Below are 55589 nucleotides of genomic sequence, written 5' to 3' on the forward strand. Positions count from 1 at the left end.
GCCTCTTATCGCTCCAGGCGGAATCCGAGCTTGATGGTTACCTGCCAGTCGGCAACGGCGCCCTCGCTGAGGTGGCCACGGATTTCCTTGACCTCGAACCAATCGAGGTTCCGAAGGGTCTGGCTAGCAGCCGCAATCCCGTTCTTGATGGCGGCGTCGACGCCCTCGGACGAGGTTCCAACAATTTCGGAAACGCTATATGTGTGGTCAGCCATTCTTGCTCCTCATGATCGTCCTTGATGCCTGAACTGCGGGCCTGGCAGGCCGTGAAAGCAGACTAGCCGACGGAGGGCCGGCGGACTAGGGGTCTGGCCCTCCCGACGCTCGCTCACATATGGCCGGTCTGGAACCGACGCTCGCTCACATATACGGCCCTTTCGGCCGACGCTCGCTCACTGATGAGGCCAAACGGCGGAACGCTCGCTCACTGATGAGGCCAGGATCATCGGCAGCAAAACTGTGGGTGAGATGGCAGTGGCAGCAGCGTGCAACGCCTCCTCATTTCCCCCGTACCCCCAGAGCGCGAAAAAGGTGGAAATTCCATGCTCAGCGGCTCCCGCGACGTCATAACTTCTGTCGCCGACCATTGCCGGGTTGGAGATATCGATGCCCAGGGAGGCAAGGCGGAGCAGTGCTTCACCGATGACTTCCGCCTTGGTCGCCCGTCTTTCAACGTCCGATGCCCCGCATATGGTGATGAAGTTGCTTTCGATTCCAAAGCGTCGTGCGAGTCGTAGTGCTTGATCTTCCACTTTGGACGTGGCAACAGCCATGGGGATACCGGCTGAGCGTAGTTGCTCCAGCAGTTCTGTGACTCCTTCGTAGAGGCTCGATTGCTCAGCGCCGTGATCCGCGTATGCCTTGCGATAGTGTTGGAGGGCTCTCTGGGCTGTCGCTTCGTCAATCCCGGAGACTGCCCTGAACGATTCGACCATCGGTGGCCCGACAAACCTGAGTAGTTCGTCCGGCCTCGGGACCGGCGCTCCCACGGATTCCAAAGCCCGGGCAGCACTTGAGGTAACACCTCGGGCAGAGTCGATAAGTGTTCCGTCCATGTCGAACAGGACGCAGGTGATGGCGCCGAACGTTGGATGGCTGTGATGCGGAAGTATCATCTTTTCTGGAGCTTTCGGTTGTGGATCGGGTTCTGCTTGGGTTGTGCACAGGGATTTACTTTTTGAAGGGTGGGCATGGACCGCGTGAGTCTCGATCACATAGACCAGAGGATCCTTGCGGAGCTCACCAAAAACGCACGCATTAGTCATGCCGAACTGGCGAGCAAAGTCCTGCTTTCAAGGAATGCTGTGCGCCAGCGCGTCGACCGGATGGAACGGCAAGGATACATCCAGGGATATACGCTGGTTGCTGGCCTACCCGGGCAGGGGTCCGTCTCGGCTTTCCTTATGGTCTACCGGAAGGACCGGGTGCGTGGTTCGGATGTCATCGCTGTTTTGCGGTCCATTCCGGAAGTGGTTTTGTGCGACGTCGTCAGCGGGGACTTTGATCTTCTCGTGAGGCTTGAAGCCCGGTCCTTGGAGAGAATCCAAGAGATCTGGGAGCAGATCGCCGCACTTCCGGGCGTCACGGATACCGTGACGGCCATGACGCTTTCCAGTCTCATCCGGCGTGGCGCAGTGCCGACCGCGTGAGGAGTTGGCGATCAGACCGCTGATATGCGGGTACCCCTGACCGGAAGCGCAGCCGATTCAAGCATCGATTGAGCGGTGGCACGGTCCAGGAGGTTCTTGCCGGTAACGACGTCGAGAACGGGTGATCCGTCCCGCAGGGCTTCCTTGGCGACCGCCGCCGCGGCCGCGTAGCCGATGGCCGGAACCAGTGCCGTTGCAAGGCCCACCGAAGCTGCCGTCTGGCGGGCGAGGCGGTCGGTGTTCGCTTCGATGCCTTCCATGCAGTGTGTGCGGAGAACGCGAGCTCCTTGTTTGAGCCATGAAACGGCTTGAAGCAGGACGTGAGCGATGACAGGTTCGAAGGCATTGAGTTGGAGTTGGCCATTGTCTGCAGCCATCGTTACCGCGGTGTCCGCTCCGGCAACCGCGAAAGCGATCTGATTCATGGTCTCGGGGATGACAGGGTTCACCTTTCCGGGCATGATGGACGACCCCGCTTGACGGGGAGGCAAGGTGATCTCGCCAAAGCCATTCTGCGGTCCGCTGGACAGCAATCGGAGGTCGCTGCTGATCTTGGATAGCTTGATTGCGGTCCGTTTGAGCATGCCCGACACGTGCATGAAAACTCCGACGTCGGACGTCGCCTCAACCAGATCGTTGGCAGGAAGGACGTCGACGCCGGAAACTTCGGAGAGTGCCCGCAGCACCAGTTGCTGATAACCCGGTTCGGCGGTAATGCCGGTGCCGATGGCGGTGGCCCCCAGGCTGCATTCGCGCATCAGATCGGTGGACTCCAGGAGCCGGGAGCGATCTTCCTCCAACGTGGCGGCGAAGGCATTGAACTCCTGCCCCAGGGTCATCGGGACAGCATCCTGAAGCTGGGTCCTACCCATCTTCACGACATCGGCAAATTCGGCACCCTTGTTTCTGGCGGTTTCGGCAAGCTTGCCCAATTCCTGGTTGAGTTCCGCGATGGCGAAAATGAGGGCCAGCTTGATGGCGGTTGGATAAGCGTCATTGGTGGATTGGCAACGATTGACATGGTCGATGGGGTGCAGGTGCTGGTAGTCGCCGAGGCGCTGGCCTAGTTTTTCCAGCCCGAGGTTCGCGATCACTTCATTCGCGTTCATATTCGTGCTGGTGCCGGCCCCTCCTTGGATGACGTCAACGCAGAACTGTTCGAGGTGATGCCCTTCCTGGATTTCCCGGCACGATTCGCGGATTGCTGCCGCCTGCCGGGGCGAGAGCACCCCAAGTTCGCAGTTGGCCTGCGCCGCGGCGTTCTTGATCATTGCCAGGGAGCGTACCAAGTGCGGATGCCTGGAGATCGGAATGCCGCTGATGGTGAAGTTTTCCAATGCCCGGGCAGTGTGTGCTCCCCAGTAGGCGTTGGCGGGTACGGGAATGTTCCCGAGCGAATCGGTCTCGATGCGGCTGGCCATGGCTCTATGTCCCGCGGTTCTTGATGCAGACGACTTTGGGCTGGGTCATCTCTTCGTAAGCAAAATGGACGCCTTCCCTGCCGAGGCTTCCGTATTTGGAACCCCCGAACGGCATGCCGTCGAACCGATAGTCCGAGGAATCATTGATCATGACTCCGCCTGCGTCGAGCCGGCGCGCGGCGTCCATGGCGTTGCTCAGGGAGTCCGTGAAAATGCCGGCGTGAAGGCTGAATTCGATGGCATTTGCTACTTCAATGGCTTCTTCGAACGTGTTGAAAGCATGCAGCATGACAACAGGCCCGAACACTTCTTCCCTCCACAGCCTGCTGTCCGCCGGGACCGCTTCCAGCACAGTCGGCTCAAGCACATTGCCTACCGTCACGTTGCCTGCGAGAAGTGCAGCGCCGTCATGGATGGACTCATCGAGCTTGGCTTTGAGTTCGTCTAACGCAGCGGGGCTGATCATCGGCCCGACGTCCGTCCGCTCATCCGATGGATCTCCGGATACCAATCGGGCTGTCGCTTCCAGGAAGCGCTGGCGGAAATCGGCGTACAACGGTGTGGCTACAAGGATTCGCTGCACCCCCACGCAGTTCTGGCCAGCGGCCCAGAACGCTCCGGAGACGCAGGATTCCACGGCGTCGTCAATGTCAGCATCGCTCAGGACGATGACAGGTGCGTTTCCGCCCAGGTCCATGGAAAGCTTCTTCAGGCCGGCGGCGCGGGCAATGCTTTCCCCAGTGGCGAACCCGCCGGTAAAGGACACCATTCTCACATCCCGGGACCGGATGATGGTTTCGGCTATCTCCCGATCCCCGTGAACAACAGTCAGGACTTCAGGCGAAAGCCCAGCATCCACGAGGGCGTCCGCGAGGAGTTGGGCCGACAGGGGAGTCAGGGCGGAGGGCTTGAGGACCACTGCGTTGCCTCCGGCAATGGCCGGACCGATCTTGTGCGCCACGAGATTGAGGGGGTCGTTGAAGGGCGTGATCGCTGCAATGATGCCAAGCGGTTCGCGCGAGTACCATCCGGTCCGGTCTTCCGAGCCCTCGTATGAGTCAAAGGGAATGACCTCTCCGGCGTTCCGGCGCGCTTCGGCCGCGGACAGGCGAAGGGTATTGACGGCTCGCAATACTTCCTTTCGGGCCTGGCGGATGGTCTTGCCTGACTCGGCAACAATGGTCCGGGCGAACTCTTCGCTTCGCCGTTCGATGTCGGTGGCAGCAGTGTCGAGGATTTTCCCCCGGGTGTTGCGGGACAGTGCCCGTGCTTTTCGCGCGCCGGCCCGGGCCACTTCGAGCACGGCGTCGGCGGCACAAGCGTCGGTCAGGGGGACCGTGCCGACGATCCTGCCATCGTAGGGGCTCGTCACTTCACGGAACCGTGGCAGCACCATTTCCGTGGCGCAGAGTGTGGACTCAGACATGTGCGGCCGCCCCTGTCTTTGCTGAGTGGATGGCGATGATGTCTGAGAGCAAGGCGTAGGCGGTCTCCACGCGACCTGCTCCAGGTCCCGATACGGTAACCGGGCCAAGTAGATCGGTATCGAAGGAGACGGCGTTCGTAGCGCCCGAAACGCCGGCAAGTCCGTGGTCAAGGGGCACCGCGACCGGGGCTACACCTGCGGTGACGGTCCCGTCAGGATTCCGCCGTGCCGAACCGACGAGCTTCCAGCGGCGTCCGTTCCGGGATGCCGTTCGGACATCTTCCGCCGTGACCGTCGAGATCCCTTGCCGCCGGACGTCCTTGAGTTCGATGCCCGCGTCAAGCAGTTCGTTGGCGAGGATGAGGACCTTGAGCTGGACATCGTAGCCCTCGATGTCTGCTGCTGGGTTCGCCTCGGCGTAACCGAGTTCCTGTGCCTCGCTCACGGCAGCTTCGAAGTCCAGGCCGGCTTCCATCCGACCGAGCACGTAATTGCTGGTTCCGTTGAGAATGCCTTCGAAACCATTCAACCGGAGTCCTGAAAACATCTTCTTCGCCAAACGGATCACCGGCGTGCCACTCATGACGGCTCCTTCGTATTCGAAGTAGACGCCATTTTGCGCGGCCAGGGAATTCAGTTCGGCCCCACGGAGGGCAACCGGTCCTTTGTTCGTGGTGCAGACGCTCTTGCCCGATTCGAGGGCCCACCGCACATGGGAGACCGCAGGTTCGCCGTCGTCGGGGTTTGTGAAGGTGGCTTCGCAGATGATGTCTGCTGTGCACGAGCGGATGACCGACTCATTGTTGGTGTCCGCGGATCCCCCGTGTTCGGCGAAGGTTTCGCTCCCGCCGCCAAGGCCCAGGGCCATGGAGAGGTCGATACCATCAGGCTGGACCAGGGATCCGAGGCGAAGGTCGGTGATTGCCACGACCCGGAGGCCAAAGCCCAGCCCGGAACGAAGTGCCTCATTGCGTGTGGCGATCAGTTCGGCCAGGGTCCTGTTGACGCCGCCAAAGCCGATCAGGGCAATGTCATAGGTGGTCATGCTGCTCCTTCAGTCAGTTACATCGGTCCTCCAATATTGACCGGATTCCATGTCAGCCATGGCATGTGATTCCGGCCGAAGAATAGGGCGAATCGACCATCCGCATGGCGATTCGACATCAGCGCCCGCAAGTAACATGCGTGCAACATGTGCATGCCCAAATGTTTTTAATGACCAATTCGACTACGCTGTGTTATCTTCATCACCATCCCCTTGCGCAACTCCGGCAATCCGGATCACCCCTCGACCCCCGAGGTATCACGCGCATTCTTCGCACCGATTCGACCACCGACCTGACCACCGACCCCGGAGGCACCATGGAATCCTCATTACCCGTCGCGCTAGAACCACAGCTCTCATCCCCTCCGTCGTCTGAATCCGGGCTACGCCGGTCCATGGGGCCCAGGCACCTCGTCATGATCGCCATGGGCGGGGTGATCGGCTCCGGACTTTTCTTGAGTTCCGGCTATACGATCTCCCAGGCCGGACCGCTCGGCGCGGTCATCGCCTACCTGATTGGCTCCTTCGTGGTCTACCTGGTAATGGCATGCCTTGGCGAACTTGCCATCGCCTACCCAGTCTCGGGAGCCTTCCACATCTACGCATCGCGGTCGATCGGACCTGCCACGGGATTCACCACGGCGTGGCTCTACTGGCTTTGCTGGGCCGTGGCCATCGGCTCGGAATTCACAGCGGCCGGCCTCCTCATGCAGCGATGGTTTCCAAACATCGACGTGTGGGTCTGGTGTGTCATCTTTGCCGCCGTTCTTTTCGGCCTCAACGCCGTCTCTTCGCGGTTCTTCGGAGAGTCGGAGTTCTGGTTCGCGATCATCAAGGTCGGAGCCATCATCGTCCTGATCGTGCTCGGGGGTGCCGCACTATTTGGTTTCCACCCATTGAGCGAGACCGGCAACCATCCCTTCCTCCTCGAGAACTTCAACACCACCGGGGGTCTCTTCCCCAACGGATTTACTGGCGTTCTGGTCACCGCGCTTGCAGTGTTCTATGCCTTCTCCGGTTCCGAGCTCATCGGCGTAGCGGCAGGCGAAACCGCGGATCCTGCCAAGAGCATTCCGAAGGCCATGCGCAGTACCGTCGTCCGCTTGCTGATCTTCTTCGTCGGGGCCATCGCGGTCATCGCCGCCACCATTCCGTTTGATCAGGTCGGCCTGGACCAGAGCCCGTTCGTGACGGTCTTTTCCTCCATCGGCATCCCGTTTGCCGCCGACGCCATGAATTTCGTCATCATCACCGCGCTCCTTTCCGCCGGCAACAGCGGTCTCTTCTCGTGCGCCCGCATGCTGTACTCTCTCTCGGACGAAGGACATGCCCCTCGCGTGTTGCGAAAGCTGACCCGGCGCGGCATCCCTATGGTTGCGCTCTCCGTGAGCATGGTGGGTGGCCTGGCATCGCTCATCAGCAGCGTGGTTGCGCCCGAGACGGTGTATTTGGCCCTTGTGTCCGTCGCAGGGTTCGCCGTCGTCGGCGTGTGGATGTCCATCGCCGCATCACATTTCTTCCACAGGCGGACTTTCGTCAAGAATGGCGGCAACGTCGCCGCCCTTCCCTATAAGGCCCCGCTGTTTCCCCTAGTTCCGATCCTGGCGTTCTCGCTCTGCTTCATTTCGTTGATCGGTATCGCGTTTGACCCGAACCAGGTAGCCGCCCTGTACTTCGGGGTCCCCTTCGTAGGAGCCTGCTACGCCTTGTTCTATCTCAAGTACGGACGCAAGGCGCGCACGGCCGCGCCGTCTTTGCTGGATCGCTGACCATCGTTCACCCAGCTCTCGGCCGGGGACTGCTGTCCCTGGCCGAGGGTTGTCCGACGGATCGTCAGCCATCCGAGGCTTCAGCTGGCCGGGATCATGACCCACTTCCCCAAAGATGACAACCGCCATATCGATAGCTATCCTGCCCGCACCAAAGTCGGGTATGGCCTCGCCCACACGCTGGACCGGGACTCAAAGTTGGCAGCGGTGACCGCAGGATACGGCGACGGCTACCGCCGCGCGCTGGCCCGTGGAGGCCACGTGCTCGTCCGTGGCCGGCGTGTCGCCATCGTCGACCTTGTTTCGATGAATTCCATGGTTGTTGACGTAACCGACATCGCTGACGCCTCTCCGGGCGACGAAGTTGTGCTGTTCGGAAAGCAAGGAGCCGAAGAAATCACCGTTGAGGAGATGGAGACGGCGAACTCGGCAATCCTCGCCGATCTCTACACCGTATGGGCAGGAGGAAGCCGCGTTCCGGTCAACGGGACGTGTGAGAATAGGGCCTGATGAAGCTCGGAAGGAGCATTGACAATGGATTCTTCCTCGGAAGCGTCGTCCATGGCACAAGGACTTCGTATTGTGCGCTTGGTCGCGGACCGGGAGAAGTGGGGCCGGCGGCTCCTCGGCGTCTCCCAGCTCGCCTCCGAGCTGGACATGGAGCAAAGCCGCGTATCCCGGCTGACCCAGGAACTGTGTGATCTGGGACTTCTGGAACGGGTCGAACGCGGTCCGTTCCGGACAGGCCCGCGGTTTTTCGGCCTCGCGGCGTCGCTTAATACTGGCTGGGTTCGCCAATCAAGGACCGAGTTGGAGGCGCTGGTGGCCACGCTTGGCCTCCGATCCAGGGTTTCTGTCCGCGAGGGCTTCCGGGTAATTCTCCTGCGCGCATCCAGCAATGACGCGCTCCCTGGCAGCTTCGTCAAACCTGGAATGGTGACGCCGACATGGTGCACGGGATCAGGCCGGGCACTCTTGTGGGATCACGAGCAGGCCGCGATTCAGGATCTCCTCAAGGACGCCAACTTCATCGGTGTCGGCGGTCCGGGCGCGGCCCACTCGACCGAAGAGGTCTGCGAGCTGATGGACAGGGACCGGAACCGGGGCTTCATAGTGGCGGCCGAAGAATTCGAACATGGCGTCTACGAATTGGCCGTTCCTGTCCGTGACCCGGAAGGAGCGATTCTTGCTTCACTTAGTGTTCTGGGCAACCGGCCCCAGATCGAGCCCAGGGCCGGGAAAATCGCCAAGGTTCTCACGGAAGCCGCCGCGCGGCTCGGATCATGCGGTCGCAGTACTCGGGACAATACGGGAGGAAGGGGCCTTGCGAGCTAGGCCAGCGCCTGCGGCAGTCCCTGACCCATCGTCGATTCGAGCCACTTTCCCCACGACACGAGAGCCGAGGCGCAGAGTTCCCGCCGCGCTGCCAGCCGTGTCTTAGGACCCACGACCTGCAGGGCAGCCACCACTTCGCGTTTGAAATCCCGTACGGGAACGGCTAGGGAATACAAGCCTGGTTCTGCTTCCTCATCCACGATGGAATACCCCCGTCCCCTAGCCTCATTCAGCCGCGTCAGGAAGTCCTCGACATTGACCGGAGTATTGGGGCCGTGGCGAACAAATGCAGAGGACGCGAAAACGGTTCGGACCTCGGCGTCGGACGCCTCCCACAACAATGCCTGGCCGGCGTCGCTGCAGTAGGCCGGGTAAGGCCGGCCCAACCACGAACCGACCATGTTGCTGCTCGCCGGAATACGCTCACCGACCGTCACCGTGCTGTCACCGCTCAGCACTCCGAGGAAGCATCCTTCGTTCGTTTCGCCGGCAAGGCCCTCCAGGGCAGTGATCCCGTCCGTCTGCAGCCGTTGTTCGGTCAAAAGCTGGGCGTCGGTAAAGAGTGACCAGTTCAGGTTGTAGGACCGCCGCTCGGCGCGTTCCAGGAACCCTTCTTGTTCCGCGACTCGCAGGCTCCGCGAGACCTGGCTGCGATCCTTGCCTAGGTCGGCTGCAATATCGGCGACTGTGCCGCCGGGGAGGCCTTCGGCGTTGCGGGAGCCGACTGCAAGGACAGCCATGATTCCCCGTCCCATGCTGGATGTCTTAGGCATGGATCTGATTCTAGCCACCGGACGGGCGTGACTCAGTGGATAGCAAACACCCGGGCGGGAAAGCCGCTTCCCTCAAGGGGTTTTGGCCACGTCGCAACCAGGGCGGCACCCTTTTCCGGAAGACCATCCAGGTTCGCCAATAGCTCGATCTGCCAACGGTTCTGTCCCAGCACGTATGTCTCCAGGCTAAAGTCCTTGCGGGAAGTGGCCAGCCCCGGGTCCGTGTCTGTCTGTTCATGACCTACAGCCGCAATCGACCGTCGTTCAATCAGGAAGGTGAGGGCCTCCTGCGACCAGCCCGGACTGTGACTGATGCCTTCGTCGTCCCTGTTCGCCATGGCGTCGGCATCGGGCCAACGTCGGCTCCAGCCTGTCCGCAGTGCCACAAAGCTACCCGTCGGGACAGTGCCGTTTCGGCTTTCCCATGCGTGGATGTCCGCCACCGTGGGGGTGGCATCGGGATCAGCCTTGACCCGTTCTGAAATATCCAGGATGACCAGCGGAAGGATCATGTCCCCTACCGGGATCTGATCCAAAGACCGGCCGCCGCGGATGAAATGTGAGGGGGGATCAACGTGTGTTCCCCATTGCCCGATGATCGAATAGCGGTGCGCGGTGAATCCGTCGCCATTCTCCAGATCGAACACGGCTTCCCTGATCTCGTCGGGGAAAGCGGGGAAGTGCGGTTGGCCTGGGTGGAATGCATGCGTCAAGTCGGCGAACGTCCTGCCCGCTATGAGGGGCTGGAGCCCGTCCCAAAAATCCGTCGTGGCGTTGTCGGTCATGATGCGACCCCGCTCTCGCGGGCCTCTGCCAGTGCGGTGGATGAGACGCTCACGACGCCGGATAGCTCTATGACAGGGACTTCCCAAGGGTGGATCTCCACAAGGTGACGCATGAACCGATCCACCCGCTCGTCGTCCAGGGCGGCGTCGAAGTACGTCGTGAAGACAAAGGTCGGCGAAATGGTCCGCTGGCCCACTTGCCCCAAGGTGGGGTTGGCGCCTTCAGCCACGGTGAATCCTTCGAATCCCACGCCAGACTCGAAAACGTGCCTGTAGTTTCCAAAGTCCCCCAACTCCGGGGAGTCCGCCAAGGCCTGAAGCAGTGCCGTAATGCCGTGGTCATTCCGGAACGCACCGGCCTCGCCCTCAGCGAGCCCAGCGAAAGTCTCGGACGCGATAGGCCAATGTACGCGCAGCTTGCGCACTGATTTCATTTCTATCTTCAAGGGGTCCTCTTCCCTGCGCTTGGCGCAGATTGTTTGACTGCCATGGTGGCATAACAGGCATGATCATTACAAGCATTTTCAAATGCTCATAATGACCAATATAGTGAAAGGGTGGTCACGCTGGACCATCTCGTCCCCACATGGGCACGAATGAAGATCAACTGCTTGGAGCCCCGAACGATGCCCAGTAAGATCACGCTGTCCCGCATGCTCGACGCCGGCTCGAAGCTGACGCTGGACGGCGCACTCGCCACTGAGCTCGAGGCGCGGGGCTGCAATCTGGAGGACCCACTTTGGTCGGCCAAGGTGCTTTTGGAACAACCGCAGCTGATCAAGCAAGTGCACCGCGACTATTTCGGTGCGGGCGCCAAAGTTGCAATCACGGCGAGCTATCAGGCCACGCCACAAGGATTTGGACAGCGCGGCGTTTGCGAAGTGGAAGCCTTGGAATTGGTGGCATTGAGCGTACGCCTGGCCGACGATGCGAGGCGCGAATACTTGGCTGAAAACCCGGAAGCGGGACCCCTGCTGATTGCCGGATCAGTAGGCCCTTATGGCGCCTACCTCGCTGACGGTTCGGAATACCGCGGGGACTACACCCTCAGCCGGATCGAGTTCATGGAATTCCACAGGCCCCGGATCGCGGCGCTGGTGGAGGCGGGAGTGGACCTGCTGGCATGTGAGACGTTGCCTTCGGTTTCGGAGGCGAAGGCACTGTTGGCACTCGTAGAAGAGTTCAACGTCGAAGCATGGTTCTCCTTCACGCTACGGGACGGGGAGCACATCAGCGACGGCACAACGCTGGCCGACGTCGCAAGGCTCTGTGCAACGCAGCCGCGCGTCGTCGCGATCGGCGTAAATTGCGTGCCTCTGGAACTGGTCTCTCCGTCGCTTCGAGCCCTACGCAAAGTCACCTCAATCCCGTTGATCGCGTATCCGAATTCCGGCGAAAGCTATGACGCTCTAACCAAGACCTGGACGCCCGGCCCGGCCGTGGGCGGTGCTGATGGCAAGCAACCTGCAAGCATTGCGGAAGGAGCCGGCATCTGGCAAGAACTTGGCGCTCGGCTTATTGGAGGGTGCTGCAGGACGACACCGCAGGATATTGCTGGGATCGGTCGATATATGTGAGCGGGCGTTCGCTCACAGCCGTTGATATGTGAGCGAGGGTCCGCCCACGACCGTTGATATGTGAGCGGGCGTCCTGGAAGTCGGGGGGCGGGGGAGCCGGGCCTGCCTAGGCCTCCAGGACGTACGTCCTGAGATCGTCCAGGGTCTGCTGCATGTGTGCGTCCATGGCCTCGCGGGCGCGGGGAGAGTCCCCGGCTTCGAGGGCTTTCAGGATGGCCCGGTGATGTCCGATCGCGTGGCGCTGGATATCGGGGATTTGAGATGTTTGGGTGCGCCGGGTTTCCAGGACGCGGTGCAGGGGTTCGAAGAGCACGGCCACGAAGACGTTGCCGGAGGCGCGCAGGATGACATCGTGGAAGCCCAGGTCCGCCTCGACGAACGCGCTCACATCATTTGAATCGTGGGCCTTCTGCATGGCCGACACCTGAACCTGCAGCTGGTCGATTTCTTCGGGGAGATCCGTGAAGCGGCGAGTTCGCAGGCGCCGGTCTCGAGCATGCGACGCAGCTCAATGAGCTGGACGGACGCTGCGGCGTCGTTCTTTCCCTCCGACGCCGCACGCAATACCGCTTCGAGGGAAGCCCAGCGGTTCAGGGGATTGACGAACGTTCCCCGGCCACGCTCCACGCTCAGGATTCGCTGGGCCTCGAGGGTCTTCATGGCCTCGCGCACAGTCATGCGGCTGACTTCATGCTTGGCGCTCAGCTCGAGTTCGCCGGGAACCACTGTGCCCGGCGGAAATTCGCCCGCGACGATGCGGTCCAGCAGCTCGTCAGCTACGACGCCGACCAGCGACTTGCGTGCCATGGTGCTCCGTTCTTAGATGTCTGACATCTTACGCTGAGGGTTGCCGGCTTTCGTTCCAAAACGCGCCGAGCGCCAGCGCGCAAGCGTACGGTTGCTCCCAATGGACGCTGTGCCCGGCGTTCGGGATTGCCGCGAGCTTTCGCATGGGGCTGGCTGCCACAAAGGCTTCCGCCTGGTCCAGCGAGCGTAAGCGGTCCCCGACGCCGGCAATGACCAGCGTTGGCGCCGTCACCATTTCGGGGACGTCCTCCGCTACGCCCGCCATGGCTGCGAGGCCGCTGGGGCCGAGGACTTCAAAGGGGAGCTCGAATCCGCGGCTCAGCAGCCGTTCGTCTTCCACAGTCAACGCCCCAAACCAGGCCTTCATGCACTTGGCGCGCGTCGCGTCGTCAATGAAGCCTTGCCCTAGCTGGGATTCGAGCATCGACTTGAAGGCGTCGTTCGGCGGAGCCGGAACCATGCCGATCAAGGCCACGCTCCGCACCAACTCCGGATACGCGGCCGCTGCTGTCAGCGCCACGTTCCCGCCCATTGAATGGCCCGCGATGTGGACCGGCGACGGGTTCCGGGCAGCAATGGCCGCAACGGAAGCGGCCGCCGACTCAAGCGTCCACTCGAAGCCCGCGGGCAAAACATCCCCGCGGTGATACCCGGGCAGGTCGACGATCCACACTGAACGTCCGGCGTCGAGCAATTCGGCGGCGAGCGGCTCCCAATAGGCGGACGTCGAGGCCCAACCGTGCAGCAACAGGACGGGAGGCTGGGATGGTCGTCCCGGCGTCGTGCTGGCGGTAGCCGCCGGAAGGCGTATGTCCACGTGCAGTGCCGCGACGGCGGCGGACCCTTCAGTCATGCGCCCAGCATAGTGACGGCTGACACTTGCACACCCGAAAGAGGGTGTGTCACACTAGCATTCAAATATTAGATGTCTGACATCTTACATTTACAGTCAGAAGCGAAGATTTCCCACGATGGAGTGCACAGTGACCCTTGAAGCCGATGTTCTGGCCGCCTTCCCGGTTGAAGTCCAGATCCCCGCTCAGCTGGTTGCCGACGCCGTAGCAGCGTCTTCCGTAACCTCGCCGCGCGTCCTGGTAGTCCTCGACGACGACCCCACGGGCACCCAATCAGTCGCCAACCTTCCGGTCCTCACCCGCTGGGAGGTAGCCGATTTCGCGTGGGCATTCGCCCACATCGCGGAAAGCCGGTCCCAGCCCGCGGTGTACGTGCTGACCAACACGCGCAGCCTGGACCCGGTTGAGGCCGCTGCCCGCAACGAGGAAATCGTGCGCAACGCCCTCGCCGCAGCCGCCGCGTCCGGCAGCGCTGGTTCCAAGCTCCGCCTGGGCTTCGTCAGCCGCTCCGACTCCACCCTCCGCGGCCACTACCCGCTGGAACCGGACGTCATTGCCGCCACTGTTGCTGAGATGACCGGCGAAGCCACCGACGGCGTGGTCATGGTCCCTGCCTTCCCCGACGCCGGACGGGTCACCATCGGGGGCGTGCACTACATGCGCGGTACCGGGCACGACTCCGGCAAGCTCACCCCGGTTGCAGAGACCGAGTTCGCCAAGGATGCGAGCTTCGGCTTCACTAACTCCGAGATGGCCAAGTATGTGGAGGAGAAGTCGCAGGGCCGTTTTGCCGCGGATTCCGTGATCGTCCTCGACCTGAACATCATCCGTGCCGGCGCTGCGGCTGCAAACGGCTCCGCCGGAGATCCCGAGCTCTCCGCCAAGGCCATCGCCGACGCGATCGAACCCGCAACGAACTCCACACCGATCGTCGCGGACATCGTTACCGAGAACGACTTCCGCGCACTCGCCCTCGGCCTGGAAGAGGCCGAACGCCGCGGCAAGAAGCTGCTCTACCGTGTGGGCCCGCCCTTCGTCCGCGGCCGCATCGGCCAGGAAATCCGCGAGGCGCTCAGCGGCGAGGAAGCCTACGAAGGCAACACTCCCTCCACAGCCGGTGGCCTCATCGTTGTTGGCTCGCACGTCGGCCTCACGACGCGCCAGCTCAACGTCCTAACGGCCCAGCACAGCGCCGCCCGCATCATCGAGATCGACGTCGAGAGACTTCTCGTTAGTGGCGCTGAAGCCTACCTCGATGAAACGGTCGCCGCCGTCGTCGACGCCCTTCGCCACGGCGACGTCATCGTCCACACGAGCCGTCTCCTCATCAAGACCGACGACGCCGCAGCGAGCCTGAAGATTGCCCGCACTGTCTCGGCGGCCGTCGTCGCGGTCGTGAACCGGACGCTCAAGACCTTCCCGCCGCGCTTCGTCATCGCCAAGGGCGGCATCACGTCCTCGGACGTGGCCGCGCACGGACTCGAAATCCGGCACGCGATTGTCCGTGGCCCCATGCTGCCGGGCATCGTCTCCCTGTGGGAGCCGGTGGACGGACCCGCGAAGGGCATTCCGTACATCGTCTTCGCCGGCAATGTGGGCGACGACGAATCCCTGGCGCAAGTCACGCGCAAGCTCAGCAACACGTTCTAACCCCCATCCTTAACGCAACCCCGCATTCAATGGAGAACACCATGACCAGCAACTACACCGTCGCCGTCCTGGGACTCGGCGCCATGGGCCTGCCGATGGCCACCCGCCTGGCAACCCAGCTCACCGTCCACGGCTTCGACATCGCCGAACCGCGGCTGAAGCTCGCCGCCGACGCCGGGATCCGCACCTTCGCGTCGGCCCGCGAAGCCTCGGAAGGCGCCGACGCCCTGCTCCTTGCCGTGCGAAACGGCGAGCAGCTCGACGACGTCCTCTTCGGCGCCAACGGCGTCGCGCCCGTGCTCAAGCCGGGCGCCGTCGTGATCCTCGGCAGCACAGTCGGTACCGAAGCCATTCCGGCCACGGTTGCCCGCCTGGCCGAATACGGCGTCGAACTCGTTGACGCTCCGCTCTCGGGCGGCCCGAAGCGTGCCGGCGAAGGCGACCTCCTGATCGTGGTGGGCGCGACGCCGGCCGCGCAGGAAAAGGCCCGACCCGCCCTGGAACTGTTGGCCTCCACGCTCAGCATCGTGGGCGACAAGCCCGGCGACGGCCAGGCCCTCAAGACCGTCAACCAGCTCCTCTGCGGCGTCCACATCGCCGCCGCCGCCGAGGCCATGGCACTCGCGGACGCCCTCGGACTGGACCAAGCCAAGACCCTCGCCGCCCTGGAAGCAGGTGCCGCCGGCTCGTTCATGCTGTCCAACCGCGGCCCCCGAATCCTCGAGGCTTACGACGAGGAAGGCGCCGAGGTCCTCAGCCGCCTGGACATCTTCGTCAAGGACATGGGCATCGTAGGCAAGGCCACCCGCGCCGCCGGCCTGGCCGCACCCGTTGCCGCCGCTGCCGAACAGCTCTACCTCCTCGGGCAGGCCCAAGGCCTCGCCGCAGCGGACGATTCCGCCGTCATCAAGGTCGTCGCGCCCACCCGGCGCACAAACTAACCCCTCGCACAACCCGCGACGACGGCGGTCCCCCTCCGCCGTCGTCGCCCCTCTCGCCGTCCTTGAGTCCAGGCCGGCGTTGTCAAAGGAGACACACCCGATGAATCCCCTCATCAATACCTTGGCGGTCCGGGCAGCTGATGCCCCTGCCATCAAGCCGGCCGTGGAGCTTGAGACTCCGCTGCTGCTGACCATCGCCGTTGCGGGCGTCGCGCTGTTGTTGCTGATGATCATCCGCTTCAAGATCCAGGCCTTCGTGGCATTGCTGGCCGTGAGCATCCTGGTTGCCGTCGCCGCGCAAATCCCCTTGGCGGACGTCTTCACCGTTGTTGCCAACGGCGTGGGCGGAACCATGGGCAAGGTGGCACTGCTGATTGCCCTCGGAGCCGTGCTGGGACGCATGATCGAGGTGTCAGGCGGCGTGCAATCGCTGGCCAACCACTTCACTGCGAAACTCGGGGCCAAGCGCGTTGCCGTGGCCCTGACCGCCGTGGGCTTCCTCGTCGCGATTCCCGTGTTCTTCGAAGTGGGCATCATCGTCCTGGTGCCGATTGTTTACGCCTTCGCGAAGATCGCCAAGCTGCACCCCATCAAGTTCGGCCTTCCCATGGCCGGCATCATGCTCTCCATCCACGTCGCCGTTCCCCCGCACCCGGGCATTGTTGCCGGGGCGGGCGTCATGGGCGCCGACATCGGGCTCATCGCACTGATTTCGCTGATCATCTGCGTGCCCTTGGGCTTCCTGTCCTACTGGGTGGCCAGCATCATGAACCGCAAGGACTACGAACTGCTTCCGGGCGTCCGCGACCAGATTGAGGAATTCGGTTCCGATTCCCTCGTGCGGGTAGGCCACGACGGTCCTGGCGCCAGCGCCGTGGCCCCGCCGCGTCCCGGCTTGATCATTTTCCTGATCGCCGCCCCGATCGTACAGATCCTGCTTGGCACCGTGGGTACGCTCCTGATCAACAAGAAGGACTACTGGTACGGCGTCGCTTCTTTCGTGGGCAACCCGTTCTTCGCCCTGCTGGTGGCCGTTGCGCTCGCCTTCTTCCTCCTGGCTGTCCGGCGCCAGTGGTCGCTCAAGGAAACCGGCGAGATCTTCGAAGGTGCCCTGCCTCCCATCGCCTCGATCCTCATGGTTGTGGCAGCCGGCGGCGTGTTCGGCGGTGTCCTGCAGGTCTCTGGCATCGGCGCGGCCCTGTCCCAGACGCTGGACTCCCTCGGAGTGCCGATCATCCTGCTCGGCTTCATCATCTCCCTGGCATTGCGCGCCGCGCAGGGTTCGGCCACGGTTGCGATTGTCACCACCACCGGCCTGCTCTCGGCTGCCGTGGCGCACGGTGGTTACACGCCCGCGCAGATCGCCGTCATCGTGATCGCCATCGGCTTCGGTGGCCTGGGCCTGTCCCACGTAACCGACGCCGGCTTCTGGGTGGTGGTGCGCTACTACGGCCTCACAGTGTCCGATGGGCTCAAGACCTGGACCGTCCTCACCACCATCCTGGGTGTGGCCGGCTTCCTGCTCAGCTTTGTCGCCTGGATTCTGGTGGGAGGCTTGGCCCACTAATGCGTGCACGTCTTGACGAGCTTGTTGGATCTGCCCTGGAGCGAGGGTCCGCGGTTCCCGCCTTCACGTGCTACGACTTCACCACCGCCTTGGCCGTGGTGGCTGCCGCAGAGGAGTCCGGCCGGGGCGTCATCCTGCTGGTCGCGCCGAAGACTGCGGCCGCCCCCGCCGGTCCGCGACTGATCACTGCGCTGCGCGCCCTGCCGACGATGCCAGCGTGCCGGTCTCGGTGCAACTGGATCATGCCTCGGACCTTGGCGTCATCCGTGACTCCGTGGCTGCCGGGGCCGACGCTGTCCTGGCCGACGGTTCATCCCTCCCGTTCGAGGAGAACATCGCCCTGGTTCGCGAGGTCCGTGCCGCGCTGGACGCCCAAGGTGCTTCCGACGTCGTGATTGAAGCGGAACTCGGTGGGCTGGCCGGCGACGAGGACAAGGCTTTCGGCGCCTCGGCGGGCGTTCATCCTGCAGGGCTGACCGACCCTGGCCAGGTGCAGGAATTCGTGTCCCGCACCGGCGCCCAGCTCCTGGCCGTGGCCGTAGGGAACGCGCATGGCCGCTACACCGGCGAGCCCCAGCTGCACTGGGAGGTCCTGGAGGAAATCGCCTCGCGCACGCAGCTTCCGTTGGTGCTCCACGGCGCGTCGGGCATCCCGGCTGCGGACTTGGTCAAAGCCACGTCCATGCGGGTGGGCAAGGTGAACTTCAATACCGAGCTGCGCACGGGCATCCTCGCCACGCTCGAGGCCGGGACCGCGGCGCACCGGGCCGACGGCGAGAACCTCCAAGGCCTGCTGGGGCGCTGGAGTTCCTCCGCTTCGACCTTCGCCGGAGCAACGCTGGACATGCTCAGCCGCTAGGCGAGGTGGCGCGGCTCGCGGGGGCCGGCCGGCGGCGTCACACAATACAGGGAGGTTAGGATCAGCACATGATCCTGGCCTCCCTGTTTTTGCCCTCCTTGCCGGCTTGTTGCACGTCTACATCTTCAGCATGGAGTCCATCACCTGGACTCGCCCGGCCACGTGGAAGCGTTTCAGTGTCGCTTCCCAGTCCGACGCCGAAACCACCAAGCCCCTCGCCTACAACCAGGGTTTCTACAACCTCTTCCTCGCCATCGGCGCGCTCGCCGGGATCGTCTTTGTCCTGCTTGGTCACCCGCAGGTCGGTTGGACCCTTGTCTTCAGTTCGTGCGGTTCCATGCTGCTGGCGGCAATCGTGCTTGCCTTGAGCGGCAAAAAGTACCTCCGGCCCGCGGTTCTCCAGGGCACGACGCCGCTACTCGCCGTCGTGCTCGGCATTCTGGCCGTGGCGCTCGGCTGAGCGGAACCCTCGCTCACGTATGTGCCCTCCAGGCCCGTCGCTCGCTCACTTATGTGGGCTTTTGGGGTGACGCTAGCTCACCCGTCAAGACCCTGAATCCCAACTCCGCATTGAAGCCGTGGATCTCCCTCGTATCCAGAGCTGACATGAAGGCCAGGATTTCCTCCGTGATCACCTGCCCCGGAACCAAGACAGGGAAGCCCGGTGGGTAGGGAGTGACGAAGGAGGCAGAGACCATTTCTTCCCCCGCGGCGACCCTTCGCGCAAGTTCGGCTGCACTGAAGTATTCGCAGGAACCGGCCTTGTAGCTCTCGAAGTAGGCTGCCCGCATGTTGCCATCGGGAGTTTCTGCGTCTTTTCGGAAACGTTCGGCGAAGCGGCTGAAGTCCGGCAAGGGCGGTGGCGTGCTGGTTAGCGCGGCAACACGGGCTTTGTAGGCCCGCTGGCCTAAGCCACTCAGACCGGATTGCTCGTCTTCAAAGGTTTCGGCCAGCTTGACCAGGACCTCAACGAGGTAGGCAACAGCACTCCGCGAGGTGCCAATGTTGGTCATGAAAAGCACGCTGTTCCGCGACGTCTTGTTGACCTGGATCCCGTACTTGTCCATCAAGTAGTCGTGCTTGAACGTGTCCCCGTCCACACCGGTGAGGCCGATGTGCAGGGTCAAGCGGCTCGGATCGACAACGAACTCGTCCTTCTCCCAGGCCTCCGACATCGCGGCCAACCCGTCACGCAGGGGCATTTGCCGGCTGGTTTCGCGGTATTGCGCCGGAATGAGGTCCCTGGTTCCGAGCACGCGGAAGTACTTCTTCAGCAGGGGATGCCTGGCAACGGCCTGGGCGATGCTGACGGCGAGATCTGCCTGCCGTTGCACCAGTTCGTAACCTTCGAACTCGACTTGCCTCCGTCCCATGTCCAGCGAGGCCAGGATCTGGTAGTTGGGCGAGGTGGAGGTGTGCGTCATGTACGCCTCGCGGAAGCTCTCCTCATTCAACTGACCGAAGTCCTGGTCATGGATGTGGATCATGGACCCTTGGCGGAGCGAGGTCAGGGTCTTGTGGGTCGACTGGGTCGAGTAGACCCTCAGGCGGGCCCTGGACGGATCGGGCAGCAGCCTTGTCTTCAGGAGCAACTCATCGCTTACTGAATCCAGCCCGCCGGCCGACCCGGCTGACCCGGCCGCCTCAGCCGCCCCAAGCTCACGCAATTGCTGGGCGTAGCGCCGTGCGTAGGCCGGATCCGCAAACGACTTTTCGAGTGACCTCGCCGAGGCCATGGCGGTGCGACGGCGGTAGATGTGGTGGAAACCTGCGAACGCGAACCACGCCTCGTCCCACAGGAACACCAAGTCCGGCTTGATGGCCAGGCACTCTTCCATGACCCGTTCGACGTCGTAGACGATGCCGTCGAAGGTGCAGTTGGTGAGGGCGAGCATCTTGACCTCTTGAAGCCTGCCGGCCCGGCGGTAGTCCAGCAGCATCCGTTTGATGCTTTCCAAGGGAACTGCGCCATAGAACGAGAAATCGTTCAGGGGGTAGGCATCCAAATATGAGACCTGCGCGCCGGCCAGCATGAGGGCATAGTGGTGCGATTTGTGGCAGTTCCGGTCCACCAGGACAACATCTCCGGGCGCAAGAATCGATTGGTGCACGATCTTGTTGGCTGTTGAGGTTCCGTTAGTTACAAAGAGTGATTTCTGGGCACCGAATGCCCGGGCCGCCAGTTTCTGGGCCTGCTTGAGGGAGCCATGGGGATCCAACAGTGAATCGAGCCCGCCGGACGTGGCGGAGGTTTCGGCCAGCAGCAGGTTGAGGCCATAGAACTCGCCGAGATCGTTGATCCACTTGGAATGGATGACCGATCCTCCCCTGGACACCGGCAGCGCATGGAAAACTCCGGCGGGTTTGCGGCTGTATTGCTGGACCGCGTGGAAGAACGGTGCCTCATATCGTTCCGCAACGCCAGCCAGCAAGGACAAATGGAGTTCCAGCCCGTCTTGCCGGCGGAATATCCGGCGGAATTGACGGGTCAAGGAACCGGCGAGTTCCTCGATCCCCACTCCGGCAACCAAATAGAGGTCAAGCTCGGGGCGGAGCTGGCCCAACTTCTCTGCCAAGCTCAAGATGCGGTCCAACGGGCGCTCGGGGAGGGAACGGCCGAAGAAGCCATCCAGGAAACCACGCACATCCCGGCTCAGGCGCTGCCTGCTGTTGAGGACAAATCCAGGCCGCAGCACGCAAGCCTGGATGTCGGGGTTGAGCAGGACGGCCACGATGGCGTCCTCGAAGCTTGGCACGAATACCAGCTCGTAGTTGAAGGCGTCGGCGGGGCGCCGCTGGTTGAGAAGCTCAGCCTGAAGGGCTTCACGGTCCACGTTGGAGATGTCATCGATCACCAGCACTTCGAACCGCTTCCGCGCTTCGGAAGGTTCTTCCATCCTGTCCGCATCGCGTTCAGTGTCCATCGACGGTTCGGTGGCGTGCTGGTTGTGGCCCGCAACGCGCCGCGCGACTGGTTCTATGAGGCCTAGTGCCTCAAGGTATTCCCCGGCTTCCAAGCTTCGCCGCAGTTCCGAGACATAGTGCGGCCCCGGAGACGCCCAATACATTTCGAGGGATTCCAGCAGCGGCAGCAACCTTCGAGCCTCCCGTGGCAACTCGCGGGGCTCCCGCGCCAGACGGGCGCCCGCCGCTGGCCTCGCACTGGCGGCAGCCAACTGCTTGACGGCATAGCCAAGGAACTCCCAAGCATCTGCCCGCACCCGCCAGGCGCTGCTGGGGACTTCGCCACCGGCCTCTGAATCGTCAGGGGTTTGTGGTTTTGCCGCCAGTTCAGTGCCGGGGCCAGTGCCGAGTGCCGCGCCGCGGGCAAGGGAGGAGGCTGGAGCGAGGGGAAAGGGGGCTGACTGCACTGTCGCTAGATCGGCGCGTGCCACGATGACTCCTTTGTCATGGATTGATAGCACTCTCTACTAAACGCCGGGACTCACGGGATTGCGCGGCAATTATTGCGGTTGCCGTCTGGGTTTCCAGATGTGGGCGATCCGGACCCTCGCTCACCTACGGGGCCGCAATCCGGAACCCTCCTGCAGATCTGCAGGAGCGTTCTGGCCTTTCCGGTCATAGGTGAGCGAGCGTCGGGGGATTTTGGGTCATAGGTGAGCGAGCGTCGGGGAATTTTGGGTCATAGGTGAGCGAGCGTGCCCGGCGGGTTTAGCAGCTACGCCTCTCGCCACAATGGCAACGGGACGACGCTGCGGCTGCGTCCGGACTCGTCCAACACGTGCCCGAGGCGTTTGTAGTTGCGCACCACGGCTTGCCGCGAGATTACTGCACTCCCTGGTGCCCGCTCTGCCAGTTCCCGCTCGTGGCCCTGGACCTCGAGGTAGTCGCGGACCCACAACGTGACCAAAAGGTTCTGCGCACCCAATACTTGGGCGCTGAGCCTGCAATTCGGCAGGGCTGCGAAGTAGCGCCCGACGCCGTCCAGGAAGTGCGCGGGCACGTTGAGGATCAGGCTCACTTCCCTCAGCCCTTGTTGGGCCGAAGCTGACGTGTCGCACCTCAGGGTCATGTAGCCGGACGCGAGGAACCGCTCCACCCGCCGTCGAGCGGTCTGGGGTGAGACGCCGCAGGCGGCTCCCAGTTCCGCCCAACTGGCCCGCCCGTCCCGGGCCAGTTCCTCCAGCAGGGACGCATCGAGCCTGTCCGGTGCATAGGCGGCCGGTGCGGGCAGGGGCTCTGCCGACATGAGCCGGGCCCGCGCCGGCTCCAGGGTGCCGCTGCGCCAGTCGGAGGCCTGCCGGTACAGCTTCGTGACGAAAACGACCTCGCGGTGGGTGACACCGGGCAGTCCCGCGAAGGAGCCGGTGACGATGTCCATGAGCTCTTCGTGGCTCGAGGCGAAGCAGTCCACGAAGAGATCGTGGGAGCCGGACACAAGGGACACGGTCCCGAAGGCCGGCTCCGCGCACAGCTTGTGGACCAGGGCTTCGTTCTCGCTCGGAAGCGATGAAAGGCTGATGAACGCCGACCAGCCTGCGCTCAGGTAACGCGCCCCCGGGGCCGGGGTGATCCATGCCAGGCCCTCCTCGGCGAGGGCGTTCCAGCGGCGTGCCACGGTAGGCCCGGACAGTCCAAGGACATCCCCAACGCGGCTCCAATCGGCACGGGGATTGATCTGCAATGCATTGACGATTTCGAGGTCAGTTTCGGAGATCATGGCCGATTCCTTCAAATTTCACGATTCTCAGAAGATTTCAAACAATTTCCTAGCCAGTGTAAACGGCGGACCTAACGTTGTGACTCGCATCACCCAATCGCATCCGAAGACCCAGGCAAAGAAGCCCCCCAACACTCAAGGAAGCACATGGCAAGCAAGACAGCACCTCCAGCGACGGCGGCCACCGCTCGCCGGACCATCACTGGAATGATCGTGGCGATGGCCCTGATCGAATCACTCAGCGGAGTCACCCAGGGTTACCTGAACCCGATCCTCCCCGCCTTGGGGCCGACCTTCTCGATCGACGACCCCACCATCAACGGCATCTTCCTTATCTCAAACGTGAGTTTTGCGGTGCTCACTCCGATCATCTCGCGGCTCGGCGACAGCTACGGATACAGGCTCGTGCTCCGCTGGTCGACGGCGGTAGTTGCGGCCGGCGTCGTCATGATGGCTTTGTGGCCGTCGCTGTGGACGGTGACAGCCGGCGTCGTCATGCTTACGTCCGTGGTTGGCTTCATTCCGCTCATGATGGGCATCCTGCGGGCGAGCAACCCCGCCCAGACCCGCACGGGCGTCAGCGTGATGATCGGAATACTCATGATCATGTTCGGTGCGGGAGGACTGCTTGCAGGAATCATCGGCGTCGACGATCCTACCCTCGGTTTCTGGGTGGCGGTGCCGTTCGCGGTTGTGGGGTTGCTTTGCTCCTTCGTCCTGCCCGACGCCGGGACCCCCACCCGTGAGGGACTCGCCCTGCTGCCGCTCCTAGCATGTTCCCTCGGCCTGATTGGCTTTGTGGTGGCCCTTTCGATGGGCCCGGACTGGGGTTGGCTGGATGCCAAGACGCTCGGCTCCGGAATCCTTGGCCTTGCATTGTTGGCCTACTGGGTGGTCCTGGACTCTCGAAGCACCATTGGGAAGCGGTTCATGGACCTGCGCATGCTCGCCATTCCGCGCATCCGGACGGTCTCGCTCGCCACCTTCTTCTTCGGTTTTGCCTCGATCAGCTACTTCGGTATCAACGGCATATTCCTGTATTCAAACCCGGACAAGACTGGCTACGGGTTCGCGCTGAGCTCCCTCATGATCGCCATCGTCCTGGCGGTGGCATCGGTGCTCTCGCTACTTTCCTCGCTCCTGACCTCGAGGGCGCTCAGCCTGTTCGGCGAACGGGCAACCCTGGTATTCGCCGGTCTCCTGCTGGCCGGCGGCTTCCTGGTCATGGCAGCTGCGCACGGTTCCCTGGCCGGGTACTGCGCCGGATTCGCCATGTTCAACCTGAGCCTTGGCATGTACCAGGCGGGAACCCGGGCTCTGTCCGTGGAGGGTGTTCCGCTCGAAGAAACCTCGACGGCGGCCGGCCTCAACGAGCTGGCGCTGTCCGTCGGCATCGCGGTGGGTGCCGCCGTCGTGAAGCTCATCTCCTCGTCCTCCGTCCAATCCGGGCACATCAGCGAGGGTGGGCTGCTGTCCATCTGGATTGCGCTGGCCGTCGCTGCCCTGATCGCCGCGGCAGCCGCCGCCCGTTACCCGAAGCGCGAAGCCGCGGCGACAACCGCAGGGGTCGCCGCATGAAAGCCGCTGCCATGAAGGCCGCCTCCCTGGAAACCGCAACGCCCGCCACGGTCTCTTCGGCCGCCGTCGAACGCTCTGTCTCAGCCGCGCTGGAAAGGTGGGCGCCGGAAATCCTCGGCCTGAGCCACGCGATCCATGCCGATCCGGAGCTCAGCGGCCAGGAGTTCCGGGCCGCCAAGCGAGTTAGCCGGCTGCTCCGGAGTGCGGGCTTCAGCTTTGAAGGACCGCAGCCAGTGCTCCCGGCTTCGTTCAGCGCGCGGTTCGGGACCGGCGAGCTGGTTGTCGCACTGTGTGTTGAATACGACGCCTTGCCCGCTATCGGGCATGCGTGCGGACACAATGTGAACGCGGCCTGTGCCGTGGGCGCGGCACTCGCGCTCGCATCCGTCGCTGACGAGCTCGGCATCACCGTCAAAGTCCTCGGCACTCCGGCGGAGGAGACAAGCGGGGGCAAGGTCGACCTCATCGGTGAAGGCTTCTTCGAAGATGTATCCCTGGCGATGATGGCCCATGCCGGCGGAGAAGATGTCATCGGCGGCTCATCCTTGGCCATGGGCATGTGGGACGTGCTTTACGAGGGCCGCCCGGCGCACGCCGCAGCCGCTCCATCCGAGGGGGTCAATGCCCTCGACGCGCTCGTGGTTGCACAGACGGCCATTGCCTTGGCGCGGCAGCAGCTTCCGCCCGGCTCGGTTGTTTCGCTGATCGTGACGGAAGGCGGGAGCGCCGTCAACGTCATACCCGAGCGGGCGCGGGCAAGCGTGGAATTGCGTTCGCCCAGCATCAGGAACCTGCGCATCATCGAGGAACGGGTGCGGCGTTGCCTGGAGGCTGGCGCACTTGCCAGCGGGAGCACGCTCAAGGTCACCCCCACGGGCAATGCGTACGCCGAACTCACGCAGGACCGGTTCCTTTCCGAGGCCTACCGGGACGCGATGTCGGCCAGGGGGAGGGCCGTTGTGTTCAACGAAGAACCAGTGGCTTCAACAGACATGGGCAACGTCTCGCAACTGGTTCCGAGCATTCATCCGTTGCTCGGCTACGACGTGCGCGGGGCCGCGCACCACACCGCCGAGTTTGCTGCCCACGGCTCCTCGGCCTCCGCGGACCGGGCAGTCCTGGACGGCGCTTTCGGATTGGCACTGGCCGCCAGCGCGGCTGCCGGCGATCCGCGGCAACGGGAACGGCTGCTGAACGTGCGTCGCTAAACGCCGAGATCGTGGGTGCGGCTCCACAGCTGCGTTCCGGCACGCAGCCCCCGGGCCGCGCCCACGAATTCACACTGTCCGCCCTCTCTGGTTCCCGCCGTCGAGCGGGCGGACAATGGACTCAGCAGTTCGCAAGGGAGCGCAATGGGATTCTTGAGGCAACAGAAGGTATCCGCGGGCCGGGCTACGCTCGGCGGCTCACGTGATCCCGTGATCGATCTGGCCCGGTTCTTTTGCCTCATCCTGGTGGTGCTCTCGCATTGCATGATGGTCAGCCCCGTCCTGCACCCCGACGGCACCGTCACCACCGAAAATACCCTCATGGAACAGCGCTGGTTCGAACCCGTGCTGTGGGTGTTCCAGGTGATGCCGCTGTTCTTCGTCCTGGGCGGCATCACCGGACTGGGATCATGGCGGCGGCTCCGTGCGCGCGGGGGTACCGGCGTGGACTATGCGCAACTGCGGCTCCTGCGCCTCATCCGCCCGGCAACTGCGCTGCTGGCCTCGATGTTCGTGGGACTGTGGGCAGCGCTCCTTCTGGGCGTCGACCCGCAGGTAGTCCAGCTCATCGCCACCGGCGCGGGCATGCCGCTGTGGTTCCTGGCCGCTTACCTTGCTACCCAACTCAGCGTCCCCTTGCTGGCCCGGCTGCACGGTCATTCCCCCTGGTTGACCCTCAGCGGGTTGGTGGCCGCGGTGATCACCCTCGACTCCCTGCGCGGGGCTTTTCCGATGCTCGCCTTCGTCAACATGCTCTTTGTCTGGTGCGCGGTCCAGCAATTCGGCTTCTTCATCGCCGACGGAATCTTCGCTGGACGCAGCCGAGGCTGGTTCGTGGGGTTGATTGTCGGCAGCAACTTGCTGCTGGGGTTCGTGACCGGAATCGGGGTCTACTCCGGGAACATGATCGTGGACCTGAATCCGCCCAACTTCTGCATGCTGCTCTTGGGCCTGTCGCAGGCGGCCACCTTGCAGTTGCTGCGCCCGGGCCTGGAATGGGTGGCGCGGGTGCGCTGGGTGCGCTGGGTGGTGGCCGTGGCGGGCCGGCGGTCCATGACGGTTTATCTGTGGCATTTGCCGCTGCTTGCAGCTTTTTCCGGTCTGCTTCTGCTCACGGATTTCCCCAAGCCAGCGGCCGGTACCGCCGAATGGTGGTGGGCCCGCCCACTGGTGCTGCTCGCCGTCGTCGTACTCTTGTTGCCGGTCCTGCTGCTGTGCGGCAGGCTCGAAGAACGCCCGACGGCGGCCGTCCACGCGCGCGGCAGGGCGCACGCCGCGGTGGTGACTGCCGGCGTCGTGGTCTTCATTCCGGTGGTGGACGCCGGCTATAACGGACTGACGCTGACCCTTCTGGGTGGGGGAGCGGCGTGCTTCGCGCTCGCGGTGCTGCTGCTGGGACGGGTGCCGGCCAGAGCCCTTTCCCCGGCGGTTCCCGATGCCCCCACAGTGCCATTGCCAGAGCCCGGTTTACGTGCGAATCTCGACTCATGACTGAGTTCACGGATTCAACCGCAGAGTCGTTCAGCCCGGACGTCACAACGGTCAGGAACGACAAATTCCACCGCTACGAGCTTCTGGTTGACGGTGAAGTGGCCGTGATCTCGCAGTTCATGGACAAGCCCGGCCACATCGACTTCCTCCACACCGAGACCCGCCCCCAGTTCAAGGGCCGCGGGCTGGCCAAGGTCCTGGCGCACTTTGCCCTGGACGACGTGGTGGCCTCCGGCAAGCGGATCATTCCGCATTGCCCGTTCATCGCCGCCTATCTGCGCAAGCATGAGGGCTACGAGCTCGACGTCGATTGGCCGCCGGAACCGCCGGTGGGGGAGCCGGACAACGAATAGTCAGGGCATAGCCGGGACCAGTGTAAGTTTCAAGTCACATGCAAACTGCTGTCACACTGGATTGCTATGGAGCAGGTTTCTGATTACGGATCGAGTGGCTCGCGCCCGTCCTGGGATGCGGGGACCCGCGGCGACCCTCAAATCATGGCGATGGTGCGTGAGGGTGACGCCTCCGCCTTCGAGGTCCTCTATCGGCGTCATGTGGCAGCTGCCCAATATGTTGCCCGCGCCCAAACGGACAACGTCAATGACGCCGACGACGTCGTATCGGAGGCATTCGCTTCGATTTTCCAAGCCCTCACGGAGGGCAAGGGCCCGGATCAGTTCTTCCGTTCCTATCTCCTGACTGCCGTGCGGCGAATCGCCCACGACCGGAACCGGAAGGCCAGGCGTACGCAGGCCGTGGGGGATGGCGCCATTTTGGACACGGTTGCAGTCGACGCGGACAGGGTCCTTGAGACCTTTGAGTCAAGCACCATGGTGAAGGCCTTCACCTCTCTTCCGGAGCGCTGGCAGGCGGTGCTCTGGCATGTGGACATCGAAGGCCTGAAGCCAGCCGCGGCCGCGCCTTTCATCGGACTGAGCCCGAATGGAGTCTCGTCGCTCGCGATCCGGGCGCGTGAAGGACTTCGGCAGGCCTATTTGCAGAACCACATCAGCCTGGCCGGCGACGACCCATGCCTTGAGTATTCAAGCCAGCTCGGAAAATATGCCCGTGATGGACTCAAACGTACGTCCCACGAAAAGGTCAAGGCCCATCTGGAGACGTGTTCGAAATGTACGGCTGTGCTGGTGGAACTCCATGACGTCCAGTCGAGCATGCGGGCAGCTGTCTTCCCGCTCGTGGCCGGGATCCTGTTCACGCGTGCCGTGGCCGCTGGTTTCCTTCCCGCGGAGGCTCTGACCCCCGGAGTAGGCGATCCGAAAGCAGCCGGACAGTGGCCTGGGAGTGGCATCTGGAAGATGGCAGTCGCCGCGCTGGTCCTGGCTGGTCTCGCGATTGCAGGGGTCCTCATGTGGCTCGGACGGACTGCGCCTATCGTCGCAGCCGATGCTGCGAGCAGCGCGACTGCGGCCCCTCGGTCCGTGCCGGAAGTCGCGCCGACACTGTCGGCCCCCTTACCAAGCCCGGTCCCGACGTCGGACCCGCCTGCCATGGCGGCACCCGAGCCTCCCGCGCCCGTGCCCGTTGCTGCGCCGGTCCCTCACAGGACCGCACCCGCGGTGGTTCCCGTGCCGCGAAAGACGGCCAAGGCGATCAACTCCGTAGGGGTTGTCACACCCCCCGTTCCACAACCCTCCGCCACGGTCGTCACAACCCCGGTTCCGCAACCTTCCACCACGTCGGCGCCACCCCCACAAACCGTCTCAGCTTCCTTCGGCAGTCAGCCAGGCACTGCCCCGTCGGAACGGCAGATCGATGTGGACTTCTCGCTGCAGGGTGAGGGCTCACCGACCTCGGGGGAAGCGATCTTCAGCCTTTCGTCCGAAGCAACATTCGTCCCCGGGAAACTCGTGGCTCCGGCCGGCTGGACCTGCCCGGACCAGTCGGCTGGCTATGTCCGCTGCACCACGTCTTCGATCGACCCCCACAGCCTTCATTTCACGCTGGACGCCATGATTTCCAGCGGAGCTGGGGAGGCCACGCTGAGCTACCAATTCAGCGGACAAAACATCACCACGACGACATTCACCAACACTTTCCACTAGGCACATTCGGGGGTCAATCGGGCCCTTCGAAAATTAGTTTCACTTTTCGCGTCACGAATCGCGAACACCCCTCACTTTTTAAGTGGGTGGTCGTTTCAACTCGACCATCCGTCCAGGGTTCAAATCGGGGACCTACCCCTGTGCCGTCCTTTTCTGCCATTGCCGGGCGTGCCAGAACAGCAGCGTCGCCAGGATCAGGGCGGCGGCCAAAAGGAGTTGTGGAGTCATGTTTACCAGGATGTAGGCGAGCGGCATTGCATTTGGCTGACCCATGGTGAACGGAGTTGTGGCCTCGTTGACGAGGAGAATGATCGCCATGACTAACAGCAGCTCCAGCATCCATAGCCCGATAATGAACGGATTTACGTTGGCCCTTCGCCGATCCGCTTCGGGAGTTTCTAGGTGGTGCTCCAACGCATTCCCATGTTCGTCGATTTCGCGGAATTCAATCCTTGCTTGAGCCTCGTCCATTGCTTCTTCCCCCTGATTTGGTGGCCGTTGTCCCACCCTTGGCGGTGCTCGGCACACGTTTTGAGGCACTCTACAGCGTGAGACCAGCCGCGGCCACCAGCCGCCGAGCGCTGCAAAAGCGGTCAAAGTAGACCTTCCGGGGCGCGAATTCCAGTCACACCCCACGCGCATCATCGGTCGGTGAATTAGGGCACAAAAGTTTGACGAAAAGGCAAACCTAAGTAAGGCTTACCTTGCTTCTTGGCGAAGCAAACTCAGTGTCTCAACCCCGACGGAAGGAAGCCGACGTGACGTCGCCCAGTGTCGAAGACCGGATTGAACCGGACCAGGATTTCGGCTCCAATGTGGAGCGGGCCCTTGCAGCCACCAACCAGCTTTTCAATGCCCGAAATTCGCCGAGTTACGTCGCTCAGGTGCTTCAGGGTGTCAATGCAGTCGCCACCAAGGTGCAGCGGACCGCCCACCCGTTCACCGGCGTCGGGCATGCCGAAATGGCGGCCCGCGTGGCCGCCGTCGACCTTGCACGCCCGCTTCCGGACACCGCAGCAGCCCTCGAAGAGCTTGACGAGCTCTACCTCAAAGACGCCATCTACTTTCACGATTCCCGCTACGCCGCGCACTTGAACTGCCCCGTGGTGATCCCGGCGCTGCTAGGCGAAGCGGTACTGTCCGCCGTCAACTCGTCCATGGACACGTGGGACCAAAGCATTGGCGCCACGATGATCGAGCGCCGCCTGATCGACTGGACTGCCGAACGCCTCGGCTTCGGCAAAGACGCCGACGGGGTCTTCACTTCAGGCGGCAGCCAATCCAATTTCCAGGCCCTCCTGATCGCCCGAAATCATGCCGTGGCCAAGCTCCGGACCGAAAACGGCGAGGCGCGGTTGCCCTCGCTGCTTGAGCGACTCCGGATCTTCACCTCGGCGGACAGCCATTTCAGCATCCAGAAGTCGGCGTCGATGCTGGGCTTGGGCTTCGATGCCGCGGTCGCAGTGCGGACCGGCGCGGATCACCGCATGGACCCCGCTGCTCTAGCCGCAGCCCTCGCTGAGGCGAACGACGCCGGACTGGTGCCGGTGGCGGTTGTAGCCACCGCCGGGACTACTGACTTCGGAGCGGTGGACCCGCTCGCAGAGCTCGCTGCCTTGGCCCGTGCCTATGATTCCTGGCTGCACGTTGACGCTGCATACGGCGGCGGCTTGCTCGTCTCCAATCGCTACCGGCATCTCCTCGAAGGCACCCGCCTGGCTGACTCGGTGACCGTGGACTTCCACAAGACCTTCTTCCAGCCGGTGAGTTCCAGCGCCGTGCTGCTCCGCGATGGCGCCATGATGCGCCATGTCACCTATTACGCCGACTACCTGAATCCCGAGAGCGCTGCGCTGGCCGAAATCCCCAACCAGGTGGACAAGAGCATCCAGACCACCCGCCGTTTCGATGCCCTCAAGCTCTGGCTGACGCTGCGCATCATGGGCGCCGATGCCGTCGGCGCGTTGTTTGACGAGGCGATCGATCTCGCCGGACGCGTCGGCTCCCTGCTCGCCGACGATCCGGACTTCGAACTCGCGTCGAAACCGCATTTGAGCACCCTCGTTTTCCGCTACCGTCCGCTCGCTGGGGGAGTCAGGCTCGGAGAGGACGCAAGCGATGTCCTCAACCCCGCCATCCGCGCCGCGATCTTTGCCTCGGGGCAGGCTGTTATTGCTGGAACCACAGTGGCCGGCCGCCACTACTTGAAGTTCACCCTCCTCAACGCCGAGGCCACCATGGGCGACATTCAGGAAATCATCGACCTCATCCGGCGGACAGGCGCACGCCTTCTCACGAATCAGACCGCTGACCAGGCGAAGGGCGCAGCATGAGGACTCACGAACCGAACGCCAGGATCTACGACGTCGCAGGCATTGGCGTCGGGCCCTTCAACCTGGGTCTCGCCGCCCTCTGTGAGCCGCTGGACGGGCTGGACTGTGTGTTCCTGGAGCGCCAGGAATCCTTCGACTGGCACCCGGGGATGATGCTGGAGCCCGCGCACCTGCAGGTTCCGTTCATGGCGGACCTCGTGACGTTGGCGGATCCCACGTCCAAATACTCCTTCCTGAACTTCCTCAAACAGACTGGCCGCCTGTACCGCTTTTACATCCGGGAGAACTTCTACCCGTTGCGCGCCGAGTTCAACCAGTACTGCCAGTGGGTGGCCGGCCAGTTGCCATCGGTGCGTTTTAGCGCCGATGTGCTAGATGTGGCGTACGACGACGGCGTGTACCGGCTTTCGGTCCAAAGCCCGGGTGGCGCTGAGGTGCTTCGCGCCCGGCGGCCGGTGTTGGGCACGGGGACTTCTCCGTACATCCCCGATGCTTGTGCGGGAATTGTGGGCGGCGGTGGACTTGTCCTCCACAACGCCGACTACCTGTTGAGGAAGAGTGAACTCCGGTCCAAGCGGAGCATTACCATCGTGGGCAGCGGCCAGAGCGCGGCTGAGATCTACTACGAGCTCCTGCAGGAGATCGATGTCCACGGTTACCAGTTGAACTGGGTAACCCGCTCGGGCAGGTTTTTTCCGCTGGAATACACCAAGCTCACACTCGAGATGACCTCGCCGGAGTATGTGGATTACTTCCATTCCCTTCCGCCGGAACAGCGCGATTCGGTCATCAGCAGCCAGAAGAACTTGTACAAGGGCATCAACTCGGAGCTGATCGACGGCATCTACGATCTCCTCTACACGAAGAGCCTCGCCGGTATGGTGGACACGCAACTGCACACGCACTCAAGCCTGGTGGACGCCGAGTGGGACCCGACGGCTGGCACCCACACTTTGCAGCTGCACCATGAAGAACACGGCCGCGGCTACGCCCTTGAGTCCGAGGCGGTAGTCCTCGCCACCGGCTACTCCTACCAGGAACCGGCGCTCCTCTCGGGGATCCAGGACCGCATCCGCCGCGACGCGAAAGGCCGTTTCGACGTCGAGCGCAACTACGGCACCGGCGTCGAACCGGGCGAAATTTTCGTCCAGAATGCTGAACTGCACACGCACGGCTTCGTCACCCCGGACTTGGGGATGGCCGCGTACCGAAACTCCTGCATCCTGCGCGAAATCACCGGCCGGGAGGTCTACCCGGTTGAGCGCAGCATCGCGTTCCAGCAGTTCGGGGCGCCTGCTCCCGCTGAGGCGTCGGCCAAGGTTCCTTCGGAGGCCCGGGCATGACATTCACCTTCCGTTTGGTTGATCCTGCCGCAGATGCACTTGTCCTCCACAGCTGGGTGAGCCTGGAGTACGCGCGCTTTTGGGGCATGTTGTCCGCAACAGTCCAGGACGTTGTGGAGGAGTACTCGCGCATCGCGGCCAGCGGTCACCACCAAGCGTTCCTGGGGCTCGACGACGGCGTCCCTGCGTTCCTGATGGAGCGGTACCGGCCCGCCGAGTCACCTTTGGCCGACGTCTACAACGTGCTTCCGGGCGACACCGGGATGCATCTCCTTGTGGCGCCGCCGTCCGAGGCTCCAACTCCGGGCTACACCACTGCCGTCATGCAGGCCGTCATGGCTTACCTCTTCGAAGATCCGGAGACGGAGCGGATCGTGGTGGAACCGGATGTCCGTAATCACAAGATCCACGTCCTCAACCAGCGCGTCGGCTTCCGGCCGAGCGGCGTGGTGACGCTCCCCGCCGTCGAACCTTCGGAAGAGCGCAAGCAGGCCCTGCTCAGCCTTTGCACCCGCGCGGATTTCCATGCGACCCTGACCCCCATCCTGGCCGCGCCCGCCGCGGCGACCCTAGGAGAGACCCTGTGACCATCACAGCTGAAACCATCGCCAGCCAAGCCGGCTCATCCACCTCCCATCTGGACCCTGAACGCTGGGCCCTCGCCAATCGGCACCTCGTCCGCAAAGCGCTCGCCGAGTTCTCGCACGAGCGGATCCTGATGCCGGAGCTGGTTGAGCCCGAGCTGCTCCGTAAGGGAGGCCTTGGTCTCTACCGCGTGGTCAGCGACGACGCGACGGTCGAGTACCGCTTCCATGCCCGAATCCTCGAGCTGGATCATTGGTCCATCCCCGGGGAATCCATCGTGCGCTTTGAGCTTGGGGCCGCTGAAGTTGAACCCGGACTACCCCTTGATGCGTTGTCCTTCATCACCGAATTCCGTGACACCCTGGGCATCCGGGAGGAAATGCTCCCCGTCTACCTTGAGGAAGTCAGCAGCACGCTCGCGAGCCACGCCTACAAACAGGGCACAGGCCGAAGCTCAGCCGAGCTGGTTGCGGGGATCTCCGGCGGTTCGGACCCCGCGGCCGACTTCCAGGCGATTGAAAGGAGCATGACCGAGGGGCACCCGTGCTTCATCGCCAACAACGGCAGGCTTGGTTTCGGGATCTCGGACTACCACTCCTTCGCCCCGGAAACGGGCGCCGCAGTGCAACTGCAATGGATCGCGGTCCACCGGAGTAGAGCCGTGTTCACCTCCAAGGCCGGGCTGGACTACCGCACGCACTTTGAGGCCGAGCTCGGCCCCGCCACCCTGGCTAGTCTCGAAGCAGAGTTGTTGGCCATTGGTGCGGACCCAGGGGACTACTTGCTGATGCCCGTGCACCCCTGGCAGTGGGACAACAAGCTCAGCGTGACGTTTGCGGCAGAAATCGCCCAACGCCACATCGTCCACCTGGGTACTGGGGAGGATGTTTACCAGGCACAGCAGTCCATCCGGACGTTTTTCAACACCACTGCGCCGGAGAAGCCGTACGTGAAGACGGCAATGTCCGTGCTGAACATGGGCTTTATGCGCGGTCTCTCCCCGGAATACATGAAGGCCACTCCCGCCATCAACGATTGGCTCCAGCAACTCATCGACCATGACCAGGAGCTCCAGGACCGGGGCCTGGCCATGATCCGCGAGAAAGCAGCAATCGGTTACCACAACCACTATTACGAGGCCGCGTCCGCCAAGGGGTCCCCCTACCGGAAGATGCTCTCGGCGCTGTGGAGGGAAAGCCCGCTTCCCTTGCTCACAGACGGTCAACAGTTGGCTACCATGGCTTCGCTCCTGCACGTTGATGCCGACGGTGCTTCCGTGGTCTCCGCCTTGATCAGGCGCTCCGGCCTGGCCCCTGTTGAGTGGCTGCGGCGCTATTTCGAGGCGTACCTCGTTCCCTTGGTCCATTTCCTCTATGAGTACGAGCTCGCGCTCATGCCCCACGGTGAAAACGTCATCCTGGTGCTGGAAGACGGCGTTCCGGTGCAGGCCATCATGAAAGACATCGGCGAGGAAATCGTGGTGATGGGGGAGCGCCTGCAGCTTCCGGAGGAAGTCTCGCGCATCAAGGCGCAGATCCCGGCGGAGGAAATGGTGCTCGCCGTCTTCGCGGACGTTTTCGACTGCATCTTCCGTTTCCTCGCTGCCATTCTCGTGGAGGACGGCACGCTCGGCGAGGACGAAATCTGGGCGACGGCCGCCGTCGTCGTGCGGGAATACCAGCAGCGACATCCGGAACTGGCGGAGCAGTTCGCCAAGCACGAGCTCTTCGCACCTGACTTCGAGCTTTCGTGCCTGAACCGCCTGCAACTGCGCAACAACCAACACATGCTGGATCTCGCGGACCCATCCGGTGGACTGCAAATGGCCGGGCGACTGAACAACCCGCTGGCGAAGTTCGCGTAGGCGCAGCCCGCTCGGGGGCCTGACGGGACTAGTCTGGGCGCATGACAACTCGTGCCAACGAACTCACAGCCTTGGTGACCGGTGCTACAGCCGGGTTAGGGGCGGAATTCGCCCGCCAGTTGGCCGAATCCGGTCACCATCTGGTCCTCGTGGCCCGCGACGAAGGCAGACTGCGGGCTACCGCGGAGGTGCTTGAACGGGACTTCAGCATCTCGGTGGAGGTTCTGCCCGCCGACCTGACCTCCGACGTCGGGGTTGCGGCTGTGGCGGACCGGTTGCGGGACGCTTCGCGGCCGGTGGACGTGCTGGTCAACAATGCCGGCATCGGTCTCCTGAAGTCCTTCGAGAAGAACGATCTGGAAGACGAAAAGCGGCATTTGCGCTTGCATGTCCAGACGCCCCTGGAGCTGTGCCACGCGGCCTTGGAAGTCATGCTTGCCCGAAAGACGGGCCGGATCATCAACGTTGCAAGCGTTGCAGCCTTTGCGAACCGGGGCAGTTATTCGGCCGCCAAGGCCTGGCAGGTCAGCTTCAGCCGCTGGGCCAACCTTGCCTATGCAGGCAGCGGGGTGAAAGTCACGGCGGTGTGCCCGGGCTTCACACACACCGAATTCCACGATCGCATGGGCATGGACAAATCGGTTGCTCCGCGCTTCCTATGGCTCAAGGCCGAGCGTGTTGTCCGGGAAGGGTTGGAAGACAACGCCAAAGGCAGAGGGGTATCCATCCCGACGAAGCGCTACAAGGTGATTACCGCCGTCGCGCGCGTCCTGCCAGCGAAACTTACTTCGGGTCCGCCTCGCCGCCCGGCGAAGTAGCCCGGCCCCGCAGCCTGGGTGCCTGGACCAGCACAGCCACCGCGATCCCGATCACGGCGCCCACGAAAGTCTCCACTCCGCGCTCCAGGACAAGCACGCCAGGATCTGCGGGGGCCGCCAGCTGGGTCATGAGCAGGATGACCGGGGTGAAGAACACCATGGCCCAGCCGTAATGCCGAGCCATGAACAGCTCGGTGGGGAACTGGAAACCGATCACCAGCAGGGCCAGGATGAGTGCGGTGTGTCCCGGGAAATACTGCAGCGGGGACAGCGGGCTTGGAAAGAGCACGACGGCGACAATCGCCAATCCGAGGAACGTCCCCACAATGCGGTGGATGCCGCGGTGTAGCCGGCTGGGCATATCGGCTCCGGCAAGCGGAACGGCGGCCGCAGCCATGGCCCAGTGCGGGTGCCCGCTGCCCGTGAGCACTCCGCACGCGCCTGCTGCGCCGACGGCGAGCACGTACCGGGCCGCGTGGACCCCGGCTGCCTGGCGCAACTGCGCGCTGAATGCCGGAATGTCCCGGGTGGCGCCCCGTTGCCAGGCCCGGTGCCGAAGCCAACCGGCAAAACCCACCACTATCGAGAACGCTGCCGATGCCGCGCAGATCAGGACTGCGACAGGAAATGGAATGGTCGCGGGAACGGAAGCGCATGCTCCCAACGCCAAGATTCCGAAGAAGGGGCCGTTGGGCTTGAGCCGTACCTTGTCCGAGAAGAGCGAACCTACGCCTGCCAGGAGTGCCTCCACCGCTACCAATCCCCATGAATGGATGTGGGAGACGGACAAGAACGTGCCCACTGAGACGCCGGCCAAGAGCACAGCGGCGGCTTGGGCTTGGTGCTTGAGCCGTAATTGGTGCGACTCGGCGCGGCCGTACATGCCGGTCAAGGCACCGAACACGGCGTAAATGATGAGGTCCGGCCGGCCAATGGCCAGGAGCGCAAGCGCCGGGACGGCGACGCTCAGCGCGACCCGGATGGCAGCAAGGTGATCGTCGCTTACCGGCGGAACCGTGTGAAGGGCGCGGGCATGGGCCAAGATTGATCGCAAAGGGACACCACCAATCATTTCAGCCGACCCTTCGGAAGGTATCAGGACCTCAAGATCCGCACCATTAGCTGGGTCACAACGTTGCTGCGTGTTTCCCAATTGACTCGCAGTAGTTGTCGTTTTGAGCCCTCATAACGACAACTACTGCGAGTTAGTTGGGTCGACGGGTGTTTCGAAACAGTGGCAGGATCGAACCATGACTGTGTCGTTCACCTGCCACACCCGCGTCCGACGTGAGCCCGGCGAGCTCTTCGACCTCGCGCGTACCGTCGAAGCGCACGTCGGCTCCATGGCCAAGTCCCGGGAACGTGCCGTGGCCGGAGTGGTGTCCGGACTGCTGTCCGAAGGGGACGAGGTCACCTGGCAGGCTTGGCATTTCGCCTTGCCTTTGCGGATGACCAGCCGCATCACCCAGTTTCGCTTCCCTGATTCCTTTACAGATGAGCAAGTGCGCGGTCCCTTCCGCTTTTTCCGCCACGTCCATGAGTTCATTCCCGACGACGGCGGCACACTCATGATCGATCGCGTCGAGTTCGCGGCGCCCTTCGGAGTGTTGGGCCGGCTTGCGGAGAAAGCATTCCTCGGGCAATACCTGCAGAACCTCATTGAACAGCGCAATCGATACCTTGCCCGCAACGGGGCCGCAGCATGATCAGGGCGGCCCGCGCGGGCGAGCTGGAGCGGCTGCGCGGGATCGAATTCGCCGCGGGCGAGATCTTCCGGTCTTGCGGAATGGACGCCATCGCTGACGACGAGCCGTTGACGGTCACTGAGCTGGCGCTCTTCCAATCGCGCGGCGGTGCTTTGGTGCTTGCGGACGCATTGGACGTTCCCGTGGCCTATCTCCTGCTTGAGCATCTGGACGGCAACGCGCATGTGGAGCAATTGAGTGTCCATCCTTCGCATGCGCGGCGAGGTCTCGGACGTGAGTTGCTTGACGCTGCCGAAAAGTGGGCACAGGCCGAGGGGTTGGCGTGGCTGACCCTGACCACCTTCCGCGATGTTCCCTGGAATGCGCCCTACTATCGCAGGCTGGGTTTCGAAGAGCTGGACCCGGACATGCTCGACGACGGGCTGCGCGGGATCCTGGAGTGCGAGGCGTTGGTGGGTCTGAGCCGCTGGCCGAGGATCGCCATGCGGCGGCGGGTCAGGTCAATCCTCGCCCAAGAAGATTCTGTCAGTTTGCATTGACAGAATCATGGTGTCAGTCCAAACTGACACCATGATTGGTGATGAGCTGACTCCCCATATCCCGGCGACGGACCCGGCAATTGGCCTCCGCGCTGTCGGTGCCCTGCATCGTCTCGCCGAAAAGGTCGAGGCCACCAACGTGGCTCGCGCGCGCGAGCAGGGCTGGTCCTGGGAACAAATCGGCGATGCCTTGGGCGTCTCCCGGCAGTCGGTCCACGCCAAATACGGAAAGTGAGCCTGCCATGTTTGAACGATTTGCCAGCGAAGCCAGAACCACTGTCCACGCCGGCGCAGAGGAAGCCAAACGCCGTGGGGACCGGAGAATCGGGACAGACCATTTGCTGCTGGGATTGCTCCACGACCCGGAAAGCTGCCGGACCTTGGGGACAGACCTTGAATCGGCCCGCGCCCAGCTCGATGTCCTCGACCAACAGGCGCTCGAAGCCGTCGGCATCACGCTGGGAGACTTCGGCCCCCTGAACGCACCGAAGGGAAGCAGCAGGACCACCTTCACCTCGGCCGCCCGCTCGGTCATTCAGGACTCCTTGATCCTGACCACCCGGGAGAAAGCCCGCAGGATCACCACGCGGCACCTCTTGCTCGCACTGCTGGAACGGCACGCACCCGATCCGGCCGCAGTCCTGCTCAAAAAGCTCGGCGTGGATGCGGCCGCACTGAAGGTAAGGCTACGGGAGCCGGAGGTATAGGCGGCCGTGTTTGGGCGCCTAGGCTGGCTGCCGTAGCTGGCGCCAGTAGTGCAGGTCCCCGAAATAGTGTGCCGACGTAGCGGGCGAGTCGGCGCCGGGTGGGTTGGTGGCCGCCCGGTCGGGAGCGGACTGGTGGGTGCCTGGCAGGGGCGGGGCTGTTGAGCGGTAGTGGTGGCCGGTGGGGGTTCGGATGTCGAGGACGTGCCGTGTCCCGGGGCCGGTTCGTGCTGTCCAGCCGGGGAGTTCTTTGGTGTGGTTGCATGCCTCGCATAGGCCCGCCCCGTTGCTGAGGCTGGTGGGGCCGTCGTCGTGCCACGGGACGACATGGTCGAAATGCCTGATCGGCGCGTCGCAATACGGGGTCCGACAGGTGTCGTCCCGGGCCTGGATGAAGCGCCGCAGTCCGGGCGGGTAAAGCCGGGCCCGGGAGTCCGAGGCAACAAGATCACCGGTCTCCGGAGCGGTGAAGAGGCGCCGGAGCCAGACCTTGAAGTCGCGGTCCTGCCAGGGCTGGCCGGACTCTACCCTTTCACCTTGGCCGTGTTCGGACTGACCTTGAGTAGACGTTCCATGGCCGGCCCGGCCGCGTTTGGTGTTGCCGGCGTTGCCGGTGTTGCCGTTGAGGAGGTTCCGTGCCCAACCTGCGGGGACGATGCCGTAGCCGGGCAGGCGTGCCGGTTCACTGTCGCCCTGGAAGAGCGTCCGGTCGGTCATGACGAGCTGGACCTCCACCCCGGTGATCCCTCCAGGGGTGCCGGTGGTCCGTTCGACGAGGGTGTCGGCCATGACCTGTCCGCGGGTGCGGGTGTCTCCGGCGTTGCGGAGGGTGTCGGCGTGCCGGGTCAGGGCCGCGTGAACGGCCACTCCCTGGGCGACGGGAAGCAGGGCGGTCAGGTAGGTCATCGTGTCAGGCGCGGGCCGCAGGCTCACATGCCGTTCCTCGGTGGCACGGGCAGCGCGCTGCGTGACGGAGCGCGGGTCCCGCCGGTAAGCCGCGGTCCGGGCCGCCGCGATGATGGTCTTGTCCCCGGCTCCGTCGAAGACCCCGGTGTCGGCGGCGAGCTCTTCATCCACGGCGCAGCGGTCCTCGGCGGACAGGCAGGCGGTTTCCTTCACCAGCAGGGTCGCCCGCCATTCGTTCAGCTGTCCTGATTCAAGGGCGGCGAGGGTGTACGGCATTTCGGTGACAAGGGCTTTGGCGAGTCCGTGGAGCCGGGATCCGCGGGCGGGGGACTCCCGCCGGGCCAAGGGCAATCTGGGCCGCCACGCCGCGTCCCTGCTCCTCGGCCGGAACACCCGCAGCCGCTTCGGCGCTGCGCTGGACGGCGTCGAACGCGACGGCGATCCGGGCCTGCGCAGCCGCGGCCGCCGACTTCAAGTCCTCAAGGGCACGCAACTGGTCGATTAACTGGGTGCTGCGGGGCAATTCCGCGCTGCCGGGCGACTCGGCGCTGTCAGCCGACACCGCGCTGCCTGCCGGTGCCGTGCCGCCGGCGACGCCTGGGCGAAGCGAGTTCACCGCGTCGATCAAATCCCGCACCAGGACGGACGGGACAGCAACATCGGCGACAGCCTCCAGACCCGCGCCTCCGGAAGGCGCGCCTGATCCGATCAGCTGTGTTCCCCGGTTCCCGGCCATAACCAAAGCATTTCAGGGACCCCCGACATTTTAGCTCGCGGAAACCCGCCCGGACAAAAAACCCGAAAATCAGCGGAACCTGTCAGCAAATGGACCATCCATAGACTGTGCCGGTTCCTGGCTCAAGCAACACCCTCCCCGCAGCAAACCCCGGTCGGAGTGAACCATCCGCCTCTATCTGCGCTGGGCGCTGCCGGCTCTGTGTCACTCGGCCCGCCTCCTACCCCGCAACCAGCTCAACCTCGTAGCCGTCGGTGTTCACCAGATAGGCGGCGTAATGGTCGGGACCACCGGCGTGGGGATATTTGCTCTCGAACATCTCGTACCAGCCCGAGTCCGCGCCGAGCTCCCGGAGCCGGTCCACGTTCTCCCTGGTACCCGCATGGAACGCGAGGTGGTTGAGCCCCGGCTCCGTCCTGCGGTGCGTGCTTCCGGTGAGCGCCGTGGACTGTTCGATCACGATGTACGTGGCTCCGAGTTTCCAACTGCAGCCGTCAGGCCACTCCTGGAATTGTTCGTAGCCCATCTCAGCCAGCAGCCAACCCCACTCTTCCTGAGCACGGCCGATGTGCGGTACCCAAATCTCTACGTGGTGCAGCGAACCCACTGGAACTTCAGTCATGCCGTGAGTCTACGGTTGCTTGGGGCCCGCCGGAACGGTCAACCCCCAGGCAACTCCACCATGAACGCTGCGCCGCCCTCCGGCGCTGTCCGCACGCTGATTCGCCCACCAAGCCGCTGCACGATCCTTGCGGCAATCGACAAGCCCAGTCCGCTGCCCACAGGCCGTTCGCCGCTGTATCTGGCAAAGAGCGCACCGCGTTCAAACGCGACGGCGGCATCCGCCTCCGTGAGCCCCGGTCCGCCGTCGCGCACTTCCACAGTCAGCCCAGTGCCAGCGGAGTATGCGGCGAGGACTACGGGGGAGCCCTCCGGCGTCACGCGCAGTGCATTTTCCAGCAGCCCGTCCACCACTTGCCGCAACCGCTGGCCATCGCTGCGGACGGGCAAAGGCCCAGGAGGCAGTTCGAGCCGTCCGTCAATCCCGTTTTGGACGCACACTGCCTGCCAGGCCTGCCAGCCCTCGCGCAGGATCAAGGATGCGTCCACGGGCTGCAATTCCACGCGGAAATCGTCGGACTCAAGCCGTGCCAATTCCAGGAGATCGCGGACGAATCGGTCCAGCCGGTTTGTTTCGGCCACTAGGGTCCGCCCGACGCCGCTCACGTCGTCTCCGCTGACCACACCATCGGCCAGGGCCTCGGCGTAGCCTCGCAGCGCCGTGAGGGGTGTCCGGATTTCGTGCGAAATGGAGAGCAGGAATTCGCGTTGGCGCCCCTCGCTGGTCCGGAGCGCGGCGTCGAGGGCGGCCAGTGCCTGCGAAACTTCCACCACTTCGGCCGGACCGCCGGGCGCCACGGGCACGGAACGTTCACCGGCTGCGAGCCGATGGGCCGATTGCGCCGTACGCACCAGCGGCCGGCTGAGCCACTGCGCCAGCAGGCCGCCCGCCACGATGGAGAACACGAGGCAGGCCACGAGGGCAATCAACATGCGGCTCAACAGGGGAGCGGCGGCCGCGCGGATTTCGGACACGGGCTGCGCGAGTACCACGCCACCGCCGGCCGCCAACGGCCGGGCCTCAAGGACCACGGTGTTCTGCGGGCCGTCGACGGTCCTGGACACCGACTTTCCAGCTAATACATCCGCAACGGTCTTCGCATCCACCAGCCTGGCCCCGCCACCTGTCACACGGCCATCGGAACCGATTTGCGCGAGCCTCGCGCCGTGGGTGAGCAGATCGGCGCGAAGGTCCTGGAGGCTTCCGAGGCTCGTTTGTTTGCTGAGGGAATCGGCCTCAACCGCGAGATACTTCCTGGCTTCGTCCACCGCTGTTGCGTTCACCAGTTGCGCGGCCAGCAGCCCAGCGAGCACGACGGCGACGGTCGCGACGGCGGCGATCACCGCCGTCGTGCGTCCTGCCAGTGTTCCGAACCAGCGCCTCACCCGGCGCCACCGGCGGCGGAGCGGGGCCCGGATGCTTGAGGAGCCACCACTGAGTACCCGACGCCGCGGCTCGTCGCGATGGGGGAGTGCTCGCCGAGCTTGGCGCGGAGCTGCGCGATGTGCACATCCACGGTCCGTCCGGCGGCATAACTCGCCTGGCCCCACACGGCGGACAGGAGTTGCTCACGGGAAAACACGCGGCCGGGCTGGGCCATGAGGTAGGCGAGGAGGTCGAACTCGGTGGCCGTCAGGGTGAGTTCCTTGGTGCCCGCGCGAGCTGTCCGGTTCAGCGGATCCAGTTCGACGCTGCCGAGCGCAAGTGGTTTGGGTCGTGGGGTTCCTTCGGTCCGGCGCAGCACGGCCTTGACTCTGGCGACGAGTTCAGAGGGTGAAAACGGCTTGGTGAGATAGTCGTCGGCGCCCAATTCCAGGCCAAGGACGCGGTCCACTTCCTCATCACGAGCAGTCACGAACAGTACCGGCGTCCAGTCCTCGGCCTGCCGCAGCTGCCGGCAGAGCTCGATCCCGTCCATGCCGGGCAGCCCGACGTCGAGAATCACCGCAACCGGTTTGAGCCGCCTGATCTGTGCCAGCGCGGAAATCCCATCCCGCTCCACATGCACCCCGAAACCAGCGCGGCCCAGGTACAGGCGTTGGATATCGGCGATCGCCTGTTCATCCTCGGCAATCAGCACCAATCCGCGGCTGTCCTCCATGCGTCCATTCAACAGCAAGGATCAAGCCCGTGGAGCATCCTTGGCCGCTGCCGGGGACGGTTTTACATTCCTCGAACATTGGCCGAACAGTCAGTTCATGCGGCCGGACAAGAGTGTTTTGAAGAGCGCCGGTGGACGAGCCGCCGGCCGGAACAAAGGACACTGACCATGGAAAACAACACCGCATTCCCCAGTACCCCAACTCAGCGGCGCAAGGGCAGCAAGGCCCGCACCGCCGTCGTCGGCGTTCTTGCCGCTGGACTCCTGTTGGGCGGAGGGGTGCTTGCCGCAAGCGCGGCCACCTCCACCAACTCAACAAGCACGACGGCGGCAACCACCACCCAGCCCACCGCGACGGGTGCGGTGGCCGCCAAAACGGCCGCGGTGCGGCACCCCCTGGCGGCTGCCCTGCGGTTCTTTGTGAACGGCGACAGCAGCAAGCCCAACTACGGCCAACGCGCCGCGAAGATCGCCACCTTCATCCTGGACAAGCGTCCGAACCTGGCCGCAAAGCTTCCGGCAGCGTTGCAGGCGGACCTGAAGGCGCTGAAGGACGCCGCCGATGGGGACCGGGTGGCGCAAGCCACCCACATCAAGGACACCGCACTGAATGGCGGCTATGGTCCGAAGATCCAGGCGGAGGCAAAGCGGCTGCAGGAGCAGAAGGCTGACCGCAAGGCCTAGGGCAGTCGGAGGCTAAGCCAGGACGTGCTCCCGGTCCGGCTCTGCTGCTACGGGGGTGCCGTCGTCGAACGGCATCTCGTCTAGGTCGATCAACGGGTTGGTGTCCTGTGTGGCCACCAGTTCCCGGGCCTCTGCCGGGGTGTCCACGCTGGGCATGGAACCGGGGAGTGGGCGCTGCGCAGATTCACGCAGGAAGTAGATGGCGATTGCGCCAACCACGGACGTGCCCATGAGGTAGTACGCGGGCATCATGTCGTTGCCAGAGCCCTGGATCAAGGCGGCGACAATGAACGGCGTGGTACCGCCGAAGATCGCCACGGAGAAGTTGTAGGCGATGCCCATTCCGCCGTAACGGCTCGACGTCGGGAACAGTGCCGGCAGCGCAGAGGCGAGGTTGGCTATATAGAACGTGACAGGGAAGGCGATCAGGGCCAAACCGGCAAGCGTGGACCAAATCGAACCGAGTCCGATCAGCAGGAACGCCGGAATGGCGAACACGATGGTGCTGATGGCGCCGATCCACAGCACGGGCCGGCGGCCAATGCGGTCAGAGAGCTTGCCAGTCAGCGGGATGCAGACTGCCATGATGACCAACACGGGGATGGTCAGCAGCGTGCCGTGAACGGGGTCGTAGCCCTTGGAGTCGGTCAGGTACGTGGGCATGTAGGAAGTCAGCATGTAGCCCACGGTGTTAGCGGCTGCGGCAAGGATCATGGCGAGGATAATCTGGCGCCAGTAAGCCTTGACGATGCCGATGGGGCCCTTGGCTACAGCGGCATCGCCCGCTGCGGCGTCGGCGGCCAGGGCTTCCTGGGCATCCAAAGTGGCCTGGAACTGGGGGATTCCTCGATCTTGCTACGGAAGTACACAGCGATAACGCCGAGCGGTCCGGCAATGAGGAATGGCAAGCGCCAGCCCCAGTCCTCCATGGCCGATTGGCCGATGGTGAGCTGCAGGATGGAGACGAGGGCCGCGCCGAGGGCGAAGCCGATGTACGAACCCATATCAAGGAAGCTCGCGAAGAAACCGCGGCGCTTGTCCGGAGCGTATTCGCTCACGAACGTGGTGGCACCGGCGTATTCGCCGCCCGTGGAGAAACCCTGGACGAGCTTCAGGATGACGAGCAGTGCCGCTGCCCAGATGCCGATTTGGGCGTATCCAGGCAGGAGTCCGACGGCGAAGGTACTCGCCGCCATCAGCAGGAGTGTCGTGGCGAGCACCTTTTGGCGGCCCACCTTGTCGCCGAGCCAGCCGAAGACTACGCCGCCGAGGGGGCGGGCCACGAAGGTTGCGGCGAATGTTCCCAGAAGGAACAGGGTCTGCACGGACTTGTCGGCCTCGGGCAGGAAGACGGGCCCCATCGTGGTGATGAGGTAGCCGAAAACGCCGACGTCGTACCACTCCATGGTGTTACCGACGATCGTGCCGCCGAGTGCCTTTTTCAGCATTGGCTGGTCTACGACGTTGACGTCGGATACCTTGAGTCGACGGCGTGTTGGAAGTTTCAATTTTGACGCACCGCGGGATGCGGCTTTGCTCGTTCCGGCGGCGTTCCTAGCGCCTGCTGGAGAGTCGGTGATGCTTTGGTCTATGGGCATTTGGGCCGCTCCTAGGGGGGTCATTTGCTTGCGACGTACAGCTGCCGCGCTCTGGGCAGGGTTTCAATTTTACGCGAGATTGGCCGAAACTGAGAGTCGGAGTCCGAATTTCGGGGCTATTCCGGGCCATTTTCGGCGCAAATGTCTGACATCCATATGCCCCCTACAGCCCCGGAATCACGCGGATTTTGGCGTGTTCCGTGACTGGGTTACCAAATTGTTCGGTTCAGGACAGTGAAACGCACAGTTTGCTGATCATTTTCGGTGGGTTTCCCGTAGTTTTCCGAGCACCACCGTGGCATCGAATTCGTCGGAATGGACCACTTTGGAGGACAACCCGGCGAGCTCAAACAGGGCCGCCGTGGTCGGGGCTTGCCGGACGCTCGTTTCGATCAGCAAGTGGCCACCGGGGGCCAGCCACAACGGCGCCTCCCCAGCTATCCGGCGCTGCACGTCCAAACCGTCCGCGCCGCCGTCGAGCGCTACGAGCGGTTCATGCACCCGGGCCTCCGGCGGCATCATCCCGATCGAGTCCGTAGGGACGTATGGAGCGTTGGCCACAAGGACCTCCACGCGACCGCGAAGAGGGACCGGCAGGGCCGAAAAGAGATCGCCTTCGTGCACTTCTCCGCCGGCCGGCCCGATGTTGCGAGCGGCGCAGCGGACTGCGGCTGGGTCGACGTCGGCCGCGTGCAGTTCGATGCCGCCCACCGCGGCAGCCAAAGCGGCGCCCACGGCACCCGAACCGCAGCAAAGATCGACGACGACGGCGCCCGGCCGGGCGATGCGGGCCGCCTCCTGGACGAGGTACTCCGTGCGGCGGCGGGGGACGAAGACGCCCGGGTCCACGGCAATGCGCTGTCCGCAGAATTCAGCCCAGCCAAGGAGGTGTTCCAGGGGCAGGCCTGAGACCCGTTGTTCGACCATCAGCTCGAGTTCCTCGGGAGCGTGCGCCGCGGCGATCAGGAGCTGGGCCTCGTCTTCGGCGAAGACGCAACCGGCGGAACGGAGCCGGGATGTCACGGCGGAGCGGGAAGGGTGGAACATGGGTGCTGACATGGGAGAGCCTTTCGGGATACCGAGGGGTGCTCTCCGGGCCATGCTAGCCGAGAGCGGACGTTGAGGCCACGCGTGAAACGGCCCCGGGAAAGTCAGGGTTCACAAACACGGTCCGGAGTGTTTAGGGTGGGTGCATGGGAACACTGATTTTTGAATAGACCAGCGGGTCCTGGTTCGTCGCAGACGCTGCTATGCCACTGCAGACGTTTACCGACGCCGTTGAGTTTGAACCGACAAAAATCCACGCCTGTTGAGGCTTCGCCTCCGCGCCGTTCCTGTCACCGTTGCTATTTGGACCCCGCAGCGGACGTCGCGTCCCGAGACCTCCTCCGGCAAATCAAGAGCTTTAAGGAGTCCACTGCATGACACCGAACACACCCGAAACCAACGCCGAGCAGGAACCTGCCGAGCAGGCAGCGGCCGTGCAGGAAACTGACACCCCGGCTGCCGGGATCAAATCGAAATTGACTGACGCCCAGAAGGAGATGCTGGCCAGCAAGTCCCGTGGCGGGGCCGGGAATAGTTGGCAGAGCACCGGAAAAGGACACAAGCCCACTCAAGCGAGTGGCAAGCTGGCCAAATCCGAGAAGAAGGTCCGCTGGTAGATCCTGCAGACAAGCGGACCTCTCCCACCTAGTATGGAAAATCCCTTCGTTTCAATGCAGAAAGGAAGAACAATGGCTGCGAAGCACGTTGAGCAACAAATCAACTCCGAGGTGGCCAGGCACTTGGTCGAATCCATGGATAAGGCGCCCATGCCGGCCCCGGCTACTGTGGCGATGGCACTGGGCTCGACCCAAGGACCGGCCTGGCCAGACGTTAGCGGCAAAACCGGGCACCCCAAGGACCGCGGCCCCAACCACGGTCGCGTCGGCCAGCAGGCCGCGGTCACCGCGGTCCACCGCACCAGCCGTCCCCAGATGCCGCACTCCTCCTAGGAATATTCGCCCTTTCAGCCCAACTGACTAGCACTTAAGGTTGTTTTGAGCCCTCATAACGACACCTGCTGCCAGTCCGTTGGGCTGAGCTACGTGCGTGGGGCTACGTGCGCTCGGGGGGCTAACCGCGCTCGACGTCGTCGGGAGACTTGTCGGGGCGCCACCCGCGCCAGACGGGATGCCGCATCCTTTCGGTGCCGGTCCAATCCCCGAATGTCACCTCTCCAACAAGCTCGGGGGCAACCCAACGGGCAGTGGCGGCGTCCTCGGCCGGGATGTCATGGAAGGGGGAGTCCGGGCGGTCGAGCCGCTCCAAGCGCTGCAGGATGTCGCGCAGTTGCCAGTCCTTGAACCCGGTGCCAACCCGGCCGGCATAGCGCAGCTTGTCGCCGTCGGGGATCCCCACCAGCAACGCACCAATGGTCCCGAGCCTCGCCCCGGCGCCGGGCCGCCAGCCACCCACCACCACTTCCTGCGTGCGTTCCAACTTGAGCTTGATCCAGGACCTGCTGCGCCGCCCCGGCTGGTACCGGCTATCCGCGCGTTTGGCCATGACGCCTTCCAATCCGAGCTCGGCGGCGCTGGCCAGGATGTCGTCGAGGTCATGCTCCAGAACCTCGGACACGTGGATAGGGGAGCCCTCGGCGGGCATAGCGGCGTGGAAAGCCGCCAGCCGGTCCCGGCGCTCGCCGAGCGGCAGGGAGGTGAGGTCGCCGCTGGCGCCTTCTTCGGCGCTGACGCGGGATCCGGCGTCGTACAGGAGATCGAACACCATGAGCTGCACGGGGACCGCGGCCCGGGCGCGTTCGACGTCGCCGGGCTTGAAAAGGTTCATCCGCTTTTGGAGCAACTCGAAGCTGGGCCTGCCGTTTTTGCTGAGTGCCACGATTTCGCCATCTGCCACGAAGTCGTGGTCCGGCCAGTAACGCGGATCCGATAGCTCGGGGTACGTCGGTGTCATGTCGATCCCGGAGCGGCTGGTCAACCTGATCTTGCCGCCCGAACCTGAAACGATCGCCCGGAAGCCGTCCCATTTGAGCTCAAACAGCCAGTCCCCGGAGGCGACATTGGCCGTGGTTCCGGAGGTTGCGAGCATGGGCGCGTAACCGGGTGCGGAGCCTGAACGCGACGCGGGATCAGGCAACAACACCGCCCGGTGGCCCGGCTTGTCCTTCATCAAATGGATCAGCCACTGCGACGGCGACTCCCCCGTATGGATGAGCGCGAAACGCCGGGTGCCGTGCAATCCGCCGCCCGGTTTGCCGGTGAGCGTGGCGATGACCTCCTTGCCGTCGCGCCATTTTTCGCATTCGAATTCGCCGCTGTCCCAGATGCTGACCGTCCCGGCGCCGTATTCGCCCTTTGGAATGATGCCCGCGAATTGCGCATACTCCATCGGGTGGTCCTCCGTGCGCACCGCGAGGTGGTTCTTGGCCGGGGTGTCCGGCACGCCCCGCGGCAAGGCCCACGACGCCAGGACGCCGTTGTGTTCCAGCCGGAAGTCCAGGTGGAAACGGCGGGCATGGTGTTCCTGGATGACGAAGATTCCGCCGGGCGGATTGGGCTCCGCGTCGGCCTGGAGTGCGCGCGACCCAGGTTGGTGTTCGACGGCGGGAAACGGTTCCGGTGTCCGCTGCGGATCGCGCTTGTCCACGTAGCTGGCCAGCCGCGGGTTCACGGCGGTGCTGGCGACTGCACGGCGGGCGACGGCGGTGCTGACGCCGTCCGCGCCGGGCGGACCGCCGTCGTCGTTCTTGCTTGCCGCCACCGCGGCGAAAGGGTCCTTCCCCTCCTTGACGCGCTTCATGACGGCCGTGAAGTCCAGATGCTCGAGCTTGGGGGAGGTGAGTTCACGCCACGTCCGCGGTGCGGCCACCATGGGGTGTGCGCGCCCGCGGAGGGAGTACGGGACAATGGTGGTCTTGTTCCCGCTGTTCTGGCTCCAGTCCACCAGCACCTTGCCGTTGCGCAGGGTCTTTTTCATGTCGCTGACCACAAGGTCCGGATGGTCGGCCTCGAGCGATCGCGCCAATTCGTGCGCGAACGCAGAGACCTGCTCCCATTTTCGCGTGCCATCCAGCCCGGCGTAGAGGTGGATCCCCTTGCTGCCGCTCGTCACAGGGACGGGATCCAGCCCGATGTCCTGCAGGATGCTGCGCGCCAGCTTGGCGACTTCGACGCATTCGGCGAGGCCGGTCCCGGGACCGGGGTCGAGGTCCAGGACGAGCCGATCCGGCGGCAACAGGGTTCCGTCGGCGTCCACCTGCCATTGCGGCACGTGGATTTCCAAGGCGGCAATCTGGGCCAGCCAGGTCAGTGTGGCGAGGTTGTTGACGAGGGGGTAAACGTTGCTGTGGTCGCTGTGCTGGATGGTGACGCGCGGAACCCAGGACGGAGTGGACCCGTCCAGGTTCTTTTGGAAGAACATCTGCCCGGGATTCTCCGTTGTCCCCACCCCGTGCACCCAGCGCTTACGCGTGGCGGGTCGGTTGGCGGCGGCGGGGATCAGGAAGGGTGCCACGGCGGCGTAGTACTCGAGCACTTCGGCCTTGGTGGTGCCGGTCTCCGGATAGATGATTTTGCCCAGGTTGGTGAGTGTCAGTTCATGGCCCTCGACGTTGACGCGTTCCTTCTGGCTGGTTGCCACCTCTTCACCTCCGCCTTGTTGTGATGTTCACTTAGTGCATGAGGGCCATATGGAAGGGTTCTATCGCGTTCGGGCTGGTCAACGTACCCGTCAAGCTCTACAGCGCCACCGAGGACCACGATGTCAGTCTCCACCAGGTCCACAACAAAGACGGAGGCCGCATCCGCTACCAACGGAAGTGCGAAATCTGCGCCTCTGTTGTGGATTACGAGGATATCGACAAGGCCTACGAAGAGGAAGGCCGCACAGTGGTGCTGTCCTCCGCGGATTTGAAGTCGCTGCCCGCGGAGAACAGCCGCGAAATCGAGGTAGTGGAGTTCGTTCCGGCCGAGCAGCTGGACCCCATCATGTACGAGCGGCCCTACTACCTGGAGCCGGATTCCAAGTCGCCCAAGGCCTACATGCTCCTCTTGCGCACCCTCCAGGACACAGAGCGCGTGGCCATTGTGCAGTATGCCCTCCGGCAGAAGACCAGGCTGGGAGCCTTGCGCGTACGTGGGGACGTCCTGATGCTCCAATCCCTGCTCTGGGACGACGAGGTCCGCGAGGCGGACTTCCCGTCGCTGGAGACCGACGTGAAAATCTCGGACAAGGAGCTTGAGATGTCCGCGGCCTTGGTGGACTCGATGGCGCGGGACTTCGAGCCCGAGCAATATACCGACAATTACCAAGTGCAATTGCGCCAGCTCATCGCGGCCAAGTTCGAAAAGGGCGACTCCATCGACACCGAGGAGACGTTCGGCATTACGGCAAGCGAAGGTGAGGGCGGCGAGGTCATCGACCTCATGGAAGCCCTCAAGCGGAGCCTCGAGAAGAAGCGCGGCAAAGAGGCCAGCGGGTCGTCCACTGAAGAGTCCGACGACGCCGGGACGGCCAAAGCTGCCAGCAAGCCCAGGGCGAGGGTCAAGAAAGCCTGACGCGCCGCCGTCGTGCGCCTCACGTCCGGTGAATGGGTTAGTGGTTTCGCAGGGCCGAGATGAGTTCGGCCTTCTTCTTGCTTGAGTAGCCTGTGAGCCCCAGTTCCTTGGCTCGCGACTTGAGCTGGGGCACGGTCCAGTCCTCATAGTCGCCCGAGGTACCGCCGCGCCGTCCGATTTCCTTGCGGCCCACTTTGGCCGCGGCATTCGATATCCTGGCGGCCTTTTCCTTGGAGGCGCCATCCTCGCGGAGGGTTTCGTAGAGTTCCGGATCTTTGAGGCTGGGATTCTTCTTGTTGGGCATGGGTTTCTCCTTCGGTCAAGGTCCCGGCTACGAGGGGAGCTCCATCCGGAACCCGCAGCGGCATTTCAACACCTTCGTCGCCAGGTACACGTCGAGAAGATCTATCGCGGGATCCTCGGTGGACATCGGCGCATACACGCTGTGGAATCCGGTTCCCGAAATTTTCATGGGTTCGCCGCAATGGATGTATTCGCCGCCGAATTGCAGCACACCCGTTACCGTTCCACGCTGGTTCAGGATCATTGCGACGTCCTGGAAAGTCGCAGCATGGGCATAAAAGGTGTCGCATTCCACGCAGGTGTAAGCAATATCCACGAGCTCTGCCATCGGCGGTTTGAGGGGCTCGATGGAATCAAGAATGACGTGCTCATTGGTGCCACAAATGCCGCACCAGATTCGTTCAGCCCGGGGACGCGGTGCGCCGGCCGGGACAATCGGGTCAGAGATAGTCGGCATTGACTTAACCCCTTGGACCGGGAAGTGCGGCCCCCGCCGACGGCAGGGGCCGCACTTCGAGTGGACTAGTCCTTCTTGAAAGCGTCCTTTACCTTTTCGCCGGCCGCCTTCAGGTCGCTCTTGGCTTGATCCGTTTTGCCTTCGGCTTCGAGCTGCTCGTCACCCGTCAGCTTTCCAGCCGCTTCCTTGGATTTGCCCGCAAGCTTTTCCCCGGCATTTTGGATCTTGTCATCTGCACCCATGGACGTACTCCTTTGGTGGTAATGGTTTTACTTCTTCTCGCCTTCTCGCCAAGTGGCGGAAGGCAGGCCACTTTGGGGCCAGTTGTAGTCGGCTAAACGCCGTGGGATCTCCGGCCGGAAACAAAGCTAAGGAGCCAACCGATGGCCGCGACGATTAGGAGGACCAAGCCGACCCAGAGGAGCCAGCTCACTGCCTGAGAGAATCCGCCGACGAGCAGAAGGACGATTGCCACAACGCCTGCAATGATCAGAAGAGTGTTCACAATGACACATTCCTTACTTCAGTGGGACCGCCGGCAAGCGCCCGGGCCCCTTGCGATGTATTCGATTGTCGGTTCGCTTGCGAACCGTGGTTCCTCACCAGGCCCCCAGACCCCGTGCGAGGTCTTGTTGCAGCGGATGCCGCCCGTTTTCCGGAATTTTCATCCAGTCCGAACCGGTACCGACTTCCTCCATGGTACTACTAAGCACGCTTATCAAATCAAGTACTAAGTACGCTTATAAAAAATTCTGGGTATCGTCGTAGGGTGGGCGGAAGGACTGGCGCCGGTATCTGGCGCTGATCCGACCCATTGTCAGCAGTCGTTTTGGAGGGGAACCATGAAAGCATCTCAAGCTCTGGCAGACAATCTTCAGCTTGTCCTGACGGACCTTATTGAACTTCAGCTACAGGGCAAACAGGCCCACTGGAACATTGTTGGCGCCAATTTCCGGGACCTGCATCTGCAACTCGATGAACTCGTTGCAGCGGCGCGGGAGTTCGCCGACGAGACAGCCGAAAGGATGCGGGCACTTCATGCGCTCCCCGATGGCAGAAGCAGCACCATCGCTGCCTCAACCCGCCTGGAGCAGTTCCCCGCGGGATTGACGAAGACCAAGGACGCCGTGAAGCTGATCACCGATCGCGTGGAACGGACTGTCCAGACCATGCGCGATGTCCACGACCAAGTGGACGAAGAAGACCCTACGACGGCGGACCTCCTGCATGCGTTCATCGCACGTTTGGAGCAGCTCGCCTGGATGATCAGCGCCGAGATCATGTCCGCCAGTGCGTCCGTGGCAGACCCACAGGAAGCCTAGGAATCCAAGAACCGGGAAAACTGGAAGTAGCCAGGGCCAGCGAATGCCACGGCTCCGACGCAGTCACCCCGGCACGCCTGGTATCTCCCGGCGAAGGTCCGGCCGTGGTTTCAGCTATTACCGCCCGGACGGATCCCTCGTAGTAGGCGATGAGCGCACGCGCCTGGAAGCGCTCGCAATTCCTCCCGCCTGGGCCGACGTCTGGATATGCCCGTTCGAAAACGGGCATATCCAGGCAATGGGAGTGGACGACGCCGGACGGAGCCAATACATTTACCACCCCGAGTGGCGGGCGCGCCAAGACACCGAAAAGTTCATCCGGGCTGCGCGGCTGGGCACCGTTCTGCCCAAAGCGCGGCGTTTGGCCTCGCGCCATCTGCGCGAGTCACCTTCGGAAAAGACCAGAGCCCTGGCCGCAGCTGTGCGGCTCATGGATCTCGGAGCCTTGCGCGTTGGATCAGAGGGCTACATGCGGCGCAACGGATCGCATGGCCTCACGACCCTTAGATGCAAGCATGTGCTTGTCACGGGAGACACGGTTTCCCTGCATTTTCCGGGGAAAAGCGGTCAGGCATGGGAATCAACCATCGAGGACTCCGCGCTGGCCAGGTTCCTCAAGCCATTGGCAGGCAGGCCCGGCAAACAACCACTGCTGGTCTTCCAGGAAGGCAACGCCTGGGTCTCCCTGAATGCCACGATGGTCAACGAGTATCTTCGCCACATCACCGGCGGCGACTACACGGCCAAGGACTTCCGTACTTGGAAAGGCACAGCCACGGCCGGCATCGCGCTCGCAGAACCGGCCTCGAAAGTGCCGGCCCGCCAGCGGGTCCTCGAGGCCATCAAGCAAACCGCCGAACTGCTCGGCAACACGCCCACGGTGGCCAGGGCCGCGTACGTTGACCCCCGCATCGTGGAGGGTTTCCTGGCCGGTGATCTCGAACAGCTCAGGGCCACGGAGTCGGATATCGCAAGGTACCTGGCATCTTTGCTGTGACAATTTGCCCTGAAAAAACACAGAGCATGCTCCCCGTTGGCTGCGAGGAATGGACATAGGGCCAATATGTCCATCCCTCAGTGCCAAGGGAGAGCATGCTCAGTGGGGTTACTCGGCGTCGTGGTCCGTTTCGAGGATCTTCACGAGGCGGTCCAGGGCTTCGTCGGCGCCGGCGCCCTCGGCACGCAGCACGACGACGTCGCCGTATGAAGCTCCGAGGCTCATGAGGGACAGGATGCTGGCGGCGTCCATGGCGTCGTCGGCGGGCTCGCCTTCGCGGGCGATGGTGACCTCGAGATCCAGTTCGCCGGCGGCTTCGGCAAAGATGGCTGCCGGGCGGGCGTGCAGGCCGACGCGGCTGGCAATGGTGGCGGTACGTTCGGACATTGTTGCTCCTTCGATTGTGGGCTTGGGGAAAGTCTAGAGACCCAGCTCGTCCAGGATGGGCAGCTGGGCGCGAACGGTTTGGCGCGCGGCGGATGCGCTTCGGGGCGGACAACGCCGCTGACGCTAGCTTTTGGGCATGCGCAACGGTAACGGTTGCCAGCACGGCGGAAACAGCCGCCAGTGCGCGGGCACTCATCGAAAGCGTCGCGACGCCCAGTCCAACGAGTACGACGGCGAGGGCCGGGTCCGCTGCTGCCTCGCCGCAGACTCCCACCGGCCGGGCGGTGCCGGCAGTACTCGCGCTGGCGGCAGCAGCGCCGTCGGCGGTCAACTTCACGAGCTGCAGTACGGCCGGCTGCCACGGATCATTGAGCGTGGCGAGCGGACCGAGTTGGCGGTCCGCGGCCATGGCGTACTGGGTGAGGTCGTTGGTTCCGAGTGATGCGAAGCTGACTTCGCGCAGCACGGTGGCAGCGGTCAGGGCAGCTGACGGGACCTCCACCATGACACCGGGGACTTTCAAGCCGGCGGCGGAGCAGAGGGA

52 protein-coding genes and 5 pseudogenes (1 of these 57 only partly in view) are annotated in these 55589 nt (G+C 63.6%); 30 read left to right on the forward strand and 27 right to left on the reverse strand.

Annotated features, from left to right (window positions below; all coding sequences use genetic code 11):
- Window positions 1–5 precede the first annotated feature (5 nt).
- Entirely contained in the window at window positions 6–215 is a 210-nt protein-coding gene (locus ACX5I4_RS00280; protein ID WP_184740694.1) for a dodecin, read from the reverse strand.
- Window positions 216–392: 177 nt separating this feature from the next.
- Complete coding sequence (locus ACX5I4_RS00285) at window positions 393–1265, reverse strand: HAD hydrolase-like protein (protein ID WP_461834890.1); 873 nt, start codon at window positions 1263–1265, stop codon at window positions 393–395.
- On the opposite strand from ACX5I4_RS00285, the gene ACX5I4_RS00290 reads away from it, so the two are divergent.
- A complete protein-coding gene (locus ACX5I4_RS00290; RefSeq protein ID WP_059388371.1) occupies window positions 1191–1649 on the forward strand; it encodes an Lrp/AsnC family transcriptional regulator in 459 nt (152 codons plus the stop codon). The two genes, ACX5I4_RS00285 and ACX5I4_RS00290, sit on opposite strands and share 75 nt — an antisense overlap.
- An 11-nt stretch (window positions 1650–1660) precedes the next feature.
- Here ACX5I4_RS00290 and ACX5I4_RS00295 read toward each other — a convergent pair whose 3' ends face one another.
- Genes ACX5I4_RS00295 through ACX5I4_RS00305 form a run of 3 tightly spaced genes read right to left on the reverse strand, consistent with a single transcriptional unit; the run spans window position 1661 to window position 5541 of the window.
- The gene (locus tag ACX5I4_RS00295) at window positions 1661–3070 is read right to left on the reverse strand and encodes an aspartate ammonia-lyase (protein ID WP_461834891.1); all 1410 of its coding nucleotides are present in this window, start codon (window positions 3068–3070) and stop codon (window positions 1661–1663) included.
- Between the two features lie 4 nt (window positions 3071–3074).
- The gene (locus ACX5I4_RS00300) at window positions 3075–4496 is read right to left on the reverse strand and encodes an aldehyde dehydrogenase family protein (protein WP_461834892.1); all 1422 of its coding nucleotides are present in this window, start codon (window positions 4494–4496) and stop codon (window positions 3075–3077) included.
- Window positions 4489–5541 (reverse strand): homoserine dehydrogenase, encoded by a 1053-nt coding sequence (locus ACX5I4_RS00305; protein WP_059388374.1) that lies wholly within the window; start codon window positions 5539–5541, stop codon window positions 4489–4491. The genes ACX5I4_RS00300 and ACX5I4_RS00305 overlap by 8 nt, the downstream gene beginning before the upstream one ends.
- A gap of 317 nt (window positions 5542–5858) precedes the next feature.
- Between ACX5I4_RS00305 and ACX5I4_RS00310 the strand changes: the two genes are divergently transcribed.
- The 3 genes from ACX5I4_RS00310 to ACX5I4_RS00320 all read left to right on the forward strand — a co-directional run bounded on the left by ACX5I4_RS00310 (window position 5859) and on the right by ACX5I4_RS00320 (window position 8645).
- Window positions 5859–7310, forward strand: a complete 1452-nt coding sequence (locus ACX5I4_RS00310; protein WP_332602608.1) for an amino acid permease — start codon at window positions 5859–5861, stop codon at window positions 7308–7310.
- Between the two features lie 96 nt (window positions 7311–7406).
- A complete protein-coding gene (locus tag ACX5I4_RS00315) occupies window positions 7407–7820 on the forward strand; it encodes an alanine racemase C-terminal domain-containing protein (protein ID WP_461834893.1) in 414 nt (137 codons plus the stop codon).
- A gap of 24 nt (window positions 7821–7844) precedes the next feature.
- Entirely contained in the window at window positions 7845–8645 is an 801-nt protein-coding gene (locus ACX5I4_RS00320) for an IclR family transcriptional regulator (RefSeq protein ID WP_461834894.1), read from the forward strand.
- Here the strand turns inward: ACX5I4_RS00320 and ACX5I4_RS00325 are convergent.
- From ACX5I4_RS00325 to ACX5I4_RS00335, 3 genes are read right to left on the reverse strand one after another with little or no spacing between them, the layout of a single operon-like run.
- Window positions 8642–9418, reverse strand: a complete 777-nt coding sequence (locus ACX5I4_RS00325) for an IclR family transcriptional regulator (protein ID WP_461834895.1) — start codon at window positions 9416–9418, stop codon at window positions 8642–8644. The two genes, ACX5I4_RS00320 and ACX5I4_RS00325, sit on opposite strands and share 4 nt — an antisense overlap.
- A gap of 32 nt (window positions 9419–9450) precedes the next feature.
- A complete protein-coding gene (locus tag ACX5I4_RS00330; RefSeq protein ID WP_390282955.1) occupies window positions 9451–10203 on the reverse strand; it encodes a cyclase family protein in 753 nt (250 codons plus the stop codon).
- Complete coding sequence (locus ACX5I4_RS00335; RefSeq protein ID WP_306972647.1) at window positions 10200–10637, reverse strand: YqfO family protein; 438 nt, start codon at window positions 10635–10637, stop codon at window positions 10200–10202. Before ACX5I4_RS00335 ends, ACX5I4_RS00330 begins: the two co-directional genes overlap by 4 nt.
- 192 nt (window positions 10638–10829) lie before the next feature.
- Between ACX5I4_RS00335 and mmuM the strand changes: the two genes are divergently transcribed.
- On the forward strand, window positions 10830–11780 hold the full coding sequence (gene mmuM, locus ACX5I4_RS00340) for a homocysteine S-methyltransferase (protein ID WP_461834896.1): 951 nt from the start codon (window positions 10830–10832) through the stop codon (window positions 11778–11780).
- A 106-nt stretch (window positions 11781–11886) separates the two neighbouring features.
- Here the strand turns inward: mmuM and ACX5I4_RS00345 are convergent.
- Both ACX5I4_RS00345 and ACX5I4_RS00350 read right to left on the reverse strand, forming a co-directional pair.
- Window positions 11887–12587 (reverse strand): annotated as a pseudogene (locus ACX5I4_RS00345) (FadR/GntR family transcriptional regulator).
- 28 nt (window positions 12588–12615) lie between these two features.
- A complete protein-coding gene (locus tag ACX5I4_RS00350; protein ID WP_461834897.1) occupies window positions 12616–13440 on the reverse strand; it encodes an alpha/beta fold hydrolase in 825 nt (274 codons plus the stop codon).
- 130 nt (window positions 13441–13570) lie between these two features.
- On the opposite strand from ACX5I4_RS00350, the gene ACX5I4_RS00355 reads away from it, so the two are divergent.
- The 5 genes and pseudogenes from ACX5I4_RS00355 (at window position 13571) to ACX5I4_RS00375 (ending at window position 18918) form a co-directional block, all read left to right on the forward strand.
- Window positions 13571–15091 (forward strand): four-carbon acid sugar kinase family protein, encoded by a 1521-nt coding sequence (locus ACX5I4_RS00355; RefSeq protein ID WP_461834898.1) that lies wholly within the window; start codon window positions 13571–13573, stop codon window positions 15089–15091.
- A gap of 41 nt (window positions 15092–15132) precedes the next feature.
- A complete protein-coding gene (locus tag ACX5I4_RS00360) occupies window positions 15133–16032 on the forward strand; it encodes an NAD(P)-dependent oxidoreductase (protein ID WP_461834899.1) in 900 nt (299 codons plus the stop codon).
- A 100-nt stretch (window positions 16033–16132) separates the two neighbouring features.
- Window positions 16133–17599, forward strand: coding sequence for a GntP family transporter (locus ACX5I4_RS00365; RefSeq protein ID WP_461834900.1), 1467 nt, complete (start codon window positions 16133–16135; stop codon window positions 17597–17599).
- Window positions 17599–18458 (forward strand): annotated as a pseudogene (locus ACX5I4_RS00370) (class II fructose-bisphosphate aldolase). The gene ACX5I4_RS00365 and the pseudogene ACX5I4_RS00370 overlap by 1 nt, the downstream one beginning before the upstream one ends.
- A 130-nt stretch (window positions 18459–18588) precedes the next feature.
- A complete protein-coding gene (locus tag ACX5I4_RS00375) occupies window positions 18589–18918 on the forward strand; it encodes a DUF1304 domain-containing protein (RefSeq protein ID WP_461834901.1) in 330 nt (109 codons plus the stop codon).
- A 49-nt stretch (window positions 18919–18967) separates the two neighbouring features.
- Here ACX5I4_RS00375 and ACX5I4_RS00380 read toward each other — a convergent pair whose 3' ends face one another.
- Complete coding sequence (locus tag ACX5I4_RS00380; protein WP_461838614.1) at window positions 18968–21748, reverse strand: aminotransferase class I/II-fold pyridoxal phosphate-dependent enzyme; 2781 nt, start codon at window positions 21746–21748, stop codon at window positions 18968–18970.
- Window positions 21749–22137: 389 nt separating this feature from the next.
- Window positions 22138–23139 (reverse strand): Lrp/AsnC family transcriptional regulator, encoded by a 1002-nt coding sequence (locus ACX5I4_RS00385; protein WP_461834902.1) that lies wholly within the window; start codon window positions 23137–23139, stop codon window positions 22138–22140.
- A gap of 147 nt (window positions 23140–23286) precedes the next feature.
- Between ACX5I4_RS00385 and ACX5I4_RS00390 the strand changes: the two genes are divergently transcribed.
- The 5 genes from ACX5I4_RS00390 (at window position 23287) to ACX5I4_RS00410 (ending at window position 29479) form a co-directional block, all read left to right on the forward strand.
- A complete protein-coding gene (locus tag ACX5I4_RS00390) occupies window positions 23287–24717 on the forward strand; it encodes an MFS transporter (protein WP_461834903.1) in 1431 nt (476 codons plus the stop codon).
- The gene (locus tag ACX5I4_RS00395; protein ID WP_461834904.1) at window positions 24714–25925 is read left to right on the forward strand and encodes an amidohydrolase; all 1212 of its coding nucleotides are present in this window, start codon (window positions 24714–24716) and stop codon (window positions 25923–25925) included. Before ACX5I4_RS00390 ends, ACX5I4_RS00395 begins: the two co-directional genes overlap by 4 nt.
- Before the next feature lie 144 nt (window positions 25926–26069).
- The gene (locus ACX5I4_RS00400) at window positions 26070–27416 is read left to right on the forward strand and encodes an acyltransferase family protein (protein ID WP_461834905.1); all 1347 of its coding nucleotides are present in this window, start codon (window positions 26070–26072) and stop codon (window positions 27414–27416) included.
- Window positions 27413–27769, forward strand: a complete 357-nt coding sequence (locus ACX5I4_RS00405) for a GNAT family N-acetyltransferase (protein WP_236814222.1) — start codon at window positions 27413–27415, stop codon at window positions 27767–27769. The genes ACX5I4_RS00400 and ACX5I4_RS00405 overlap by 4 nt, the downstream gene beginning before the upstream one ends.
- Window positions 27770–27913: 144 nt before the next feature.
- The gene (locus ACX5I4_RS00410; protein WP_461834906.1) at window positions 27914–29479 is read left to right on the forward strand and encodes a sigma-70 family RNA polymerase sigma factor; all 1566 of its coding nucleotides are present in this window, start codon (window positions 27914–27916) and stop codon (window positions 29477–29479) included.
- A gap of 132 nt (window positions 29480–29611) precedes the next feature.
- Here ACX5I4_RS00410 and ACX5I4_RS00415 read toward each other — a convergent pair whose 3' ends face one another.
- Window positions 29612–29950: a hypothetical protein gene (locus ACX5I4_RS00415; protein WP_461834907.1), complete on the reverse strand. Its 339-nt coding sequence runs from the start codon at window positions 29948–29950 to the stop codon at window positions 29612–29614.
- A 287-nt stretch (window positions 29951–30237) separates the two neighbouring features.
- On the opposite strand from ACX5I4_RS00415, the gene ACX5I4_RS00420 reads away from it, so the two are divergent.
- From ACX5I4_RS00420 to ACX5I4_RS00440, 5 genes are read left to right on the forward strand one after another with little or no spacing between them, the layout of a single operon-like run.
- Window positions 30238–31812: a pyridoxal phosphate-dependent decarboxylase family protein gene (locus tag ACX5I4_RS00420; protein WP_461834908.1), complete on the forward strand. Its 1575-nt coding sequence runs from the start codon at window positions 30238–30240 to the stop codon at window positions 31810–31812.
- A complete protein-coding gene (locus tag ACX5I4_RS00425) occupies window positions 31809–33155 on the forward strand; it encodes a lysine N(6)-hydroxylase/L-ornithine N(5)-oxygenase family protein (protein ID WP_461834909.1) in 1347 nt (448 codons plus the stop codon). The genes ACX5I4_RS00420 and ACX5I4_RS00425 overlap by 4 nt, the downstream gene beginning before the upstream one ends.
- Window positions 33152–33742, forward strand: a complete 591-nt coding sequence (locus tag ACX5I4_RS00430; protein WP_461834910.1) for a GNAT family N-acetyltransferase — start codon at window positions 33152–33154, stop codon at window positions 33740–33742. Before ACX5I4_RS00425 ends, ACX5I4_RS00430 begins: the two co-directional genes overlap by 4 nt.
- The gene (locus ACX5I4_RS00435) at window positions 33739–35604 is read left to right on the forward strand and encodes an IucA/IucC family protein (protein ID WP_461834911.1); all 1866 of its coding nucleotides are present in this window, start codon (window positions 33739–33741) and stop codon (window positions 35602–35604) included. Before ACX5I4_RS00430 ends, ACX5I4_RS00435 begins: the two co-directional genes overlap by 4 nt.
- A gap of 41 nt (window positions 35605–35645) precedes the next feature.
- Window positions 35646–36422, forward strand: a complete 777-nt coding sequence (locus ACX5I4_RS00440; RefSeq protein ID WP_461834912.1) for an SDR family NAD(P)-dependent oxidoreductase — start codon at window positions 35646–35648, stop codon at window positions 36420–36422.
- Here the strand turns inward: ACX5I4_RS00440 and ACX5I4_RS00445 are convergent.
- Window positions 36388–37476 (reverse strand): FUSC family protein, encoded by a 1089-nt coding sequence (locus ACX5I4_RS00445; protein ID WP_461834913.1) that lies wholly within the window; start codon window positions 37474–37476, stop codon window positions 36388–36390. The genes ACX5I4_RS00440 and ACX5I4_RS00445 overlap by 35 nt on opposite strands.
- Window positions 37477–37672: 196 nt before the next feature.
- Here ACX5I4_RS00445 and ACX5I4_RS00450 point away from each other — a divergent pair, with 196 nt between their 5' ends.
- From ACX5I4_RS00450 to ACX5I4_RS00465, 4 genes are read left to right on the forward strand one after another with little or no spacing between them, the layout of a single operon-like run.
- Window positions 37673–38128: an SRPBCC family protein gene (locus tag ACX5I4_RS00450; RefSeq protein WP_461834914.1), complete on the forward strand. Its 456-nt coding sequence runs from the start codon at window positions 37673–37675 to the stop codon at window positions 38126–38128.
- Entirely contained in the window at window positions 38125–38667 is a 543-nt protein-coding gene (locus ACX5I4_RS00455) for a GNAT family N-acetyltransferase (protein ID WP_461834915.1), read from the forward strand. Before ACX5I4_RS00450 ends, ACX5I4_RS00455 begins: the two co-directional genes overlap by 4 nt.
- A gap of 31 nt (window positions 38668–38698) precedes the next feature.
- Window positions 38699–38902 (forward strand): helix-turn-helix domain-containing protein, encoded by a 204-nt coding sequence (locus ACX5I4_RS00460; RefSeq protein WP_461834916.1) that lies wholly within the window; start codon window positions 38699–38701, stop codon window positions 38900–38902.
- A gap of 7 nt (window positions 38903–38909) precedes the next feature.
- Window positions 38910–39374, forward strand: coding sequence for a Clp protease N-terminal domain-containing protein (locus tag ACX5I4_RS00465; RefSeq protein ID WP_461834917.1), 465 nt, complete (start codon window positions 38910–38912; stop codon window positions 39372–39374).
- Between the two features lie 18 nt (window positions 39375–39392).
- Here ACX5I4_RS00465 and ACX5I4_RS00470 read toward each other — a convergent pair.
- The 4 genes and pseudogenes from ACX5I4_RS00470 to ACX5I4_RS00485 form a co-directional block, all read right to left on the reverse strand.
- A pseudogene (locus ACX5I4_RS00470) lies at window positions 39393–41013 on the reverse strand (HNH endonuclease).
- Window positions 41014–41233: 220 nt separating this feature from the next.
- Window positions 41234–41635: a VOC family protein gene (locus ACX5I4_RS00475; RefSeq protein WP_461834918.1), complete on the reverse strand. Its 402-nt coding sequence runs from the start codon at window positions 41633–41635 to the stop codon at window positions 41234–41236.
- Between the two features lie 38 nt (window positions 41636–41673).
- Window positions 41674–43020, reverse strand: a complete 1347-nt coding sequence (locus ACX5I4_RS00480) for a sensor histidine kinase (RefSeq protein ID WP_461834919.1) — start codon at window positions 43018–43020, stop codon at window positions 41674–41676.
- On the reverse strand, window positions 43017–43736 hold the full coding sequence (locus ACX5I4_RS00485; protein ID WP_461834920.1) for a response regulator transcription factor: 720 nt from the start codon (window positions 43734–43736) through the stop codon (window positions 43017–43019). The genes ACX5I4_RS00480 and ACX5I4_RS00485 overlap by 4 nt, the downstream gene beginning before the upstream one ends.
- 168 nt (window positions 43737–43904) lie before the next feature.
- Here ACX5I4_RS00485 and ACX5I4_RS00490 point away from each other — a divergent pair, with 168 nt between their 5' ends.
- Window positions 43905–44420 (forward strand): hypothetical protein, encoded by a 516-nt coding sequence (locus tag ACX5I4_RS00490; RefSeq protein ID WP_461834921.1) that lies wholly within the window; start codon window positions 43905–43907, stop codon window positions 44418–44420.
- A 12-nt stretch (window positions 44421–44432) separates the two neighbouring features.
- On the opposite strand, the pseudogene ACX5I4_RS00495 reads toward ACX5I4_RS00490, so the two are convergent.
- Window positions 44433–46018, reverse strand: a pseudogene (locus ACX5I4_RS00495) (MFS transporter).
- Window positions 46019–46273: 255 nt separating this feature from the next.
- The gene (locus tag ACX5I4_RS00500; RefSeq protein ID WP_461834922.1) at window positions 46274–47077 is read right to left on the reverse strand and encodes a putative protein N(5)-glutamine methyltransferase; all 804 of its coding nucleotides are present in this window, start codon (window positions 47075–47077) and stop codon (window positions 46274–46276) included.
- Between the two features lie 362 nt (window positions 47078–47439).
- On the opposite strand from ACX5I4_RS00500, the gene ACX5I4_RS00505 reads away from it, so the two are divergent.
- Both ACX5I4_RS00505 and ACX5I4_RS00510 read left to right on the forward strand, forming a co-directional pair.
- The gene (locus tag ACX5I4_RS00505) at window positions 47440–47682 is read left to right on the forward strand and encodes a hypothetical protein (RefSeq protein WP_461834923.1); all 243 of its coding nucleotides are present in this window, start codon (window positions 47440–47442) and stop codon (window positions 47680–47682) included.
- A 72-nt stretch (window positions 47683–47754) separates the two neighbouring features.
- Window positions 47755–48015: a hypothetical protein gene (locus ACX5I4_RS00510; protein WP_461834924.1), complete on the forward strand. Its 261-nt coding sequence runs from the start codon at window positions 47755–47757 to the stop codon at window positions 48013–48015.
- Between the two features lie 121 nt (window positions 48016–48136).
- Here ACX5I4_RS00510 and ACX5I4_RS00515 read toward each other — a convergent pair whose 3' ends face one another.
- Window positions 48137–50662, reverse strand: coding sequence for an ATP-dependent DNA ligase (locus ACX5I4_RS00515; RefSeq protein WP_461834925.1), 2526 nt, complete (start codon window positions 50660–50662; stop codon window positions 48137–48139).
- Between the two features lie 38 nt (window positions 50663–50700).
- Between ACX5I4_RS00515 and ku the strand changes: the two genes are divergently transcribed.
- Window positions 50701–51579, forward strand: a complete 879-nt coding sequence (ku, locus tag ACX5I4_RS00520) for a non-homologous end joining protein Ku (protein WP_461834926.1) — start codon at window positions 50701–50703, stop codon at window positions 51577–51579.
- Between the two features lie 37 nt (window positions 51580–51616).
- On the opposite strand, the gene ACX5I4_RS00525 is transcribed toward ku, so the two are convergent.
- From ACX5I4_RS00525 to ACX5I4_RS00540, 4 genes are all read right to left on the reverse strand, one after another.
- Window positions 51617–51883 (reverse strand): DUF7218 family protein, encoded by a 267-nt coding sequence (locus ACX5I4_RS00525; RefSeq protein WP_461834927.1) that lies wholly within the window; start codon window positions 51881–51883, stop codon window positions 51617–51619.
- A 27-nt stretch (window positions 51884–51910) separates the two neighbouring features.
- Complete coding sequence (locus ACX5I4_RS00530; RefSeq protein ID WP_461834928.1) at window positions 51911–52339, reverse strand: hypothetical protein; 429 nt, start codon at window positions 52337–52339, stop codon at window positions 51911–51913.
- A gap of 65 nt (window positions 52340–52404) precedes the next feature.
- Window positions 52405–52581, reverse strand: a complete 177-nt coding sequence (locus ACX5I4_RS00535) for a CsbD family protein (protein WP_461834929.1) — start codon at window positions 52579–52581, stop codon at window positions 52405–52407.
- A gap of 92 nt (window positions 52582–52673) precedes the next feature.
- Window positions 52674–52844 (reverse strand): hypothetical protein, encoded by a 171-nt coding sequence (locus ACX5I4_RS00540; RefSeq protein ID WP_184740779.1) that lies wholly within the window; start codon window positions 52842–52844, stop codon window positions 52674–52676.
- A 337-nt stretch (window positions 52845–53181) separates the two neighbouring features.
- Between ACX5I4_RS00540 and ACX5I4_RS00545 the strand changes: the two genes are divergently transcribed.
- Both ACX5I4_RS00545 and ACX5I4_RS00550 read left to right on the forward strand, forming a co-directional pair.
- Window positions 53182–53661 carry a Dps family protein gene (locus ACX5I4_RS00545; RefSeq protein ID WP_461834930.1) on the forward strand — a complete coding sequence of 160 codons (480 nt, stop codon included), beginning with the start codon at window positions 53182–53184 and terminating at the stop codon, window positions 53659–53661.
- A 43-nt stretch (window positions 53662–53704) separates the two neighbouring features.
- Window positions 53705–54658 (forward strand): DNA topoisomerase IB, encoded by a 954-nt coding sequence (locus ACX5I4_RS00550; protein WP_461834931.1) that lies wholly within the window; start codon window positions 53705–53707, stop codon window positions 54656–54658.
- Between the two features lie 108 nt (window positions 54659–54766).
- Here the strand turns inward: ACX5I4_RS00550 and ACX5I4_RS00555 are convergent, their stop codons facing one another.
- Together ACX5I4_RS00555 and ptsP are read right to left on the reverse strand one after the other, a co-directional pair.
- Window positions 54767–55045: an HPr family phosphocarrier protein gene (locus ACX5I4_RS00555; RefSeq protein ID WP_265982023.1), complete on the reverse strand. Its 279-nt coding sequence runs from the start codon at window positions 55043–55045 to the stop codon at window positions 54767–54769.
- Between the two features lie 33 nt (window positions 55046–55078).
- Window positions 55079–55589: pseudogene (gene ptsP, locus ACX5I4_RS00560) on the reverse strand (phosphoenolpyruvate--protein phosphotransferase) (it continues 1205 nt past the right edge of the window).

This window comes from Arthrobacter sp. MMS24-S77 (assembly GCF_054888235.1).

Bases quoted from the DNA above. Each gene is read 5' to 3' on its own strand.
- ACX5I4_RS00375 (WP_461834901.1), top strand. From the start codon at position 18,589: ATGGAGTCCATCACCTGGACTCGCCCGGCCACGTGGAAGCGTTTCAGT.
- ACX5I4_RS00300 (WP_461834892.1), bottom strand. From the start codon at position 4,496: ATGTCTGAGTCCACACTCTGCGCCACGGAAATGGTGCTGCCACGGTTC.
- ACX5I4_RS00555 (WP_265982023.1), bottom strand. From the start codon at position 55,045: ATGTCCGAACGTACCGCCACCATTGCCAGCCGCGTCGGCCTGCACGCC.
- ACX5I4_RS00315 (WP_461834893.1), top strand. From the start codon at position 7,407: ATGACCCACTTCCCCAAAGATGACAACCGCCATATCGATAGCTATCCT.
- ACX5I4_RS00335 (WP_306972647.1), bottom strand. From the start codon at position 10,637: ATGAAATCAGTGCGCAAGCTGCGCGTACATTGGCCTATCGCGTCCGAG.
- ACX5I4_RS00395 (WP_461834904.1), top strand. From the start codon at position 24,714: ATGAAAGCCGCTGCCATGAAGGCCGCCTCCCTGGAAACCGCAACGCCC.
- ACX5I4_RS00320 (WP_461834894.1), top strand. From the start codon at position 7,845: ATGGATTCTTCCTCGGAAGCGTCGTCCATGGCACAAGGACTTCGTATT.
- ACX5I4_RS00490 (WP_461834921.1), top strand. From the start codon at position 43,905: ATGGAAAACAACACCGCATTCCCCAGTACCCCAACTCAGCGGCGCAAG.
- ACX5I4_RS00360 (WP_461834899.1), top strand. From the start codon at position 15,133: ATGACCAGCAACTACACCGTCGCCGTCCTGGGACTCGGCGCCATGGGC.
- ACX5I4_RS00410 (WP_461834906.1), top strand. From the start codon at position 27,914: ATGGCGATGGTGCGTGAGGGTGACGCCTCCGCCTTCGAGGTCCTCTAT.
- ACX5I4_RS00510 (WP_461834924.1), top strand. From the start codon at position 47,755: ATGGCTGCGAAGCACGTTGAGCAACAAATCAACTCCGAGGTGGCCAGG.
- ACX5I4_RS00310 (WP_332602608.1), top strand. From the start codon at position 5,859: ATGGAATCCTCATTACCCGTCGCGCTAGAACCACAGCTCTCATCCCCT.
- ACX5I4_RS00545 (WP_461834930.1), top strand. From the start codon at position 53,182: ATGAAAGCATCTCAAGCTCTGGCAGACAATCTTCAGCTTGTCCTGACG.
- ACX5I4_RS00505 (WP_461834923.1), top strand. From the start codon at position 47,440: ATGACACCGAACACACCCGAAACCAACGCCGAGCAGGAACCTGCCGAG.
- ACX5I4_RS00350 (WP_461834897.1), bottom strand. From the start codon at position 13,440: ATGACTGAAGGGTCCGCCGCCGTCGCGGCACTGCACGTGGACATACGC.
- ACX5I4_RS00285 (WP_461834890.1), bottom strand. From the start codon at position 1,265: ATGACTAATGCGTGCGTTTTTGGTGAGCTCCGCAAGGATCCTCTGGTC.
- ACX5I4_RS00305 (WP_059388374.1), bottom strand. From the start codon at position 5,541: ATGACCACCTATGACATTGCCCTGATCGGCTTTGGCGGCGTCAACAGG.
- ACX5I4_RS00525 (WP_461834927.1), bottom strand. From the start codon at position 51,883: ATGCCCAACAAGAAGAATCCCAGCCTCAAAGATCCGGAACTCTACGAA.
- ACX5I4_RS00415 (WP_461834907.1), bottom strand. From the start codon at position 29,950: ATGGACGAGGCTCAAGCAAGGATTGAATTCCGCGAAATCGACGAACAT.
- ACX5I4_RS00475 (WP_461834918.1), bottom strand. From the start codon at position 41,635: ATGACTGAAGTTCCAGTGGGTTCGCTGCACCACGTAGAGATTTGGGTA.
- ACX5I4_RS00280 (WP_184740694.1), bottom strand. From the start codon at position 215: ATGGCTGACCACACATATAGCGTTTCCGAAATTGTTGGAACCTCGTCC.
- ACX5I4_RS00365 (WP_461834900.1), top strand. From the start codon at position 16,133: ATGAATCCCCTCATCAATACCTTGGCGGTCCGGGCAGCTGATGCCCCT.
- ACX5I4_RS00330 (WP_390282955.1), bottom strand. From the start codon at position 10,203: ATGACCGACAACGCCACGACGGATTTTTGGGACGGGCTCCAGCCCCTC.
- ACX5I4_RS00440 (WP_461834912.1), top strand. From the start codon at position 35,646: ATGACAACTCGTGCCAACGAACTCACAGCCTTGGTGACCGGTGCTACA.
- ku (WP_461834926.1), top strand. From the start codon at position 50,701: ATGAGGGCCATATGGAAGGGTTCTATCGCGTTCGGGCTGGTCAACGTA.
- ACX5I4_RS00450 (WP_461834914.1), top strand. From the start codon at position 37,673: ATGACTGTGTCGTTCACCTGCCACACCCGCGTCCGACGTGAGCCCGGC.
- ACX5I4_RS00485 (WP_461834920.1), bottom strand. From the start codon at position 43,736: ATGGAGGACAGCCGCGGATTGGTGCTGATTGCCGAGGATGAACAGGCG.
- ACX5I4_RS00295 (WP_461834891.1), bottom strand. From the start codon at position 3,070: ATGGCCAGCCGCATCGAGACCGATTCGCTCGGGAACATTCCCGTACCC.
- ACX5I4_RS00390 (WP_461834903.1), top strand. From the start codon at position 23,287: ATGGCAAGCAAGACAGCACCTCCAGCGACGGCGGCCACCGCTCGCCGG.
- ACX5I4_RS00425 (WP_461834909.1), top strand. From the start codon at position 31,809: ATGAGGACTCACGAACCGAACGCCAGGATCTACGACGTCGCAGGCATT.
- ACX5I4_RS00465 (WP_461834917.1), top strand. From the start codon at position 38,910: ATGTTTGAACGATTTGCCAGCGAAGCCAGAACCACTGTCCACGCCGGC.
- ACX5I4_RS00550 (WP_461834931.1), top strand. From the start codon at position 53,705: ATGCCACGGCTCCGACGCAGTCACCCCGGCACGCCTGGTATCTCCCGG.
- mmuM (WP_461834896.1), top strand. From the start codon at position 10,830: ATGCCCAGTAAGATCACGCTGTCCCGCATGCTCGACGCCGGCTCGAAG.
- ACX5I4_RS00530 (WP_461834928.1), bottom strand. From the start codon at position 52,339: ATGCCGACTATCTCTGACCCGATTGTCCCGGCCGGCGCACCGCGTCCC.
- ACX5I4_RS00455 (WP_461834915.1), top strand. From the start codon at position 38,125: ATGATCAGGGCGGCCCGCGCGGGCGAGCTGGAGCGGCTGCGCGGGATC.
- ACX5I4_RS00535 (WP_461834929.1), bottom strand. From the start codon at position 52,581: ATGGGTGCAGATGACAAGATCCAAAATGCCGGGGAAAAGCTTGCGGGC.
- ACX5I4_RS00460 (WP_461834916.1), top strand. From the start codon at position 38,699: ATGATTGGTGATGAGCTGACTCCCCATATCCCGGCGACGGACCCGGCA.
- ACX5I4_RS00430 (WP_461834910.1), top strand. From the start codon at position 33,152: ATGACATTCACCTTCCGTTTGGTTGATCCTGCCGCAGATGCACTTGTC.
- ACX5I4_RS00400 (WP_461834905.1), top strand. From the start codon at position 26,070: ATGGGATTCTTGAGGCAACAGAAGGTATCCGCGGGCCGGGCTACGCTC.
- ACX5I4_RS00325 (WP_461834895.1), bottom strand. From the start codon at position 9,418: ATGCCTAAGACATCCAGCATGGGACGGGGAATCATGGCTGTCCTTGCA.
- ACX5I4_RS00290 (WP_059388371.1), top strand. From the start codon at position 1,191: ATGGACCGCGTGAGTCTCGATCACATAGACCAGAGGATCCTTGCGGAG.
- ACX5I4_RS00385 (WP_461834902.1), bottom strand. From the start codon at position 23,139: ATGATCTCCGAAACTGACCTCGAAATCGTCAATGCATTGCAGATCAAT.
- ACX5I4_RS00405 (WP_236814222.1), top strand. From the start codon at position 27,413: ATGACTGAGTTCACGGATTCAACCGCAGAGTCGTTCAGCCCGGACGTC.
- ACX5I4_RS00500 (WP_461834922.1), bottom strand. From the start codon at position 47,077: ATGTCAGCACCCATGTTCCACCCTTCCCGCTCCGCCGTGACATCCCGG.